This is a genomic window from Streptomyces sp. NPDC046727, assembly GCF_040645635.1.
Lineage (GTDB): Bacteria > Actinomycetota > Actinomycetes > Streptomycetales > Streptomycetaceae > Streptomyces.
The window spans coordinates 1-56614 of the sequence record NZ_JBEYYR010000019.1 but is presented as its reverse complement, the minus strand read 5'-3'; the positions used below and the strand labels follow the sequence as shown (position 1 = coordinate 56614).

53 protein-coding genes (1 of these 53 cut by a window edge) are annotated in these 56614 nt (G+C 72.4%); 17 read left to right on the top strand and 36 right to left on the bottom strand.

Translation table 11 applies throughout. The annotated features are described in order from the left end of the window. A protein-coding gene (locus ABZ937_RS23520) for a MaoC family dehydratase (RefSeq protein WP_361694867.1) crosses the window boundary here: on the bottom strand, positions 1–437 show its 5' portion. It extends 25 nt beyond the left edge of the window; the window shows 437 of its 462 coding nt (coding positions 1–437); it begins with the start codon at positions 435–437; its stop codon lies off the left edge, out of view. A gap of 104 nt (positions 438–541) precedes the next feature. Between ABZ937_RS23520 and soxR the strand changes: the two genes are divergently transcribed. Continuing rightward, the gene (gene soxR, locus ABZ937_RS23515) at positions 542–1000 is read left to right on the top strand and encodes a redox-sensitive transcriptional activator SoxR (protein ID WP_361694865.1); all 459 of its coding nucleotides are present in this window, start codon (positions 542–544) and stop codon (positions 998–1000) included. Between the two features lie 10 nt (positions 1001–1010). Here soxR and ABZ937_RS23510 read toward each other — a convergent pair whose 3' ends face one another. The 3 genes from ABZ937_RS23510 to ABZ937_RS23500 all read right to left on the bottom strand — a co-directional run bounded on the left by ABZ937_RS23510 (position 1011) and on the right by ABZ937_RS23500 (position 3612). Next, a complete protein-coding gene (locus ABZ937_RS23510; protein WP_361694863.1) occupies positions 1011–2078 on the bottom strand; it encodes an RNA ligase (ATP) in 1068 nt (355 codons plus the stop codon). A gap of 23 nt (positions 2079–2101) precedes the next feature. Further along, on the bottom strand, positions 2102–2881 hold the full coding sequence (locus tag ABZ937_RS23505) for a 3-keto-5-aminohexanoate cleavage protein (RefSeq protein ID WP_361694861.1): 780 nt from the start codon (positions 2879–2881) through the stop codon (positions 2102–2104). Positions 2882–3009: 128 nt separating this feature from the next. Then, positions 3010–3612: a hypothetical protein gene (locus ABZ937_RS23500; RefSeq protein ID WP_361694859.1), complete on the bottom strand. Its 603-nt coding sequence runs from the start codon at positions 3610–3612 to the stop codon at positions 3010–3012. A 208-nt stretch (positions 3613–3820) separates the two neighbouring features. Between ABZ937_RS23500 and ABZ937_RS23495 the strand changes: the two genes are divergently transcribed. Beyond that, the gene (locus ABZ937_RS23495) at positions 3821–6610 is read left to right on the top strand and encodes a penicillin acylase family protein (RefSeq protein WP_361694857.1); all 2790 of its coding nucleotides are present in this window, start codon (positions 3821–3823) and stop codon (positions 6608–6610) included. Between the two features lie 18 nt (positions 6611–6628). Here ABZ937_RS23495 and ABZ937_RS23490 read toward each other — a convergent pair whose 3' ends face one another. Both ABZ937_RS23490 and ABZ937_RS23485 read right to left on the bottom strand, forming a co-directional pair. Continuing rightward, entirely contained in the window at positions 6629–7942 is a 1314-nt protein-coding gene (locus tag ABZ937_RS23490) for a serine-threonine protein kinase (RefSeq protein ID WP_361694855.1), read from the bottom strand. Positions 7943–7973: 31 nt separating this feature from the next. Continuing rightward, a complete protein-coding gene (locus tag ABZ937_RS23485; protein WP_361694853.1) occupies positions 7974–9194 on the bottom strand; it encodes a DUF1343 domain-containing protein in 1221 nt (406 codons plus the stop codon). A gap of 156 nt (positions 9195–9350) precedes the next feature. Here ABZ937_RS23485 and ABZ937_RS23480 point away from each other — a divergent pair, with 156 nt between their 5' ends. The 3 genes from ABZ937_RS23480 to ABZ937_RS23470 are packed head-to-tail and all read left to right on the top strand — an operon-like array spanning position 9351 to position 12408. Continuing rightward, positions 9351–10124 (top strand): SDR family NAD(P)-dependent oxidoreductase, encoded by a 774-nt coding sequence (locus ABZ937_RS23480; protein WP_361695037.1) that lies wholly within the window; start codon positions 9351–9353, stop codon positions 10122–10124. Continuing rightward, positions 10121–11791: an AMP-binding protein gene (locus tag ABZ937_RS23475; RefSeq protein ID WP_361694851.1), complete on the top strand. Its 1671-nt coding sequence runs from the start codon at positions 10121–10123 to the stop codon at positions 11789–11791. The genes ABZ937_RS23480 and ABZ937_RS23475 overlap by 4 nt, the downstream gene beginning before the upstream one ends. 23 nt (positions 11792–11814) lie before the next feature. Further along, positions 11815–12408, top strand: a complete 594-nt coding sequence (locus ABZ937_RS23470) for a TetR/AcrR family transcriptional regulator (RefSeq protein WP_361694849.1) — start codon at positions 11815–11817, stop codon at positions 12406–12408. A gap of 52 nt (positions 12409–12460) precedes the next feature. Here the strand turns inward: ABZ937_RS23470 and ABZ937_RS23465 are convergent, their stop codons facing one another. The 6 genes from ABZ937_RS23465 to ABZ937_RS23440 form a co-directional block, all read right to left on the bottom strand. Then, positions 12461–12667, bottom strand: coding sequence for a hypothetical protein (locus ABZ937_RS23465; RefSeq protein WP_361694847.1), 207 nt, complete (start codon positions 12665–12667; stop codon positions 12461–12463). A 10-nt stretch (positions 12668–12677) separates the two neighbouring features. Beyond that, a complete protein-coding gene (locus ABZ937_RS23460; protein ID WP_361694845.1) occupies positions 12678–14039 on the bottom strand; it encodes a diaminopimelate decarboxylase in 1362 nt (453 codons plus the stop codon). Between the two features lie 247 nt (positions 14040–14286). Next, a complete protein-coding gene (locus ABZ937_RS23455; protein ID WP_361694843.1) occupies positions 14287–15924 on the bottom strand; it encodes a helix-turn-helix domain-containing protein in 1638 nt (545 codons plus the stop codon). A gap of 236 nt (positions 15925–16160) precedes the next feature. After that, positions 16161–17375, bottom strand: coding sequence for an acyl-CoA dehydrogenase family protein (locus ABZ937_RS23450; RefSeq protein WP_361694841.1), 1215 nt, complete (start codon positions 17373–17375; stop codon positions 16161–16163). A gap of 5 nt (positions 17376–17380) precedes the next feature. Beyond that, positions 17381–18403, bottom strand: a complete 1023-nt coding sequence (locus ABZ937_RS23445; RefSeq protein ID WP_361694839.1) for a phosphotransferase family protein — start codon at positions 18401–18403, stop codon at positions 17381–17383. Positions 18404–18574: 171 nt separating this feature from the next. Further along, positions 18575–18874 (bottom strand): hypothetical protein, encoded by a 300-nt coding sequence (locus tag ABZ937_RS23440; protein WP_361694837.1) that lies wholly within the window; start codon positions 18872–18874, stop codon positions 18575–18577. A 114-nt stretch (positions 18875–18988) separates the two neighbouring features. Here ABZ937_RS23440 and ABZ937_RS23435 point away from each other — a divergent pair, with 114 nt between their 5' ends. Next, positions 18989–19993: an NADP-dependent oxidoreductase gene (locus ABZ937_RS23435; RefSeq protein ID WP_361694835.1), complete on the top strand. Its 1005-nt coding sequence runs from the start codon at positions 18989–18991 to the stop codon at positions 19991–19993. Positions 19994–20025: 32 nt separating this feature from the next. On the opposite strand, the gene ABZ937_RS23430 is transcribed toward ABZ937_RS23435, so the two are convergent. Genes ABZ937_RS23430 through ABZ937_RS23415 form a run of 4 tightly spaced genes read right to left on the bottom strand, consistent with a single transcriptional unit; the run spans position 20026 to position 22246 of the window. After that, positions 20026–20382, bottom strand: a complete 357-nt coding sequence (locus ABZ937_RS23430; protein WP_361694833.1) for a DUF202 domain-containing protein — start codon at positions 20380–20382, stop codon at positions 20026–20028. Further along, positions 20379–20771 (bottom strand): DUF202 domain-containing protein, encoded by a 393-nt coding sequence (locus ABZ937_RS23425; RefSeq protein WP_030658160.1) that lies wholly within the window; start codon positions 20769–20771, stop codon positions 20379–20381. The genes ABZ937_RS23430 and ABZ937_RS23425 overlap by 4 nt, the downstream gene beginning before the upstream one ends. A gap of 21 nt (positions 20772–20792) precedes the next feature. Beyond that, the gene (locus tag ABZ937_RS23420) at positions 20793–21308 is read right to left on the bottom strand and encodes an NUDIX domain-containing protein (RefSeq protein ID WP_361694831.1); all 516 of its coding nucleotides are present in this window, start codon (positions 21306–21308) and stop codon (positions 20793–20795) included. Positions 21309–21331: 23 nt separating this feature from the next. Continuing rightward, the gene (locus tag ABZ937_RS23415) at positions 21332–22246 is read right to left on the bottom strand and encodes a DMT family transporter (protein WP_361694829.1); all 915 of its coding nucleotides are present in this window, start codon (positions 22244–22246) and stop codon (positions 21332–21334) included. Positions 22247–22603: 357 nt separating this feature from the next. Here ABZ937_RS23415 and ABZ937_RS23410 point away from each other — a divergent pair, with 357 nt between their 5' ends. The 3 genes from ABZ937_RS23410 to ABZ937_RS23400 all read left to right on the top strand — a co-directional run bounded on the left by ABZ937_RS23410 (position 22604) and on the right by ABZ937_RS23400 (position 25049). Further along, positions 22604–23578, top strand: coding sequence for a hypothetical protein (locus tag ABZ937_RS23410; protein WP_361694827.1), 975 nt, complete (start codon positions 22604–22606; stop codon positions 23576–23578). Between the two features lie 120 nt (positions 23579–23698). After that, complete coding sequence (locus ABZ937_RS23405) at positions 23699–24439, top strand: molybdopterin-dependent oxidoreductase (RefSeq protein ID WP_361694825.1); 741 nt, start codon at positions 23699–23701, stop codon at positions 24437–24439. Further along, positions 24423–25049 (top strand): cytochrome b/b6 domain-containing protein, encoded by a 627-nt coding sequence (locus tag ABZ937_RS23400; protein ID WP_361694823.1) that lies wholly within the window; start codon positions 24423–24425, stop codon positions 25047–25049. The genes ABZ937_RS23405 and ABZ937_RS23400 overlap by 17 nt, the downstream gene beginning before the upstream one ends. Positions 25050–25056: 7 nt before the next feature. On the opposite strand, the gene ABZ937_RS23395 is transcribed toward ABZ937_RS23400, so the two are convergent. From ABZ937_RS23395 to ABZ937_RS23380, 4 genes are read right to left on the bottom strand one after another with little or no spacing between them, the layout of a single operon-like run. Continuing rightward, positions 25057–26076, bottom strand: coding sequence for an L-idonate 5-dehydrogenase (locus tag ABZ937_RS23395; RefSeq protein WP_361694821.1), 1020 nt, complete (start codon positions 26074–26076; stop codon positions 25057–25059). 14 nt (positions 26077–26090) lie between these two features. Then, entirely contained in the window at positions 26091–26849 is a 759-nt protein-coding gene (locus tag ABZ937_RS23390; protein ID WP_361694819.1) for an SDR family oxidoreductase, read from the bottom strand. 9 nt (positions 26850–26858) lie between these two features. Continuing rightward, the gene (locus ABZ937_RS23385; protein ID WP_361694817.1) at positions 26859–28256 is read right to left on the bottom strand and encodes a gluconate:H+ symporter; all 1398 of its coding nucleotides are present in this window, start codon (positions 28254–28256) and stop codon (positions 26859–26861) included. Between the two features lie 39 nt (positions 28257–28295). Beyond that, positions 28296–28823 carry a gluconokinase gene (locus ABZ937_RS23380; protein ID WP_361694815.1) on the bottom strand — a complete coding sequence of 176 codons (528 nt, stop codon included), beginning with the start codon at positions 28821–28823 and terminating at the stop codon, positions 28296–28298. A gap of 140 nt (positions 28824–28963) precedes the next feature. On the opposite strand from ABZ937_RS23380, the gene ABZ937_RS23375 reads away from it, so the two are divergent. Then, positions 28964–29665, top strand: coding sequence for a FadR/GntR family transcriptional regulator (locus ABZ937_RS23375; RefSeq protein WP_361694813.1), 702 nt, complete (start codon positions 28964–28966; stop codon positions 29663–29665). Between the two features lie 28 nt (positions 29666–29693). Here the strand turns inward: ABZ937_RS23375 and ABZ937_RS23370 are convergent, their stop codons facing one another. Beyond that, complete coding sequence (locus ABZ937_RS23370; RefSeq protein WP_361694811.1) at positions 29694–30068, bottom strand: YchJ family protein; 375 nt, start codon at positions 30066–30068, stop codon at positions 29694–29696. Positions 30069–30161: 93 nt separating this feature from the next. Here ABZ937_RS23370 and ABZ937_RS23365 point away from each other — a divergent pair, with 93 nt between their 5' ends. From ABZ937_RS23365 to ABZ937_RS23355, 3 genes are read left to right on the top strand one after another with little or no spacing between them, the layout of a single operon-like run. Next, positions 30162–30473, top strand: a complete 312-nt coding sequence (locus ABZ937_RS23365) for a dsRBD fold-containing protein (protein ID WP_361694809.1) — start codon at positions 30162–30164, stop codon at positions 30471–30473. Between the two features lie 11 nt (positions 30474–30484). Next, positions 30485–31789, top strand: coding sequence for a phosphoribosyltransferase family protein (locus tag ABZ937_RS23360; protein ID WP_361694807.1), 1305 nt, complete (start codon positions 30485–30487; stop codon positions 31787–31789). Positions 31790–31798: 9 nt separating this feature from the next. After that, complete coding sequence (locus ABZ937_RS23355; protein ID WP_361694805.1) at positions 31799–32914, top strand: CapA family protein; 1116 nt, start codon at positions 31799–31801, stop codon at positions 32912–32914. Between the two features lie 24 nt (positions 32915–32938). On the opposite strand, the gene polX is transcribed toward ABZ937_RS23355, so the two are convergent. The 4 genes from polX to ABZ937_RS23335 form a co-directional block, all read right to left on the bottom strand. After that, positions 32939–34666 (bottom strand): DNA polymerase/3'-5' exonuclease PolX, encoded by a 1728-nt coding sequence (polX, locus tag ABZ937_RS23350; RefSeq protein WP_361694803.1) that lies wholly within the window; start codon positions 34664–34666, stop codon positions 32939–32941. Between the two features lie 26 nt (positions 34667–34692). Continuing rightward, entirely contained in the window at positions 34693–35106 is a 414-nt protein-coding gene (locus tag ABZ937_RS23345; RefSeq protein ID WP_361694801.1) for a CBS domain-containing protein, read from the bottom strand. Between the two features lie 124 nt (positions 35107–35230). Continuing rightward, positions 35231–36574, bottom strand: a complete 1344-nt coding sequence (locus tag ABZ937_RS23340; protein ID WP_361694799.1) for a M1 family metallopeptidase — start codon at positions 36572–36574, stop codon at positions 35231–35233. A 66-nt stretch (positions 36575–36640) separates the two neighbouring features. After that, a complete protein-coding gene (locus ABZ937_RS23335; protein ID WP_361694797.1) occupies positions 36641–40501 on the bottom strand; it encodes a Pls/PosA family non-ribosomal peptide synthetase in 3861 nt (1286 codons plus the stop codon). Between the two features lie 572 nt (positions 40502–41073). On the opposite strand from ABZ937_RS23335, the gene ABZ937_RS23330 reads away from it, so the two are divergent. After that, complete coding sequence (locus ABZ937_RS23330; protein ID WP_361694795.1) at positions 41074–42498, top strand: LuxR C-terminal-related transcriptional regulator; 1425 nt, start codon at positions 41074–41076, stop codon at positions 42496–42498. Positions 42499–42531: 33 nt separating this feature from the next. Here the strand turns inward: ABZ937_RS23330 and ABZ937_RS23325 are convergent, their stop codons facing one another. Genes ABZ937_RS23325 through ABZ937_RS23275 form a run of 11 tightly spaced genes read right to left on the bottom strand, consistent with a single transcriptional unit; the run spans position 42532 to position 54503 of the window. Beyond that, a complete protein-coding gene (locus ABZ937_RS23325; protein ID WP_361694793.1) occupies positions 42532–44064 on the bottom strand; it encodes an MmgE/PrpD family protein in 1533 nt (510 codons plus the stop codon). Between the two features lies 1 nt (position 44065). Continuing rightward, positions 44066–44605 carry a flavin reductase family protein gene (locus tag ABZ937_RS23320; RefSeq protein WP_361694791.1) on the bottom strand — a complete coding sequence of 180 codons (540 nt, stop codon included), beginning with the start codon at positions 44603–44605 and terminating at the stop codon, positions 44066–44068. A gap of 3 nt (positions 44606–44608) precedes the next feature. Beyond that, positions 44609–45559, bottom strand: coding sequence for a diacylglycerol kinase family protein (locus ABZ937_RS23315; protein ID WP_361694789.1), 951 nt, complete (start codon positions 45557–45559; stop codon positions 44609–44611). 23 nt (positions 45560–45582) lie between these two features. After that, positions 45583–46971, bottom strand: a complete 1389-nt coding sequence (locus ABZ937_RS23310) for a cytochrome P450 (RefSeq protein ID WP_361694787.1) — start codon at positions 46969–46971, stop codon at positions 45583–45585. After that, entirely contained in the window at positions 46968–48317 is a 1350-nt protein-coding gene (locus ABZ937_RS23305; RefSeq protein WP_361694785.1) for an FAD-binding oxidoreductase, read from the bottom strand. The genes ABZ937_RS23310 and ABZ937_RS23305 overlap by 4 nt, the downstream gene beginning before the upstream one ends. Continuing rightward, on the bottom strand, positions 48314–49477 hold the full coding sequence (locus tag ABZ937_RS23300) for an NAD(P)/FAD-dependent oxidoreductase (protein ID WP_361694783.1): 1164 nt from the start codon (positions 49475–49477) through the stop codon (positions 48314–48316). The genes ABZ937_RS23305 and ABZ937_RS23300 overlap by 4 nt, the downstream gene beginning before the upstream one ends. Positions 49478–49495: 18 nt before the next feature. Continuing rightward, positions 49496–49972: a hypothetical protein gene (locus ABZ937_RS23295; RefSeq protein WP_361694781.1), complete on the bottom strand. Its 477-nt coding sequence runs from the start codon at positions 49970–49972 to the stop codon at positions 49496–49498. Positions 49973–49987: 15 nt separating this feature from the next. Then, complete coding sequence (locus ABZ937_RS23290) at positions 49988–50503, bottom strand: SRPBCC family protein (protein WP_361694779.1); 516 nt, start codon at positions 50501–50503, stop codon at positions 49988–49990. Next, the gene (locus ABZ937_RS23285; RefSeq protein ID WP_361694777.1) at positions 50496–51773 is read right to left on the bottom strand and encodes an aminotransferase class III-fold pyridoxal phosphate-dependent enzyme; all 1278 of its coding nucleotides are present in this window, start codon (positions 51771–51773) and stop codon (positions 50496–50498) included. The genes ABZ937_RS23290 and ABZ937_RS23285 overlap by 8 nt, the downstream gene beginning before the upstream one ends. 41 nt (positions 51774–51814) lie before the next feature. Beyond that, positions 51815–52951, bottom strand: a complete 1137-nt coding sequence (locus ABZ937_RS23280) for an acyl-CoA dehydrogenase family protein (RefSeq protein ID WP_361694775.1) — start codon at positions 52949–52951, stop codon at positions 51815–51817. Continuing rightward, positions 52935–54503, bottom strand: coding sequence for an aldehyde dehydrogenase (locus tag ABZ937_RS23275; RefSeq protein ID WP_361694773.1), 1569 nt, complete (start codon positions 54501–54503; stop codon positions 52935–52937). The genes ABZ937_RS23280 and ABZ937_RS23275 overlap by 17 nt, the downstream gene beginning before the upstream one ends. 238 nt (positions 54504–54741) lie before the next feature. Here ABZ937_RS23275 and ABZ937_RS23270 point away from each other — a divergent pair, with 238 nt between their 5' ends. The 3 genes from ABZ937_RS23270 to ABZ937_RS23260 are packed head-to-tail and all read left to right on the top strand — an operon-like array spanning position 54742 to position 56476. Further along, entirely contained in the window at positions 54742–55746 is a 1005-nt protein-coding gene (locus ABZ937_RS23270) for a DUF2156 domain-containing protein (RefSeq protein WP_361694771.1), read from the top strand. 44 nt (positions 55747–55790) lie between these two features. After that, positions 55791–56279: an SRPBCC family protein gene (locus ABZ937_RS23265; RefSeq protein ID WP_361694769.1), complete on the top strand. Its 489-nt coding sequence runs from the start codon at positions 55791–55793 to the stop codon at positions 56277–56279. Positions 56280–56293: 14 nt separating this feature from the next. Continuing rightward, positions 56294–56476 carry a hypothetical protein gene (locus tag ABZ937_RS23260; protein WP_361694767.1) on the top strand — a complete coding sequence of 61 codons (183 nt, stop codon included), beginning with the start codon at positions 56294–56296 and terminating at the stop codon, positions 56474–56476. Positions 56477–56614: the final 138 nt, after the last annotated feature.

Here is a 56614-nt window from a genome sequence, read left to right as displayed (position 1 = left end):
TCCGCGACGCACACCGGCTTGTCGCCGCCCTCGCGCTCCACGGTGAACGCGACCGTCACCTGCACACCGCCGGTGACGTCCTCCACGCCGGCGATCCTGCCGGTGGCGCGCAGCCGGGAGCCGACGGGGACGGGGGAGGGGAAGCGGACCTTGTTGGTCCCGTAGTTGACGCCCATCTTCACGCCCTCGACCTGGAGGAGCTGCGGCCCGAAGAGCGGAAGCAGCGACAGGGTGAGGTAGCCGTGGGCGATGGTGGTCCCGAACGGTCCGGTGGCGGCCTTCTCCGGATCCACGTGGATCCACTGGTGGTCCCCGGTCGCCTCGGCGAACAGGTCGATCCGCTTCTGGTCGATCTCCAGCCAGTCGGTGGGGCCCAGCTGCTCGCCCACGGCCGCCCTCAGCTCGTCGGGGGAGGTGAAGGTCCTCGGTTCTGTCATGTTCCCGGCCTCTCACTCGCGTCTCTAAGCAACTGCTTAGCATGGTCGGGCGGCGGGCCTATGTCAACGGACAGCCCGGCCGGGCGCTGGGTAATGTCTGAGGAGTGCCCCAGATTCCCGAGAAGATCCACGAGCTGACCGTCGGCCAGTTGTCCGCGCGCAGCGGAGCCGCGGTGTCCGCGCTGCACTTCTACGAGTCCAAAGGGCTGATCGCCAGTCGGCGGACCCCCGGCAACCAGCGCCGGTACAGCCGCGACACACTGCGCCGGGTGGCCTTCGTCCGCGCGGCCCAGCGGGTCGGGATCCCGCTGGCCACGATTCGCGAGGCCCTGGCCGAACTGCCCGAGGAGAGGACACCGACCAGGGAGGACTGGGCGCGGCTGTCGGAGAAGTGGCGCGCGGAGCTCGACGAACGCATCAAGCAGCTCAACCGTCTGCGCGACCACTTGACCGACTGCATCGGCTGCGGATGCCTGTCCCTGGAGAACTGCGTCCTGTCCAACCCGGACGACGTGTTCGGCGAACGCCTCACCGGGTCCCGGCTGTTGGCGGAGGGACGCTGAGTCCGGCGCCTCACTCGTACTCCGTGCCACCCTTGCGCGTCAGGTACGCCGGGCTCACCGCCTTCGCGATGGCCCGCCCCCCGGTCACCGCGCTGTACCGCTCCACCGCGGGGCGTATCACCACGCCTTCCCGCAGATGCAGCGCCCGCCCGGACACCGTCTCCCGGCCGCTGGCGAACTCCAGTACGCGGTCGACGTCGTAGGGGCCGGCGTACAGCCGAGGGACCACCGGCAGCTCGCCCTCCAGCAGTTCCGCCGCGTCCAGCCAGCGCACGGCCCCGTCCACCTCCGCGGAGACGTCGAACGCCGCGTACCCCAGCGTCTCCCGCCGCCCGTCGGCGCCGTACGACAGGTCCTGCACCCCCGCGCCGTACACCTCCCCGAAGATGCCGACCCGGGTGGCGCCCAGCCGCTCGCAGAGCCGCGCCGCCGCCTCGGCCACGCCGTGTCCGCGCACCGCCCGCCAGTACAGGTTCCGCGGGTCCTCCCGCAGCGCCAGGGACTTGGCGCCGAAGCCCTTGGAGGAGACGTACACCCGGCCCTCGTCGGCGACATACGTCAGCAGGCAGGCCGAACCGTGCAGCTTCTCCGTCAGGACGACGGGCTCGCCCGGCGTGAAGACGTCCGGGTGGCGCTGGATGTTCTCGATGTCGACCCAGGGGAGCAGACCGGGCGCCGGCTCCACGTCCCCGCTCATGGTGGGCGGGATCGGCGGCACCCACTTGGTGATGCCCAGCAGCTCCGCGAAGTCGGTCCCCTCGGCCGCCGCCCGCGCCAGGTCGACGGCCGCCAGTGCCGTCGGCCGGCACACGAGGCCCTGCGACAGCTCACCGCGCAGCCGCACCGCCTTGACCCGGTTGGCCTCGCCGCCCGCCAGCCGCCCGGTCAGCCCCAGCTCCTCGATCAGCCCGGCCGGCAGGACGGCCTGCTCGGGGATGTACACGGCGGCCTCACCGGTGCGGTACGCGCCCTTGGCGACGACGGCCCGGTACAGACCCACCTGGGCCAGCTCCAGGGCGTCGGCGTTCGGATGCTCATGGACGGTCAGCACTTCGGCGGTGACGCGCAGCGTGGACATGGGAGTTCCCCGTTCATCGGTGTTCAGCGGGTCGGTTTCATCAGCTCCCACTGTCCGGACGTGAAAAGGGTGGAGCGACCGGATTTGGGTCTGCTAGCGTCCCCGGCCAGCGCCGCCGTCACCAACTGGGCGTTGGACACGGCCCGTCGGCCGTCCGGCAGCAGCAGGGTGTCCTCCAGACCGATCCGGGTGGCGAGGCCCAGTCGGCCCGCCAGCCGCAGCACCGGCCAGGTGCCGCCCTCCTCTCCGTGCAGCAGCACCGGGCGGCCGTGGGCCGGGCCCAGCTCGGCCAGCAGCGCCCGCGCCGACGCCTCGGCGGTCGCCGGCTCCGGGTCGGTCACCTCGGCCAGCACGCGCAGCACTCCCGGCCCGAGCGGGGAGCCCGCGAACCGTCTCGCGCCCTCGGTCCCGGACCAGATGCCCGCCTCCACGGCCACGCCCCGGGCGAGCAGCTCCTCGGCGACTTCCTCGGCGCCCGGCTCATGCCAGTCGACCGAGGCGAAGTCGGGCAGCACCGACCAGGAACGCACCCGGGCGAGCCGGGCCGCCGGGTCGGGCTCGGCCCACGCGCCGGTGGTCACCCCGACCGGCACCCGCACCCGCGCGCGGATCGCCTCCAGCGCCGGCGCGAGCACGCGCGGGGAAAGACTGTCGTGACCGCACGGGGTCTTCGGGTGGACATGCACAGACGTCGCCCCGGCCGCCACCGCTTCGGCGGCGGAACGCGCCAGATCCTCGGGAGACATCGGAACTCCCGCGCCGTCGGCGGCCGACCGGCGCCCGTTGAGACACACCTGCACCATGCCCCGATGGTGCCAGGCCCCACTGACAACGGCCCCGGGTCACTCCGTGGAAGGGGTGCGGCATCCCCTGCGCACCCCCGCACCGGCCGGCCCGTCGCTCGGGCCGCACCCGGTGACACCCCGGCCGCTCAGGCCGACATCAACAGGCGTTCCCGCCTGGCGTACTGAAGGGCCCGCGGGCTGAGGACGGGACGCGGCACCAGGATCCCGCAGTCCGTGCAGACCGGGCCGGAGGACGGCTCGTGGTCCAGGCCGTACTTCCAGACCAGCCGCTCCCCGCCGCAGACCGGGCACGACGAACCCGGCTCCCGCTCCAGTGCGGCGATCAGCCGGCGCAGCACCTCCGCCAGCGGCGCCTCGGGGTGGACCCGCGGGTCGTCGCACCAGGCGACCCCGAACCCGCCCCAGGTCAGCCGGTGCCAGTCGTCCACGCTGCCCGGCCGGCGCAGCCCGTCGTGCTTCTCCTTCTTCCGTCGCTCGGTGAAGTCGGTCTCGTAGGCGAGCCAGACGTCACGGGCCTCCTCCAGCTCCTCCAGTGCGGCCACGAGCCGCGCCGGGTCGGGGGAGCGGTCCTCCGGGCCGAAACCCGCCCGGGAGCACAGATGGTCCCAGGTCGCCCGATGCCCGTATGGAGCGAACTTCTCAAGGCACTTGCGCAGCGAGTACCGCCGCAGTGCCAGATCACAGCCCGGATCGCGTACCTGTCTCGCCAGACTCCGGAAACCGGCCATCGCCCTGCACCTCCGTCACACCTGCACCTGTACTTCGGTCACTTCGGCGTCGTCGCACGGACGTCGCCGAATAGACGTATCGACAGGCGATTCGGCTCCATCTCTTCTCGTCGATCTGCTTGCGCACTCCAGAAAGTGACGCATGTTCACCTTTAAACCTGGGGATACCGGCGGTAACGTTCGGCCACCCCAGTCGCTAGGAGCCGCCATGCCACGGCGAACCCCACGTACCGCCCTCGACAGACTGAGAACGTCCCGCCGACTCCCCGGGTTCCTGAAGACCGCGTCCGTATGCGTCCTGATAGCCGGCCTTCTCTCCCCCCTCACCCAGACCGCGGTGGCGGCGGCCGGCGCGACGGCCTCCAACGACTACTGCGGCGGCCAGTGTTCGGACATCCTGCCTCCGGGCGAGAACGGCAACGCGACCCTCGCCCAGATCCTGCTCAACCAGGCCTTCGGCACCCAGCCCGACCACGCCGAGGACCAGCTCGGCCCGTACGCCAACCTGGCCACCGGCTACCCGGGCCTGACCGACACGAAGATCAACACCTTCTTCAACGACGCCTCGTTCGGCGTCCCCGCCGACCAGGTCGCCTCCACCGAGAAGCCCGGCGGGCGCGCCGACGTGACGATCGTCCGCGACAAGAAGACCGGTGTGCCGCACATCACGGGCGCCACCCGGTACGGCACCGAGTACGGCGCCGGCTACGCGGCGGCCGAGGACCGGCTCTGGATGATGGACCTCTTCCGGCACGTCGGCCGCGGCCGGCTGACCTCCTTCGCCGGCGGCGCCGCGGCCAACCAGGGCCTGGAGCAGCAGTTCTACCGCAACGCCCCCTACACCGAGGCCGACCTCCAGGCGCAGATCGACAACGCGGTGGCCAAGAACGGCGCCCGCGGCCAGCAGGCCCTCGCCGACGTGAAGGCCTACATCGACGGCGTCAACGCCTACATCGACGCCTCCGACAGCGGCCGGTACTTCCCCGGCGAGTACGTCCTGACCGGCCACAAGGACGCGATCACCAACGCCGGCACCATCGACCACTTCAAGGTCACCGACCTCGTGGCCCTCGCCTCCGTGATCGGCTCGCTGTTCGGCTCCGGCGGCGGCGGCGAGGTCGACAACGCCCTGTCCCTGCTCGCCGCCCAGAGCAAGTACGGCGTCGAGGAGGGCACCAAGGTCTGGGAGGCCTTCCGGGAACGCAACGACCCCGAGGCCGTCCTCACCGTCCACAACGGCGAGAGCTTCCCCTACGGCGCCAGGCCCGCCGACGCCCAGGGCGAGGCCCTGCCCGACACCGGCACGGTCACCCAGGAACCACTCGTTTACGACCGCACCGGCAGCGCGGGGACGGCGGCAGCCCGGAGCACCTCGGCAGCCGCGGCCAGGACCACGCTCGGCTCGGCCAAGCGTGGCATGTCCAACGCCCTCGTGGTGAGCGGCAAGTACACCGCCAGTGGCCACCCGGTCGCCGTGTTCGGGCCGCAGACCGGCTACTTCGCCCCGCAGCTGCTCATGCTCCAGGAGATCCAGGGCCCGGGCATCAGCGCCCGCGGCGCCTCCTTCGCGGGCCTGAGCATGTACGTCGAACTCGGCCGCGGCCAGGACTACTCCTGGAGCGCCACCACCTCCGGCCAGGACATCATCGACACCTACGCGGTCGAGCTGTGCCAGGACGACTACCACTACCTGTACCACGGCACCTGCACCGCCATGGAGAAGCTCGAGCAGAAGAACGCCTGGAAGCCCACCACGGCCGACGGCACGGCCGAGGGCTCGTACACCCTGCGGGTGTGGCGGACCAAGTACGGCCTGGTCGACCACCGGGCGACCGTCGGCGGCAAGAAGGTCGCCTACACCACCCTGCGCTCCTCCTACCTGCACGAGGCCGACTCGATCATCGGCTTCCAGATGCTCAACGACCCCGACTTCGTCAAGGGCCCCAAGGACTTCCAGAGCGCGGCGCAGCACATCAACTACACCTTCAACTGGTTCTACGCCGACTCCCAGCACACCGCCTACTACAACAGCGGGGACAACCCGGTGCGGGCGAGCGGCGTCGACTCCGAGTTCCCGGTGTGGGCGCGGCCGGCGTACGAGTGGAAGAACTGGGACCCGGCCACCAACACGGCCGACTACACCCCGGCCACCGCGCACCCCAACTCCGTCGACCAGGACTACTACGTCTCCTGGAACAACAAGCAGGCCAAGGACTACACGACCGCGCCCTGGGGCGACGGCTCCGTGCACCGCGGCAACCTGCTGGACGACCGGGTGAAGAAGCTGGTCGCGGCCGGCGGGGTGACCCGTACCGAGCTGACGCAGGCGATGGCGGACGCGGCCCTCGCCGACCTGCGCGCCGAGGACGTGCTGCCCAAGCTGCTCAAGGTGATCACCTCCTCGCCGGTGACCGACCCCACGGCCGCCGCGGCCGTGAGCAAGCTCCAGGCGTGGGTGACGGCGGGCGCGCGGCGCACCGAGACGTCGGCCGGTTCGAAGAAGTACGCCGACGCCGACGCGATCCGCATCCTGGACGCGTGGTGGCCGCTGCTGGTCAAGGCCGAGTTCGAGCCCGGTCTCGGCAGCGACCTCTACACGGCGATCACTCGCAGCCTGCCGGTCGACGAGGCACCGTCCGCCGGGCACGGCCCGACCGGCTCGCACGCCGGAAGCTCCTTCCAGTACGGCTGGTGGTCCTACGTCGACAAGGACATCCGGGCGGTGCTCGGGGAGTCCGTACAGGGCGGACTCGGGCAGAAGTACTGCGGCGGCGGCAGCCTCACCGGCTGCCGGGACACCCTGGTCAGCACCCTGAAGCAGGCGGCCGGCCTGACCGCCGCCCAGGTCTACCCGGGCGACGACCAGTGCTCCGCGGGCGACCAGTGGTGCGCCGACTCGATCGCCCAGCGCACCCTCGGCGGCATCAAGCACGGCAGGATCAGCTGGCAGAACCGGCCGACGTTCCAGCAGGTCGTGGAGTACACCTCGCACCGCTGAGGTGGAGCGGGCGGCGGGTCAGGCGATGCGGCCCGCCGCCACGATGCGGCCCGCCACCAGCACCAGCCGCGCCAGTTCGGGGTGCACGATGTCGCTGTGCGCCCCGGACGGCGCGCCCCCGCGCCGGACCACGGCCGCCGCGTCCACGTTCACGCACCCCGACGCCGGGAGAGAGCCGTTCAGCGCCGCCGCCAGGTTCAGGCGGGCCGTGTCCGGCACCGCCTGCACCCCGTCGTGCCCCATGGCGCCCCACCGCGGACCCAGCACGGCCGCGATCTCGTCGCCCGCGCAGGCGCGGTCGTCCCCGGCGAGCCGGGAGGCCAGCGGATAGAACGTGCCGAGGGCCGCGTCGAAGTGCGAGTGGCAGCACACCAGCGGGCCGTCGATGCGCCGCTGCCGGTCCTTGAGCGCACCCGACCGGTCCGGTGCGTGGGGCAGCCGGGCCGCGAACGCGTAGTGCGAGAAGGCGCCCTGGAGCAGGGTCACCGACTTCACCGAGCGCACTCCCTCGGGCAGCCCGCGCAGGGCGAACGCCACCAGCCGGCCGCCGAAGCTGTGCCCGACCAGATGCACCCGCACATCGGGCGCCGCCTCGGCCAGCTTCCCGACGACCGGCCCGAGTCCGCGCTCGCCGACCATCCCGGCCCGCCGCTTCATCCGGTAGTACGTCGCCTGCCGCAGCAGCTCCTTGGCGCCGTCCCACGGGTTCGGCAGGCTGAACCCGGCAGCCGCGCCGGGCGGTTCGAGCGCGGACAGGGCCTCGGCGAACTGCTCGCACGCGGTCACCGGGTCGAGACCGAAGACGGCGGGTTCGCCGTCCTCGTCCGTGTCTGCCTCCCCCTGCCGGCCGTCCGCGTCCAGCAGCAGACGCACCCACCGCCCGAACCTGGGCAGCCCCTCCGCACCGTCCGGCCGTTCGTCCAGCATCCGGGCCAGCTCGTTCAACACGAACGTGTGGCGCGGAAAGACCTCCAGCAGGGCGCGCCGGGTGTCCTTGGGCAGCGCCCGGCGCGGCAGCGGCACCGCTTCCACGGCGGACCTCGGGAAGTCCGGGATCGGCTCGTCGCTGAACCGCATCGACGGCCAGATCACGCCGACGTACCCGAGCCGGGCCTTCGGCGCCAGCTCCGGGAGCGGGGCGAAGAAGCGCCGGTACAGCGCGGTCGCGCCCGAGCGGTCGTTGTTCCAGCCGTGCGCGAAGACGATCAGGTCACGGACGCCGTGGTCCGTGACCTGCGCCAGCAGCCGGTCGCGTTCGGGACCGTCCACGTCCCCGTCCGCGTCGAAGGTCAGCTCCCAGTAGGGAGTCACGCTCGTCCCAGGATCCGCCATGCCAGGCTCCCTCGGCCACCGGAAGGGTGCGCTACTTGTACAGGAGATACCCCTTTCGCATGCGCCGGAACGCGGCCAGCTCCTCCTGCCAGGCGTCCGTCACCTCGTCGGGGCCGGCGCCCGCGTCGATCATCGTGCGCACCCGGGCCGAACCGGTGAGCTTGTCGATCCAGTTGTCGGACCGCCAGGCGAAGCCGCTCCACACCTTCCTTGCGGTCACCAGCAGCGCGACCCCGGTGCGCACGGGGTCGTAGGCGGCCCGGTCGGTCACGTGGATCTGCACCCCGCCGACGGTCCTGCCCTGGAACTTGGAGAACGTGGGGGTGAAGTACGCCTCGCGGAACCGCACGCCGGGCAGGCCGAGTCCGTTCACGGCGGCGGCCCAGCGGCCGTCGACGCCCTCGGCGCCGAGGAGTTCGAAGGGCCGGGTCGTGCCGCGCCCCTCGGAGAGGTTGGTGCCCTCGAACATGCAGGTGCCGGAGTACACCAACGCCGTGTCCGGCGTGGGCATGTTGGGGCTCGGCGGCACCCAGGGCAGGCCGGAGTCGTCGTAGAACCGGCTGCGCTGCCAGCCCGACATCAGCACCGTCTCCAGCGGTACGGGCGCGGTCAGGAACTCCCCGTTGAACAGCCGGGCCAGCTCCGCGACGGTCATCCCGTGCGCCTGCGCGATCGGCTGCCGGCCCACGAAGGTGGCGAACTCCTTGTGCAGCACCGGGCCCTGGGCCGCGCGGCCGGTCACCGGGTTCGGGCGGTCCAGCACGACGAAGCGCTTGCCGGCGAGCTGGGCCGCCTCCATGCAGTCGTAGAGGGTCCAGATGTACGTGTAGAAGCGGGCACCGACGTCCTGGATGTCGAAGACGACGGTGTCGACGCCCGAGGCGGTGAAGACGTCGGCGAGCGGACGGCCGCTCTTCAGGTACGTGTCGTAGACCGGCAGGCCGGTCGCCGGGTCGTCGTAACGGCCCTCGGAGCCGCCCGCTTGCGCGGTGCCCCGGAAGCCGTGTTCCGGGCCGAAGACTGCCGTCAGCCTGACGCGGGGGTCCTTGTGCATCACGTCGACGATGTGCTCCGCGTCTCTGGTGATGCCGGTGGGGTTGGTGACAACGCCGACTTTTCGGCCGGAGAGGAGTGAGTAACCGTCGGCCGTGAGTCTTTCGAAGCCGGTGTGGAGTTGCTCGTGGTGCCGGGATCTCGCCGGAGCTGCCGCCAGGGCGGTCGAAGCGAGCAGGTTTCTTCGGGAGAGATGCATGGGGTCCTCCGGTGGGTGGGCACGTGCGGACCGTTCGTGGTTCTCGCGCAGTTCGCGCCCCTAGGAGATTGGTGCAGTCACCCTTTCCTTTACACATACCGACTGGTTAGTCTGTCCCCGGGCAGAGCCGATTTCGCACCGTGTCGAAGGAGACCGATAGTGGAAGCCGTGCAGGATGCGGGAGTGGTCGTCACGGGAGCCGGCGGGGGGATCGGGGCCGCGCTGGCCCGGCGGTTCGCCGCGGCCGGGGCCCGGGTCGTGGTGAACGACCTGGACGCCGGGAGGGCCAAGGCGGTGGCCGACGAGATCGGCGGGACGGCCGTGCCCGGCGACGCCTCCGCGATCGTCGCCGACGCCCGGGACGCGCTCGGCGGTGCGGTGGACGTCTACTGCGCCAACGCGGGCGTCGCCTTCGAGGACGGCGACCTCGGCGCGGCCCTGGACGAGAAGTCCTGGGCGGCCTCCTGGGACGTCAACCTGATGGCCCACGTCCGCGCGGCCCACGCGCTGCTGCCCGACTGGCTGGAGCGCGGCGCCGGACGGTTCGTCTCCACCGTCTCCGCCGCCGGACTGCTGACGATGATCGGCGCGCCCTCCTACAGCGTGACCAAGCACGGCGCCTACGCCTTCGCCGAGTGGCTGTCGCTGACCTACCGCCACCGGGGGATCAAGGTCCACGCCATCTGTCCGCAGGGCGTCCGCACCGACATGCTGGCCGCCACCGGCAGCGCGGGCGACCTGGTGCTCCAGCCGACCGCGATCGAGCCCGACGCCGTGGCCGACGCGCTGCTGAAGGGCATCGACGAGGACCGCTTCCTGATCCTGCCGCACCCCGAGGTCGCCGAGTACTACCAGACGCGGGCCGCCACCCCCGACCGCTGGCTCGCCGGCATGAACCGCGTCCAGCAACAGTGGGAGGCCACCCGGTGAGCGCCTCGCCGTACGCGGCCCGGCCCTGGCTGGCCCTGCTCAACGAGGTCCAGCGCGGGCCGGTCGACCCCGCCGACTCCCTCGTGCACGCCCTGCGCGAGGCCGTCGCCGAGGCCCCCGACCGCACCTTCCTCGCCTACTTCGACGCCCGCCTGAGCTACCGCGAGGTGGACGGGCTGAGCGACTCCGTCGCCGCCCACCTCGCCGCGCGCGGCCTGGAGCGCGGCGACCGCGTGGCCGTCCTGCTGCAGAACACCCCGCACTTCGTGCTGGCCGTGCTCGGCGCCTGGAAGGCGGGCGCGACCGTCGTCCCGGTCAACCCGATGTACAAGTCGGCCGAGGTGGCGCACGTGCTGCGGGACGGCGAGGTCGCCGCGCTGATCTGCTCCGACCGGGCCTGGGAGTCGTATCTGCGCCGGACGGCCGCCGGCTCGCCGGTGCGGATCGTGCTCACCGCGTGCGAGCTGGACCTCCAGACGCGGGGCGACGCGCGCGTGCTCACCTTCGAGCGGCTGCCCCAGGCGTCCGACGCCGACGACCTCGTGGCCGTCGCCCGGCAGGGCGGCACGGCGCCCGGGGGCCGCGACCCGCTCCCGGGCGACATCGCGCTGATCAGCTACACCTCGGGCACCAGCGGCACCCCGAAGGGCGCCACCAACACGCACGGCAACATCATGCACAACGCCGAGCGGCAGCGGACCGGGCTCGCCCTGCCGGAGGCACCCGTCTACTTCGCGCTCGCACCCCTGTTCCACATCACCGGGATGGTCAGCGAGTTCGCGGCCTGCCTCGCCAGCGCGGGCACGCTGGTGCTCGCCTACCGCTTCGAGCCGGGCGTCGTCCTGGAGGCGTTCGCCGAGCACCGCCCGCACTACACCGTCGGCCCGTCCACCGCCTACATGGCGCTGGCCGCCCACCCGGACGTCACCCCGGAGCACTTCGCCTCCTTCGTGAACATCGCCTCGGGCGGCGCGCCCGTGCCGCCCGCCCTGGTGGAGAGGTTCCGCGCCCGGTGCGGCCGGTACATCCGCACCGGCTACGGGCTGACGGAGTGCACCGGGGCCGCCGCGGCCGTCCCGCCCGGCCTGGAGTCGCCCGTCGATCCGGCCTCCGGGACGCTCGCCGTGGGAGTGCCCGGAGCCGACACGGTCGTCCGCATCCTCGACGAGCGGGGCGAGGAGGTGCCCTTCGGCGAGCAGGGCGAGATCGTCGTCCGCGGGCCCCAGGTCGTCCCCGGCTACTGGCGGCGCCCGGACGCCACCGCCGAGACCTTCCCGGACGGCGAGCTGCGCACCGGCGACATCGGGTTCATGGACGAGCAAGGCTGGCTGTACGTCGTGGACCGCAAGAAGGACATGATCAACGCTTCCGGCTTCAAGGTGTGGCCGCGCGAGGTCGAGGACGTGCTGTACACGCACCCGGCGGTGCGCGAGGCGGCCGTCGTCGGCGTGCCCGACGGGTACCGTGGCGAGACCGTCAAGGCGTACGTCAGCCTTCGTCCCGGGGCCGGGGCGGACCCGGATGAACTCGCGGTGTACTGCAAGGAGAGACTGGCCGCCTACAAGTACCCGCGCCAGGTGGAGATCCTCCCCGACTTGCCCAAGACGACGAGTGGGAAGATCCTCCGGCGGGAACTGCGTTCCCGGGCGCACGACAATCAGCGGTAACGACGGAAAGGCAGGTGGCGGCAGTGCCCAGGACGACGGACGGAGACGGGACGCCCGTCCCGCAGCGGCTGCTGGCCGCCGCCACCCGGCTCTTCGCCGAGCAGGGCTACGACCGCACCTCCGTGCAGGAGATCGTGGAGGCGGCCGGCGTCACCAAGGGGGCGCTGTACCACTACTTCGGCTCCAAGGACGACCTGCTGCACGAGGTGTACGCGCGTGTCCTGCGGCTGCAGCAGGAACGGCTGGACACGTTCGCGAACGCCGACGAGCCCGTGGAGAAGCGGCTGCGGGGCGCGGCGGCCGATGTCGTCGTCACCACGATCGAGAACCTCGACGACGCGATGATCTTCTTCCGGTCCATGCACCATCTGAGCCCGGAGAAGAACAAGCAGGTCCGCGCCGAGCGCCGGCGCTACCACGAGCGTTTCCGCGCGCTCATCGAGGAGGGCCAGAAGGCGGGGGTCTTCTCCACGGCGACCCCGGCCGACCTGGTCGTGGACTACCACTTCGGCTCCGTCCACCATCTGTCGACGTGGTACCGGCCCGACGGGCCCCTGAGCCCCCAGGAGGTCGCCGACCACCTGGCCGACCTGCTGCTGCGAGCGCTGCGCCCCTAGCCGAGGCGCCCGTAGCCGAGGCGCCCGTAGCCGAGGCGCCCGGGGCCGCCGCCTAGCCGATGATCTGCTTGAAGAACAGCACGGCCGTGGCGGCCGTGCCGCTGCCCACGCTCACCGCCACGGGCCACACATTGCCGGCCAGCGCGGCCAGGACGGTGGCGCCGATGCCGGCGAGCGCGGCCAGCAGGAACACGATGGCGGCGCGCTGGGTCAGGAGCGGCCCGTCCGGGTCGGGCCGCTGCCGGTCGGTCTGGGACACCTGGTACTCCTCACCCGCCGTCGCCGGCCCGGGCGGCCACCGGCTGCGGGAGCGGCACGCTCAGACCGTCCTGCTCGGTCAGGTGCCACGGGTCCTGCGCGGGCCGGACCAGCGTGAACTCGATCCGGCCGTCCGGGCCCGTCCGGACGCCCTGCACGGCGGGCTCGGGCAGGCTGTTGTAGTGGAACGGCGTCGAGAAGTAGTAGGCGCCGGTGTCCGGGACCACGACGAGGTCGCCCGGCCGGAGCGGCGGCAGCGCACGGTCGCGGGCCAGCAGGTCGCCGGCGAAGCAGGCGGGACCCGCGACGTCCTGGCGCACGGGCCGGTCCCGCCTGGCCGTGCCGTACCCGTCGTACGCCTCGATCCGCAGCGGCCAGGCGTCGGGAGCGAACACCGTCCGGGTGGCGACCTGGACACCGGCGTGGGTCACGGCGATCGGCCGTCCCCCCGCGGCCTTGGTGTACTCGACGTACGCGGCCAGGAAGCCGTTCTTGGCGAGGAGCGAGCGGCCGAACTCGGTGATGACCGCGTACCGGCCGCCGAAGAGCCCCGGGGCGTGTGCCCGCAGTTGCTCGACGTACGTCGCGAACCGGGGCGTGACCTCGTCGTCGGCGAAGTTGACGGGCAGTCCGCCGCCGATGTCGATGCCCTCGATCCGGCCCTCCCCGAACGCCGCCGTCACCTGGTCGGCGAACTCGACCGCCTGCGCCACCCCGCGGGCCATCAGGTCGAGCGGGCAGCCCTGGGACCCGGTGTGCGTGTGCACCCAGGTCAGCCACGGGTGTGCGGCGAACGCCCGCAGCAGCCGGTCCCGGTTGCCGGGGTCGGCCAGCGGGACACCGAACTTCGAGGTGCTGGTGGCGGTGCTCATCGCGGCGATGGCACCGCCACCGACCTGGCAGTTGAGGCGCACCCCGATCCGTGACGCCGACGTACGGCCCCTGAGCAGCCCGGCGATCCGCTCCAGCTCCTGGAAGCTGTCCGCGTTGACGGTCACGCCCAGGGCGAGGGCCCGCTCCAGCTCCGCCCGGGTCTTGGCGGGGGAGTCGAACACGATCCGTTCGGGCGGGAATCCGGCGGCCAGCGCCCGGGCCAGCTCGCCCGCGGTGGCGACCTCGCAGCCCAGGCCGTGCCGGCGCAGCTCCCTCAGGACGGGCACCAGGCAGTTGGCCTTCGCGGCGAACGTGTGCAGCACACCGCGCACTTCGGGCGAGCCGGGAAAGGCGTCCCGCAGGTCCTGGACCGTCGCCTCGACGCCGTCGAGGTCGACGAAGGCGGCCAGCAGGGAGTGCTCGGGGTCCAGCAGCCCCTGCCGCACGGCCTCCCGCAGGATTCGTTCACGCCGCGCGGCGGCGAGGAGCACAGCGGTCATGGTGAACCTTCCGGTGTCGAAACGGCGCGTCCGGGGCCGATTCCCCGAGCGCTGTCCCAGGCTGCTCGCCGCGCCCCGGGGCCGTCATCGTCGGTTCCTCAAAGGCTCGTCCCCGCAGGGTCGGCCGGGCCGGGCCACCGCGCCCACCGGGCCCGGCCGCTTGTGCGCGGCCACGAGAACGGCGCCCCGCGTTGGTGCGGGCGGACGAACGCGCGCCCGCGCACACCCGCGCGACCGGCGGGCCCGATCACGGTGCCGGGCGGGTCCCTTCGTCCGGCTTTCCGAGGCGCAGCTGCAGTTGGGCCAGCAGACGGGCGTCCGGACTGTCGAGGTCGAGCTGTGAGACCGCGGTGATCCGGCCCAGCCGGTACCGCAGGCTGTTGGGGTGGAGCGAGAGGCTCCGGGCCGCCGCGGACACGTCGCCGAAGTGGTCGAGGTAGGCCCGCAGCGACTCCACGAGCCTGCTGCCGCCGTGCTCGGCGTCGAACGCGGCCAGCCGGGCCACCGACGTACCCGGCGGCAGCCGGAGGTCCCGCAGCGCCTCGACCACCTGGAGGACGCCGATCGTGTCGGCCACGTCCTCCACCCGGGCGACGGCGCGCGCACCCCCGGTCCGGGTGAGGGCCTTGAGCGCCTGCTCGGCGGTCCGGCGCGACTCGGCGGCCCGCGCGAGCCCGGGAACCACCTCGCCCAGCCCCGCCCGCACCGGCATGCCCGTCGTGCCCGACAACTGCGCGGTCAGCGACGTCCCGAGCTTCCCCACCTGCTGACGGGCCCGGTCCGGGTCCTGGTCCAGCGCGCTCACCAGCACCAGGGCCCGGCCACCCGCCGGTACGACCACGATCCGGTGGCCGAGCGCCGCGCAGTGCAGGGAGAGCAGGCCGTACAGTCTCGACGGGTCGTCGGGCGGGGTCTCCCCAGGTACACCGGCGCCGGACACGGCGTTCCCGACGCCCACCGCGAGCACGGCGCAGGGCTCCAGCGCCGGCAGTGACGCCCGTTCGGCCAGCACCTCGGCGGAACCGCGCTCCTCCAACAGCGCACGCGCCGCGTCTTCCGCCAGCCGGCTGTCGGCGGCGCGGGTGCGGTGGTGCAGCAGGTGCGCGGCGGCCTCCCGGGACGCGGCGCGCAGTGCCTCCGACGCGTTCGGCGACAGCGGCCGCCCGCCCACCGCGGCCACCCACACGGAGCCCAGCACCTCACCGCCCGCGCGCACGGCACACACCAGGCGCTCCGGGTTGTCCCCCTGGGCCCGCCGGTGCAGCACGTCGTCCGCCGTCCACAGGGCGCGGAAGAACCCGGCGTCCCGCATGGCGGCGACGCGCCACGGGGGTACGCGCCGCCCGAGGATGGTCAGCCGGCGCATCTCGTCCACGTTCTCCTCGGTCGAGGAGTACGCCAGTACGCGGGACTCGGTGTCCTCGATGGTCACCGAGCCGCCGACCAGGGCGGCCACCGCGTCGGCCAGCCCGTCGAGGTCGCCCAGGACCGGTCCCCGGCCCGCCGGTAACGGCACGACGCCCGCCGCGCCCAGCCCGGCCCGCAGCACCGCGACCAGTTCGTCCCACCGGTGCCAGGTGCGGAAGAGCACCGCCGTACCGGTCTCCTGGGCGACCGCCCGCAGGGCGCCGGCGGCTCCGTCGGGGCGTTCCGGGCCGAAGACCACGCCGGCGGCCCCGGCCGCGCCGGCCCGGCGCACCACGTCCAGCGCCTGGGCCGACCCGGCTCCCACCCCGACCGCGAGCACCAGCTCCCGCGGCCGGATCTGGGGTTCCAGCACGTCCAGGACGGTGACGCCGCCGACGGCCACCGCCAGCCCGCCGGGTGCCGTGTCCAGTTCCAGCGCCCCCGGGCCCACCACCGACAACAGGCGCTCCAGGGTCACCCTGGACTCCGCAGCTCCGCTCCACCCCGCTCGGTCCCGCAGGTCCGTCACGCTTCCCCCCGGCTCGACGCGCCGCCGGCCGCCCGGCGGCTCCCGGAGTACGACACCACAGACCGGGGCGCGACCTCAACGACACGAGGAAGAACGGCCGTTGTGCCGCGCCGGGGAGAGCGGGGCGGTCCGGTGCGGCGTCGCCGGGCCGACGACCCGGCGACGGTTTTGCACCGGCGTGGTGCTCACAGGTACTTCTTCAACTCCCGGCGGGCCAGCGACCGCTGGTGCACCTCGTCCGGGCCGTCGGCCAGCATCAGGGTGCGGGCGCTCGCGTACAGCTCGGCCAGCGGGAAGTCCTGGCTCACCCCGCCCGCGCCGTGCAGCTGGATCGCGCGGTCCAGGATGCCGACCACCGCGCGCGGGGTGGCGATCTTGATGGCCTGGATCTCCGTGTGGGCGCCCTTGTTGCCGACGGTGTCCATCAGCCAGGCCGTCTTCAGCACCAGCAGCCGCAGCTGCTCGACGGTGACCCGGGCGTCGGCGATCCAGTTCTGGACGACGCCCTGCTGGGCCAGCGCCTTGCCGAAGGCGGTACGGGACACGGCCCGCCGGCACATCAGCTCGATCGCCCGCTCGGCCATGCCGATCAGCCGCATGCAGTGGTGGATCCGGCCGGGGCCGAGCCGGGCCTGGGCGATGGCGAAGCCGCCGCCCTCCTCGCCGACGAGGTTCGACACCGGTACGCGCGCGTGGTCGAAGACCACCTCGGCGTGTCCGCCGTGCGCGTGGTCCTCGTAGCCGAAGACCTGCATCGCCCGCTTGACGGTGACACCGGGGGTGTCGCGCGGGACCAGGACCATGGACTGCTGGCGGCGGATGTCCGCCCCGTCCGGGTCCGTCTTGCCCATCACGATGAAGATCTTGCAGTCCGGGTTCATCGCGCCGGAGATGTACCACTTGCGGCCGGTGATGACGTAGTCGTCACCGTCCCGCTCGATGTGCGTGGTGATGTTGGTGGCGTCCGAGGAGGCCACCTCCGGCTCGGTCATGGCGAACGCCGAGCGGATCTCACCGGCCAGCAGCGGCTCCAGCCACTGCTTCTTCTGCCGCTCGTCGCCGAACTGCGCCAGCACCTCCATGTTGCCGGTGTCGGGCGCGGCGCAGTTGGTCGCGGTGGGCGCGAGATGCGGGGAGCGGCCGGTGATCTCGGCGAGCGGCGCGTACTGGAGGTTGGTCAGCCCGGCGCCGTGCTCGGCGTCGGGGAGGAAGAGGTTCCACAGCCCCTGCCTGCGGGCCTCCGCCTTCAATTCGCCGACCACGGCCGGGGTGTCCCAGGGCGAGGCGAGCGCGGCCCGCTGCTCCTCGGCGACGGCCTCGGCCGGGTAGACGTACTCGTCCATGAAGGCGAGGAGCCTGCCGCGCAGTTCCTCGGTGCGCGCGTCGAACGCGAAGTCCATGCCGGTCAGCCTTCCTGAAGAGTGGTCAGTCCGTGGTCGATGAAGACGGGCACGAGGTCGCCGATGCGGTCGAAGCCGCGGCCGACCGTCTGGCCGAGCGTGTACCGGTAGTGGATGCCCTCCAGGATCACGGCGAGCTTGAACCAGGCGAACGCCGTGTACCAGGACACGCCCGAGACGTCCCGGCCGGAGCGGGCCGCGTACCGCTCGATCAGCTCCCGCGGGGCGGGGTGCCCGGGGGCCTCGGCGGTGGTGGAGACGGGCGAGTCGGCCATGCCGAGCGGCCGGCTGTACATCACCAGCAGACCGAGGTCGGTCAGCGGGTCGCCGAGCGTGGACATCTCCCAGTCGAGGATCGCCTTGATCGTGTCGTCGTCCCCGATCAGCACGTTGTCCAGGCGGTAGTCGCCGTGGACGACGGCCGGGGCGGGGGAGGCGGGCAGGGCGCGTCCGAGGGCCGCGTGCAGCTCGTCGATGCCCGCCAGCTCGCGGTTGCGGGAGGCGTCCAGCTGCTTGCCCCAGCGGCGCAGCTGCCGGTCCAGGAAGCCCTCCGGGCGGCCGAAGTCGGCGAGGCCCACCTCGGCGGGGTCCACCGAGTGCAGCTCGACCAGCGTGTCCACCAGGGACAGCACCGCGTTCCGGGTGCGCTCGGCGCCCAGCGGGGCGAGCTGGCCGGCGGTGCGGTACGGGGTGCCCTCGACGAACTCCATGACGTAGAACGGCGCCCCCAGCACCTCCTCGTCCTCGCACAGCAGGACCGGGCGGGGGACCGGCACATCGGTCGGGTGCAGCGCGCTGATCACCCGGTGCTCGCGCTTCATGTCGTGCGCGGTGGCCAGCACATGGCCGAGCGGGGGCCGGCGTACGACCCACTTCGAGGTGCCGTCGGAGAGCGCGTAGGTGAGGTTCGACCGTCCGCCCTCGATCAGCCGTCCGGTCAGGGGACCGTCGACCAGACCGGGGCGCTCGCGGTCGAGCAGGGCGCGCAGCCGGTCCAGGTCGAGTCCGGGCGGGTGGTCGGCGCTCATACATCACTCCTACGAACGGGTGAACAGGACTCGACTCATGATGCCGACCGGTCGGTATGCCGTCCAGTGCGCAGGGCGAAGATCAGGCCGAACGTGACCGGAGCCACGACGGAGGCCGACGGCTCCCCGGCACGCTGTCCGGGGAGCCGTCGGCCCCTGCCTGCTGACGGGTCAGTGGTCGTCCCAGTGGTCCCCGTGCTCGGCGTGCCGGTGTCCGTCGTGCAGATAGTCGACGTGGTCGCCGTGCCGCACCTGCGCGTGCCCGCACTCGTCGTGGTGCACATGCTCATGACCCTCGTGGACGGCGTGCCCGGCCGGCTCGCACTCGTCCCAGTGTCCCTCGTGCTCCCGGTGCAGATGGCCGTCGTGGACATAGTCCATGTGGTCCCCGTGCGGCACGGCGTTGTGCCCGCAGTCCGGCCCGTGGCGGTGCGTCCCGTGCTCGGTGTGTTCCTGGTGGAGGGTGGTCATGGTGCTCACCTTCGGGGGTGCGGCGTGCTGACGACGGACAGGCTGCCACGCGAAAGCCTCATATCCGGGCATCCCGGTTTGCGTGGCGCACGAGTACCCCGGAGGGTCGAGGGCATGAAGGGCATCAGCTACAGCCGCTACGGCGGCCCCGAGGTGCTGGAGTACGGCGAGCTGCGCGACCCCAAGGTCGGCCCCGACCAGGTCCTGGTCAAGGTGCGCGCGGCGGCCGTCAACCCCGTCGACTGGAAGTGCCGCGAGGGCCATCTGGACCCGCTCCTGGACGCCGTCTTCCCGGTGATCCCCGGCTGGGACGTCAGCGGAGTGGTCGTCCAGCCCGGTGTCGCGGTCACCGAATTCACCGTCGGCGACGAGGTCATCGGCTATGTCCGCGAGGACTTCCTGTCCCGGGGCACCTTCGCCGAGTACGTCGCCGCGCCCGTGCGCACCCTGGCCCGCAAGCCGCGCAACCTGTCCTTCGAGGAGGCCGCCGGGCTCCCGCTGGCCGGGCTCACCGCCTACCAGGTGCTGGTCAAGGTGCTGGACGTCAACCGGGGCGAGACCGTCCTGGTGCACGCGGCGGCCGGCGGGGTCGGCTCGCTCGCCGTCCAGATCGCCGCCCACCTCGGCGCCCGGGTCGTCGGCACCGCCGGCGAGGCCAACCACGACTACGTCCGCGAGCTGGGCGGCGAGCCGGTGACCTACGGCGAGGGCCTGGTCGAACGGGTGCGCGCGCTGGTCCCCGAGGGGGTGGACGCGGTCCTCGACACCGTCGGCGGCGACACGCTGAGGGCGTCGGCCAACCTGCTCGCCCCGGAGGGCCGGCTCGCCTCCATCGCCGACCCGGAGGTCGTGTCCTACGGCGGCCGGTACGCCTTCGTCCGCCCGGACGCCGAGGACCTGAGGCACCTGTCACAGCTGGCGGAGCAGGGCGCCGTCTCCGTCCACGTCCAGGAGACGTTCCCGCTGGAGCGGGCTGCGGACGCGCAACGGCTGAACCAGGAGGGCCACACCCGGGGGAAGATCGTGGTCACCGTGGACTGGGAGTCCGAGGCGGGCACCGTCTGGTCAGGGAACGAGGAGGGAATCCTCTACACGACCAGCCAGGAGGGCACCTTCTAGGCCCGGTTCCGGGTCGGCCGCCGGGGCACGTACTAGACCACGAGCACGGCCGCGCACGCCGCCATCGCCACCGCGCACAGCACCGCCGTCGCCGCGTGCCGGGGAGTGAGCGCGGGCGGCGGGGTGCCGGCGGACAGGGTGCGGATGCGGAGGTGGGCCACCCGGAGGAAGCCCAGCCACAGCCCGCAGCACACCGCGCACAGCGCGATCCCGGTGGCCGACGCGCCACCGTGCAGCGCCGTCTTCACGGCCAGTACGGCGGCCACCGCGGCCGACAGCGTCGTACGCCGCCAGGCCAGCCGGGTGCGCTCGGGCTGCAGCCCCGGGTCCCGGCCCGCCGGGCGCGGGTCCACCGGCTCCCGGTCCGCCGGATCCGGACCGGCCGTCACCCCTCCCACCCGACCAGCACCACCACGACCATCGCCACGGCCACCACCGCCACCACCAGGCTCAGCAGCGCCGGGAACCGGGACGCGGGCAGATCCTCGCCGCGCCGCATCGCCCGCTCGCAGCGCACCCAGTGGTTCACCGCGCGCAGCGAGCACAGCACACCGGCCGCCAGCAGCGCGAGCGCCAGCCCGACCCGCCACGCCCAGCGCAGGTCCGGCAGGAACTGGTCCACCGCGAATCCGCCGCCGATCAGCGCGAGCGCGGTGCGCAGCCAGGCGAGAAAGGTGCGCTCGTTGGCCAGCGAGAACCGGTAGTCGGGCGTGCCGCCCTCGTCCCGCACCCGTTCCGGCGCGAACCAGAGCCGGATGTTCCGTACGAATTCGCTCACGCGGCCGACCCTACCGGGCGGTCACCCACCCGCCCGGTACGCCCGCAGCCGCTCGTACGCCGCCAGCCCGTCCGGCACCCACTCCCAGTCGCCGAGCCGCCGCTCGACCTCCTCCTCGGGCAGGAAGGCGTGCCACTGGACCTCCTCCGCCTGCGGGTGCACGGGCAGCTCGCAGCGCACCTCGTACACCGCCGACCACCAGCTGTTCCCGGCACCGTCGTCGTACAGGAACTTGAAGAGGAACTCCGGCCGGGGGAGCCCGGTCACGCCCAGCTCCTCCTCGGCCTCCCGCAGGGCCGCCCCGTCGTAGGACTCGCCGGCGCCGACGACCCCGCCGACGAACATGTCGTACAGGGAGGGAAAGACCAGCTTGGTCGCCGTACGCCGGTGCACGAAGAGCCGGCCGGACGCGTCCCGGGCCTGGATGAACACGCAGCGGTGGCGCAGCCCGCGGGCGTACGCCTCGCCGCGCGGACTCTGTGCGACGACCCGGTCGTGCTCGTCGACGATGTCGAGGATCTCGTCAGCAGGGTTCATGCCCGTATCCAAGCAGGGCGGGATCAGCGGCGCTGGAGGTCCCGGGCCGAGCGCTCCTGCTCCGCGCCGCCGCAGGGCATCGCCGGATGCAGCCCGAGCAGCACGATGCCCCCCACCACGGCCGCGAGCCCGGCCGCCTGCCAGGCCAGCGCCCCGGTGTCGGTGCGCAGCCGGTCGCCGAGGAAGCCCACCCCGCACAGGATCCCGGCGAGGGGCTCGGCGGCGGTGAGCGCGGGCAGGGACATGCGCAGCGGGGCGGTCTCGAACGCGCTCTGCACCAGGACCAGTCCGGTGACCCCGCAGGCCACCACGCCGTACGGCTGCCAGCCGGTGAGCAGCTCGGTGAAGCCGCCCTCGCCGAAGCGGATGCCGCTCACCCGGGTCAGCGCGTCCTGGACGCCGTACAGCAGCCCGGCCGCCAGGGCCAGCAGCACCGGGCCCCAGCTCAGCCGGGAGCGCTTGCCGTACGTCGTGAGCACCAGAGCCGCGCCCACCACGGCCCCGATGATCAGCCAGTGCCGCAGCGGATCGGCGACGGCAGTGCCGCCGCGCGGCTCACCGGCCATGATGAACGCGCTCACCCCGCCCGCGAGCAGCAGCAGACCGGCCCAGCCCTGGCGGCCCAGCGGCTGCCTGGTCTGGTGCCGGGAGAGGGCGAGGGCGAACAGCAGGTTGGTCGCGAGCAGCGGCTCGACCAGGGAGATCTCGCCCTTGCCGAGGGCGACCGCGCCCAGCACCATGCCGGCCACCATCAGCCCGAGGCCGCCCAGCCAGCGCGGCACCCGCACCAGGTCGAGCAGCAGCCGGAAGGAGAGGAAGTCGCTGAGCGGTGCCTTCTGCGCCGCGTCCTGCTGGAGGACGAAGCCGAAGCCCAGGCAGCAGGCCGCGCTCACGGCGAGAAGGAGAACCAGAACGGACACGCTGTGTACCTCGATCATCCGGCCGGACCACGGGCGGGTAGTGGCCGACTGTAGCGCTCCGGGCACGGTATTGCCCCGGAAGTACCCGGAACCGGGCGGTTGACTCGCCATGCTCCGGGGCGGGGACGCGGGGCGCCATGGCGTACGCCACAGAAAGCCGGGGCGCCCGCCCCGGAAGGCCATGGCATACGCCACAGGGAAATTCCCGGTCCCGGCCGCCCGTGGCCCGGCCCACCTGCTCCGCTGGTCTCAAGTTCCCCTCAAGCCAAGGAAGTTGAAGCCAGGAACACCGGCGTTCCGCTTGACGCGATCCTTGGCTGAGGGTTTGCTGTGCGTGATCGGTCGATGGCAGCCCGAGAAACAGGAAGCCCCGCGGTGCCCCCTCTCCCGCCTCTGCTCGGCGCTCGCCGGGCCCCCACGGACCCGTCCGGCGAGACCGCGGCGGACGACTCCGACGCCTTCGACGCCGCCCTGGACGACGCGGAACTGCGCACCGCCCGGGTCGCGTTGACCCAGGGCCGGCGCCAGGCCGCCCGCGCCCTGCTGGTGCACACCGGCGACGACTGGGACCGCCGTGGCCACCGCCTCACCGTGCTCTCCCGGGACCCCTACGCCGCCGCCTGGGCCAGTGACTGGCTGGCCGCCGAGCCCGGCTCCGCCGACGCCACCGCGCTGCTCGCCCTGGCCCTGGTCCAGCGGGCGCTGCGCGGCAAAGAGGAACCCGACCGGGCCCGCGAGGCCTGCGACACGGCCGCCGCGCTGGCCCCCGCCGACCCCACCCCCTGGCTCGGCCGGATGCTGCTGGCCCGCACCCTCGGCCCGGAGCACGAGCTGCTCGGCACCTTCGCCGAGCTGCGCCGCCGCCACCCCGAGCACCACCACGCCCACCACCTGCTGATCGCGCGCCTCGCCGAGCGGCCCGCGGGCGGCCGGGCCGAGTCCCACGAGGTGTACGACCTCGCCGAGCTGGCCGCGGCCGACGCCCCCGCCGACTCCCCGCTGGCCGTCCTGCCGGTCGTGGCGTACGCCGAGCGCTACCGCGTCCTCGCCGCCACCGGCCTGGCCCCGGCCGACCCGGCCGCCTCCCGGCACTGGTCGGGCCCCCGGGCCCGGCGCGTCCTGCGCGCCTGCTTCGACTGGTGGCTGGAGTGGGAGCACGACGAACACCCGCGCCGCCACATCGACCTCAACCACCTCGCGTTCGCCCTGACCTGCGCCGGCCGCCCGGCCGAGGCCGCGGCCCTGTTCCAGCGCATCGGCGAGCACGCCACCCCGGCGCCCTGGGCGTACGCGCACCCCGACCCCCTGGCGGCCTTCCACGCGGCCCGCACCCGCGCGCTCGGCCGGTGAACGACCGGGCCGCTGCGCGCGTACCCATGAGAGTGAGAGGTGCGCAAGAAGTGATTACGGAAGTCTGACCAGTGGCCCGACCGCCTGGCCCCGCGCGGCCCCGAGTGCTCGAATGAATACGTGAACTCTGAACAATCCGAGGACCAGCGACCCGAGCAGGACGGCCGGCCCGTCGGCCGCCGTGTCTTCCTCGGCACCCTCGGCCTCGGCGCGCTCGGCGTGCTCACCGCGCCGGTGCTGCAACGCGGTCTCGAAGGCTTCCTCGGCAGCGTCGCCGGCCAGGACCCCACCGGCCTGACCGGCCTGCTGCCCAACGGCGGCGGCTTCCGCTACTACTCCGTCGCCGCCTCCGTCCCGCACCGGACCGCCGCCGACTACCGCCTCACCATCGACGGCCTGGTCGACCACCCGCGCGACTACACCCTCGCCGACCTGCGCGCCCTGCCGCAGACCCGGCTGGTCAAGGACGTCCAGTGCGTCACCGGCTGGCGGGTCCCCGGCACCCCCTTCCAGGGCGTACGGCTCTCCCACCTGCTCGACGCGGCCGGTGTCCGCCCCTCCGCCAGGGCCCTGCGCTTCACCTGCTTCGACGGCACCTACACCGAGAGCCTCACCCTCGACCAGGCCCGCCGCCCGGACGTCCTGGTCGCCCTGCGCATGCAGGACCAGGACATCGGCCACGACCACGGCGGCCCGGTCCGCCTCTACGTCGCTCCCATGTACTTCTACAAGTCGGCCAAGTGGCTCTCCGGCATCACGGTCACCGACCGGGTGGAGCCCGGCTACTGGGAGAAGCTGGGCTACGACGTCGACGCCTGGGTCGGCCGCTCGAACGGACGCAGCGATGACCCTACGAGCTGAGACCCCGGCCCCGCCGGACGCCCGCGTCCACCGCTTCGCCCGGGCCGAACGGTGGGTGCACCGCGTCACGGCCGTGCTGATGGGTGCCTGCGTGCTGACCGCCGCCGTCCTCTACATCCCGCAGCTGGCGGTGGCGGTCGGCCGGCGCCAGCTGGTCGTCCGGGTGCACGAGTGCGCGGGCCTCGCCCTGCCGGTGCCGGTCCTGCTGGGCCTGGCCTCCCGCGCCTTCCGCGCCGACCTGCGCTTCCTCAACCGCTTCGGCCCGCACGACAAGGTCTGGCTGCGTGCCGCCCTGCGCCGCGACAAGCGCCACGGCTCCCGCCCCGCCGGCAAGTTCAACGCCGGCCAGAAGATCTACGCCGCCTGGATCGCCGGCGCCACCCTGGTCATGCTCGGCACCGGCCTGATGATGTGGTTCACCCACCTCACCCCGCTGATGTGGCGCACGTCGGCGACCTTCGTCCACGACTGGCTGGCCCTGACGATCGGCGTGGTCCTGGCGGGCCACATCGGGATGGCGCTGGGGGACCCGGAGGCGCGACGGGGGCTGCGGACGGGGGCGGTGAGCAGGGAGTGGGCGGAGCGGGAGCACCCCATGTGGCGCCCTTAGCCGCGGATCAGAACTCCAGCAGCACCTTGCACGACCGGCCCCGGTCGGCGGCCAGCGCGAAGGCCGACTCGGCCTCTCCCACCGGAACCACCGCGCTGACCAGCCCGTCGAACTCCCCGCGTGCCGCCAGCAGTTCCAGCGCGTCCTGGAACTCGGTGTCGAAGCGGAACGAGCCGCGCAGCTCGATCTCCCGGCTCACCACCAGGTTCCCGGCGAACGGTGTCGGCCCCGCCGGCAGCATGCCGAGCTGCACGACGACACCCCCGCGCCGCACCCGCCGCAGACAGGTGTCCAGACCGGCGGCCACCCCCGACGCCTCCACGGCCACGTCCACCTCGGCCGGCCACCCGGTGTCCTCCGGGTCGTCGGCCCGTACGAGGGTGTCGGCCCCGGCGACGGCGGCGTACCCGAGCGCCTCGGGCAGCAGGTCGGTCACCGTCACCCGGGCCGCGCCGGCTGCCTTCGCCGCCGCGACCACCAGGCACCCGATCGGCCCGGCCCCGGTCACCAGCACGTGCCTGCCGGACACGTCCCCGGCGCGGCGCACCGCGTGCAGCGCCACCGCGAGCGGCTCGGCGAGGGCCGCCCGGCGCAGCCCGAGCCCCTCTGGCAGCTGCCTCGACTGCCCGGCGGGTACGGCCACTTGACCGGCGAACGCGCCCTGTACGTGCGGGAAGCGGGCCGCGCTGCCGAGGTACCGGGTGTCCCGGCACACGTTCGCCCGCCCGTCGGCGCACTCCGGGCAGCGCCCGCAGGGGGTGGCGGGGTGCACGGCGACGGCCGTACCCGGAGCGGGACCGGTGGCCCCGGGGCCGTAGGCCACCACCGTGCCGACCACCTCGTGCCCGAGCACCATCGGCTCCCGGAGCCGGAAGTCCCCGACCCCGCCGTGCCGCCAGTAGTGCAGATCGGACCCGCACACCCCGCCGTACCGGACCGCCACCAGCGCCTCGCCGGGGCCGGGCCGAGGGGGCGTCAGCCGCTCCACCCGCAGATCGCCGGCTCCGTGGATCACACAACCCAGCATGTCCGCCGCTCCTTTCAGAGCACGCTCGTCATACCGCCGTCGACGTACAGCACCTGTCCGCCGACGAAGTCCGCCGCGGGCGAGGCGAGGAAGAGGAGGCCGCCCACCAGGTCCTCGGGCCGGCCCCAGCGGCCGGCCGGGGTGCGGCGGCGCACCCAGCCGCTGAACTCCGCGTCCGCCACCAGCGGCCGGGTCAGCTCGGTCTCGATGTAGCCGGGGCCGAGGCCGTTGACCTGGACGCCGTACGGGCCCCAGTCGGCGCACATGCCCTTGGTGAGCATCTTCAGCGCGCCCTTGGTCGCCGCGTACGGCGCGATACCGGGCCGGACGACCTCGCTCTGCAGCGAGCAGATGTTGATGATCTTGCCGTGGCCGCGTTCCGTCATCCCCCGGGCGGCCTCCCGGCCGACCAGGAACGCGCTGGTGAGATTGGTGTCCAGGATGCGGTGCCAGTCGGCGTCGGCGAACTCCAGCAGCGGAGCGCGCAGTTGCATGCCCGCGTTGTTCACCAGGATGTCCAGCGGGCCCACCCGCTCCTCGACCTCGGCGATCCCGGCGGCGACGGCCGGGCCGTCGGTCACGTCGAACACCGCCGTGCGGACGTCACCGGGGAGCCCTGCCGCGGCCTCGGTCAGCCGGTCGCCGTCGCGTCCGTTGAGGACCACCGTGCAGCCGGCCTCGGCCAGGCCCCGGGCCAGGGCGAGGCCTATGCCCCGGCTGGACCCGGTGACCAGGGCGGTGCGGCCGCTGATGTCGAAGAGCGGGTGACTCATCCCGTACCCCTAGACGATCAGCGAGAGGAGCAGGACCAGGCCGCCCGCGACCACCGAGATGATCGTCTCCATCACCGACCAGGTCTTGACGGTCTGCCCCACGCTCAGCCCGAAGTACTCCTTCACCAGCCAGAAACCGGCGTCGTTGACGTGGCTGAAGAAGAGCGAGCCCGCGCCGATGGCGAGGACGAGCAGGGCCGCGTGGGTGGTCGACATGTCGGCCGCGAGCGGCGCGACCAGGCCGGCCGCCGAGACCGTCGCCACCGTCGCCGAGCCGGTCGCCAGCCGGATCGCCACCGCGATCAGCCAGGCCAGCAGCAGCGCCGGGATCGACCAGTCCTTGGAGACGTCCAGGATCATCTGGCCCACGCCGGAGTCGATCAGCGTCTGCTTGAAGCCGCCGCCGGCGCCGACGATCAGCAGGATGCCGGCGATGGGCATGAGGCCCTTCTCGACGGTCTGCTGGAGCCGGTCCCTGGTGAACCCGGCGGGCCGGCCCAGCGTGAAGAAGCCGACGATCACGGCGGCGAGCAGCGCGATCAACGGGGAGCCGACGACGTCGAAGACGCGCTGGGTGCTGTTCGCCGGGTCGTCCACGACGATGTCCACCAGCGCCTTGGCCAGCATCAGCACCACCGGCAGGAGCACGGTGGCGAGCGTCGCGCCGAAGCCCGGACGGCGCTCCAGCTCCTCCGAGGCGCGCTGCGGCAGCATCCGGTCGGGCGCCGGCACGTCCACCCAGCGGGCGGCGACCTTCGAGAACAGCGGACCGGCGATGATCACCGTCGGGACGGCGACCAGGATGCCGAGCGCCAGGGTCACGCCCAGGTTGGCCTTGACCGCGTCGATCGCGACCAGCGGGCCGGGGTGCGGCGGGATCAGGCCGTGCATCACGGACAGACCGGCGAGCGCCGGGATGCCGATGCGCATCAGGGAGTAGTTGCCGCGCTTGGCGACCATCAGCACGACCGGGATCAGCAGCACGATGCCGACCTCGAAGAACAGCGGCAGTCCGATCACGGAGGCGATCAGGACCATCGCCCAGGGCATGGCACGGCCGCCCGCCTTGGCGAGGATCGTGTCCACGATCTCGTCGGCGCCGCCGGAGTCGGCGAGGAGCTTGCCCAGGATCGCCCCGAGCGCGATCAGGACGCCCACGCCGGCGACGGTGCTGCCGAGCCCGGTGGTGAAGCTGGTGATGGCCTTGTCGAGCGGCGCCCCGGCGACCGCCCCGAGCGTCAGCGACCCGATGGTCAGCGCCAGGAAGGCATGGAGCTTGAACTTGGTGATGAGCAGGACGATGACCGCGATGCCCACCAGGACGGCGATGCCCAGCTGGGCGTGTCCGGCGGAGGTGATCGGGGCAGGCGCGTCCGCTGCCAGCATCTCGACGCTGAGTCTGGTCACGGGGGTTCCCTTGCGGTTACGGGGGATCTTCTGAGGGGGCTACTTGGAGGTGCCCGCGGTGTCGGGAAGCGCTGCGAGGGCCCTTACGGCGCGCTCGGTGATCTCCTGGGGGCCGCCGCTGACGTCCACGGCGACTCCCGCCTCGTCCGGTTCGAGCGGCTGGAGCGTGGCGAACTGGGAGTCCAGCAGCGCGGTCGGCATGAAGTGCCCCTGCCGCTGCGACATCCGCTCCTCGATCAGCCGCCGGTCACCCGTGAGGTGCAGGAACACGATCCCGGGGGCCACGGCCCGCAGCCGGTCGCGGTACGACCGCTTCAGCGCCGAGCTGCTGACCACTCCGCCCAGTCCGGCCCGGCCGTGCGCCCAGTGCCCGATGGCCTCCAGCCATGGCCACCGGTCGGCGTCGTCGAGCGGGATCCCGGCCGACATCTTGTCGATGTTGGCCTGCGGGTGGAAGTCGTCGCCCTCGGCGTACGGGACGCCCAGCCGCGCGGCGAGCAAGGGACCGATCGTGGTCTTGCCCGTCCCCGCGACGCCCATCACGACGACGACCTGGGGGGTTCGCATCACTGCCTCGCTGTCTTCCTCGACATCCGACGCCGCTGCGGCGTCGCCACACTGAAACCCATTAGGTACGACGAATTCAAGAGTCTGTGACATATAAGTCTGACTTTTTGCGACTGTGACGCAGGTCGTACGCTGAGTGCATGAGCACACGGGGCCGGGGTCTGCACGGCCATGTACTGGACACCCTCGGCCCCGCGATCACAGCGGGCGAGTACCCGCCGGGCAGCGTCCTGCGGACCGACGAGCTGGCACAGCACTTCGAGGTCTCCCGATCCGTGATGCGCGAGGCGGTCCGCGTGCTCGAATCCATGCACCTGGTCGAGTCCCGCCGCCGGGTGGGCGTCACGGTCCGCCCCAAGGCCGAGTGGAACGTCTACGACCCGCAGGTCATCCGCTGGCGCCTGGCCGGCGCCGACCGCCCGCACCAGCTGCGCTCGCTCACCGTGCTGCGGTCCGCGATCGAACCCGTCGCGGCGGGCCTCGCCGCCCAGCACGCCACGGCCGAGCAGTGCGCCGAACTCACCGAGTGCGCGCTCGGCATGGTGGCCAACTCACGCGGCCACAAGCTGGAGGAGTACCTGATCCACGACGTCGCCTTCCACCGCGTCGTCCTGAACGCCTCGGGCAACGAGATGTTCGCCCGGCTCGGCGACGTCGTCGCGGAGGTGCTGGCCGGCCGCACCCACCACGAGGTCATGTTCGAGGACCCCGACCCGGCCGCCGTGACCCTGCACGTGCGGGTGGCCGAGGCGGTCCGCGCCGGCGACGCGGCCCGCGCCGAGGAACTGACCCGGCAGATCACCATGGGCGCCCTGGAGGAGCTGGAGATCCTGGCGCCCTGAGCCGGCCGGCCGTCCGGCAACTCCCCGGCTACTCCAGGAAGTCCCCGTCCACGTACACCCACGCCCCGGCCACCCGCTCGAACCGGCTCCGCTCGTGCAGCGAGCCGCCGCGGTAGGAGGCACGGAAGGTCACCGTTCCCGTGCTGTGGAAGGCGGATCCGTCGGTGGTGCCCAGGATCTCCAGCCCCGTCCACGTCATCCGCGGGTCCAGGTCCAGCCGCTCGGGCCGGGTCCGGGGATGCCAGGTGCGCAGCAGATACCCCGCGTCCCCCTTGACGAACGCGCAGTACCGCGAGCGCATCAGCAGCTCGGCGGTCGGCGCCGCGGCCGGTCCGGAGTGGAAGCGGCCACAGCAGGCGTCGTAGGGCTCGGGGAGCCCGCAGGGGCAGGTACGCGCGGTCATGCCCCACATTCTGCCCGCAGCGGGGGAGGCGTCCGCCGCGGCCTGGGTACACAGTGGAAGTGCAGCGCAGCGCAGTCCGGGAGGAGAGGGACGATGACCGGACCTGTGAGCAGCCGTGCTCCCGCCGTCAAGGAGTGGCGGCTGAACCTGTACCTGTCCGAGCACGACCCGGACACCACCGCCCGGATCGTCCTGGACACCGGAGACAACGTCCTGGAGAGCCACGCCGAGGCCCGCCGCAACCCCTACGACCAGGCGATGCCGGAGATCGGTGACGAACTCGCCGCCGGACGCGCGCTCATCGCCATGGGCCGCATGCTGCTGCGCGCCGCCGACGGCGACATGAAGGCGACCGGCGCCGCCGACGCGGAGGGCCCGGCACCGCTCTGGCTGCCCCGGGAGTGAGGAGCCCGACCGTGCACTTCAGGAACCGTCTCGACGCGGGACGGCGGCTGGGCCCGCGCCTGGAGTACCTCAGGGGCCAGGACGTGGTGGTGCTCGGGCTGCCGAGGGGAGGGGTGCCGGTCGCCGCGGTGGTCGCCGAGGCGCTCGACGCCCCCCTGGACGTCTGCCTGGTGCGGAAACTGGGCGTGCCCTACCAGCCCGAGCTGGGGATGGGGGCGATCGGCGAGGACGGCGTACGCGTCATCAACCAGGAGGTCGTGCGCGGGACCGGGGTCTCGGAGGCGGACCTCGCCCGGGTCGAGGAGGACGAGCGCCGGGTCCTTGAGGAGCGGGCCGCCCGCTACCGGGGCGCGGCACCCCCCGTCTCCGTCGCCGGCCGGACCGCGGTGGTGGTGGACGACGGCGTGGCCACCGGCTCCACCGCGCGCGTCGCCTGCCGGATCGCCAGGGCCCGGGGCGCGGCCCGTATCGTGCTGGCGGTCCCCGTGGCCCCGCAGGACTTCACCCGGCGGCTGGCCGGGGACGCCGACGAACTGGTCTGCCTGCACACCCCGTGGGACTTCGCCGCGGTCGGCCAGTTCTACGCCGACTTCGCCCAGGTCGGCGACGAGGAGGTCACCGCCTGTCTGCGGCAGGCCGCGAGCCGGCACCGGCACACCACGGGCGCCGCGGCCGGCGACCGGGAGGTCACCGTGACGGCCGGCGCCGTGCGCCTGGGCGGCCGGCTCACCCTGCCCGACGACGCCACCGGTGTCGTCGTCTTCGCCCACGGCAGCGGCAGCAGCCGGCACAGCCCGCGCAACCGGTTCGTGGCCGAGGGGCTGCACCGGGCCGGGCTCGGCACCCTGCTGTTCGACCTGCTCACCGACGCGGAAGAGGCCGACCGGGGCAACGTGTTCGACATCGCGCTGCTGGCCGGCCGGCTGCTCGACGCCACCCGCTGGCTCCGCGAGGAACCCGACGCCGAAGGGCTCGCCATCGGCTACTTCGGCGCCAGCACCGGCGCGGCCGCCGCTCTGTCGGCCGCGGCCGATCCCGACGCGCGGCCCGCCGCGGTCGTCTCCCGCGGCGGCCGGCCCGACCTCGCCGGACCCCGGCTGGCCGAGGTGACGGCACCCACCCTCCTCATCGTCGGCGGTGCCGACGATCTGGTCCTCGGACTCAACCGGGAGGCACAGGCCCGGCTCCGGTGCGAGAACCGCCTTGAGGTGGTCCCCGGCGCCACCCACCTCTTCGAGGAGCCCGGCACGCTGGAGAGGGTGACCGAGTTGGCGCGCGACTGGTTCACGGACCACATGGCACCGGCGCACGTCTAGGCGGGGATCATGCCCGAGGGGCTCGTCACCCTGTTCCTCGCCGGGGACGTCATGCTCGGCCGGGGCGTCGACCAGATCCTCCCGCACCCCGGTGACCCGGTCCTGCGCGAGGACTACGTGCACGACGCCCGCGACTACGTGGCCCTGGCGGAGGCCGCGAACGGACCGGTGCCCCGGCCCGTGGACCCCGCCTGGCCCTGGGGCGACGCGCTGCCCGTGCTGGAACGTGCCGCACCGGACGTCCGGGTGATCAACCTGGAGACCGCCGTCACCCGGGGCGCCGACTTCGCCCCCGGCAAGGGCGTCCACTACCGCATGCACCCCGCCAACCTGCCCTGCCTCACCGCCGTCCGCCCCGACGTCTGCGTCCTCGCCAACAACCACGTGCTCGACTTCGGCCCGACCGGCCTCCACGAGACGCTGGACTCCCTGGCGGCGGCCGGGCTGCGCACCGCCGGGGCGGGCCGGGACGAGACCGCGGCATGGCGTCCGGCCACCGTTCCGCTGCCGTGGGGCGGACGCGTCCTGGTCTTCGCCTTCGGGATGCCGTCCAGCGGGATCCCGCACAGCTGGGCCGCCACCGCCGAACGCCCCGGCGTGGCCCTGTTCACCGCGCCGACCGCCGCCGCCGCGGCCGACTTCGCCGACCGGCTGCGCCGGGTCGAGCGGCCCGGCGACATCGTCGTGGCGTCCGTCCACTGGGGCCCCAACTGGGGCTACGGCGTCACCCGCAGCGAGGTCCGCTTCGCCCACGCGCTCATCGACGCGGGCGCCGCCGTCGTCCACGGACACTCCTCGCACCACCCGCGCCCGCCGGAGGTGTACCGGGACCGGCTCGTCCTGTACGGCTGCGGCGACCTCGTCGACGACTACGAGGGCATCGGCGGCTACGAGCGCTACCGCGACGACCTGCGGCTGCTGTACCTGGCGTCGGTCGAGCCCGGGACCGGCCGGCTGACCGGCCTGCGGATGGTGCCGCTGCGGGCGCGCCGGCTGCGCCTGGAGCACGCCACACCCGACGACACCGCCTGGCTGGGCACCGTCCTCGACGGGTACGCCCGCGACCACGGCACCCGCGTCGAACACGCCGACGACGGCACGCTCACCGTACGGTCCCTGCGGTGAGACCCGGGCCGGTGCGACCGGGCGTCAGGCGCGCCCGCCCTTGCGCAGGAACGCGCGCAGCCGGGTCAGGGTCCAGGTGTTGATCACGTCCTCCTTCGTGAGCCAGCCGCGCTGCGCGGTGCCGACGCCGTAGCGCAGCTGCCCGAGGTGCGGGACGGAGTGCGCGTCGGTGTTCACGGCGAACTTCACCCCGTGCTCCCGGGCCCGCAGGATGTCCTCGTCGCACAGGTCCAGCCGGTCCGGCTGGGCGTTGACCTCCAGTGCGGTGCCGGTGCGCGCGCACGCGGCGAACACCTCGTCCCAGTCGGCGTCGACGCCCGGCCGCTTGCCGATCAGCCGGGTCGTGGGGTGCCCGATGATGTGGACGTACGGGTTCTCGCAGGCCCGCACCAGCCGCCGGGTCATCGCCCCGCGGCCCAGGTCGAAGTGGGAGTGCAGCGAGGCCACGCACAGATCGAAGCCGGCCAGGAACTCCTCCGGCCAGTCCACCTCGCCGTCGGGTCCGATGTTCAGCTCGGTGCCGTGCAGCAGCCGCATCCGGCGCCGGGTGCCGTCCAGTTCCCGCACCCGCTCCCGCTGGGCGAGGATCTTCTCGTCCGTCATGCGCTGCATGTACAGGTTGGGCGCGTGGTCGGTGACCGCGAAGTACGCGTAACGGCGCTCGGCGGCGGCCTCCACCATCGCCTCCAGCGAGGCCAGACCGTCCGTGAGATCGGTGTGCGTGTGCAGGTCACCGCGGATGTCCCGCTCGGTCACCACCTCCGGCAGGCCCTCGCCCAGCGCCGCCTCGATCTCCCCGCGGTCCTCGCGCAGCGTCGGCGGGATCCACGGCAGACCGAGCCGCGCGTACACGTCCTCCTCGGTCCGGGACGCGACCGAGTCCCCGCTCTCGGTGTCGAACAGGCCGTACTCGGAGAGCTTCAGCCCCTGGTGCCCGGCGATGGTCCGGGTGCGGATGTTGTGCGCCTTGGACCCGGTGAAGTACTGCATCGCTGCGCCCCAGGACTCCGGCGGCACCACCCGCAGATCCACCTGGAGCCCCTTGCCGGTGCGCACCGACGTCTTCTTCGTGCCGCGTGCGATCACCTCGGCGGTGACCGGCAACTCGCACAGCGCGTCCATGAACGGTGCCGACCGCTTGGCCGCGACCAGCACGTCCAGGTCGCCGACGGTCTCCTGCATCCGGCGCAGCGAACCGGCGTACGCGCACCGCTTGCAGCCCGTCACGCCGGCCAATTGGCCGACGATCTCCTCGGCCGTGTCCAGCGCCAGCGCCAGCGGCACCCGCGCGCCCGCCCGCTGCAGCAGCTCGATGCCGTGCCGGATGTTCTCCTGCGTCTTCTCGCCGAAGCCCTTCAGATCGGCCAGCGCGTCCGCCTCGATGGCCGCCGCCAGTTCGCTCACCGACGAGATGTGCAGATCCTCGTAGAGCCGCAGCGCCTTCTTCGGACCCAGGGTCGGGATCGTGATCAGCTCGCGCACCCCGGCGGGGATCTTCGCCCGGCGCTCCTCGACCACCGCCATCGTGCCGGTGCGCAGGTACTCGCTCACCTTCTCGGCGATCGACCGGCCCACGTTCGGGATCTCCCGCAGCCCGTCGGCGTCCAGCGTGGAGATGTCGGCCGGATACCCGCCGATGGCGCGTGCCGCCTTCTCGTAGGCACGCGCCTTGAAGGCGTCGCCTCCGGTGATCGCGATGAGATCGGCGTACTCCCGCAGCAGCGCCTCGACCTCGTCGTTGCGCCGGGCCACGTGTCGACTCCGGGACCGGTTCCGGCCTACGCGTAGACCCTCTCGACGAATTCGGCCAGCTGCTCGTCCGTCAGGTGGGCGGCCAGATCGGCCTCACTGATCATGCCGACGAGCCGCTTGTTCCTGATGACCGGCAGCCGGCGGATCTGGTGGCTCTCCATCTCCTCCAGCACCTGGTCCACGCTCGCGTCCGCGTCGATCCAGCGCGGCGTGCCCTCCGCCAGTTCGCCGCACGTCACCTGTGCCGGATCGCGGCCCGAGGCCACGCACTTCACGACGATGTCGCGGTCCGTGACGATGCCGACCATCCGCTCGTTCGGGCCGCTGACGGGCAGCGCACCCACGTCCAGCTCCCGCATCAGCTGCGCGGCGCGGTCAAGGGTCTCGGTCGCCGGGATCCAACGGGCCCCGGCATGCATGATGTCTGCTGCGGTGGTCATGGGTTCAACCTCCTGGAGCGTGCGCACTCACGGGCAGGGAGGGCGTCCTGATGGCCAGGGAGGGCGTCCTCTTTCCACCGTACGAGCGTGTCCGCGTCCCCGCGCGACGTCCCGGACCGGGCCGCTAGACGGCCGCGGGGGCGCCGAGCGTCGGCAGGGGCGGCAGCGCCGTCCCGTACAGCCAGGCGTCGAACAGCGCGTCCAGCGGCTCGTCCGCGTAGCGGGCCACGTGCGCGGTGAACGCCGGTGTCGTCACCGTGCCGTTGCGGTGCTGCCGCACCCAGCCGCGCACCATCGCGAAGAACGCCTCGTCGCCGAGCGCGCACCGCACCGCGTGCAGGGCCAGGCCGCCCCGCTCGTAGACCCGGTCGTCGAACATCGCCTTGCGGCCCGGGTCGGCCAGCCGCAGGTCCTGCGGCAGTGTGGCCAGCAACCGGTGTGCGGCGGCGGCCAGTTGCTGGGCGGTGCGGCCGCCCGAGCGCTCGGACCACAGCCACTCCGCGTACTTGGCGAAGCCCTCGTTCAGCCAGATGTGCCGCCAGTCGGCGATGGACACGCAGTTGCCGAACCACTGGTGGGCCAGCTCGTGCGCCACCAGCCGCTCCGAACCGCGGGCGCCGTCCACGTGGTTGGAGCCGAACAGCGACAACCCCTGCGCCTCGACGGGCACATCGAGCTCCTCCTCGGTCACCGCGACCGCGTACTCGTCGAACGGGTACGGCCCGAACAGCTCCTGGAACAGCTCCATCATCGCGGGCTGCCGCGCGAAGTCCCGGGAGAACTCGGGGAGCAGCCGCGCCGGGATGTGTCCGTGCTGCGGGACGCCGCCCGGTCCCGGGTCGCCCAGCAGCACCGTCTGGAACGTGCCGATCGCCAGTCCGACGAGATAGCTGGACGTGGGGGCCGGCTGCTCGTACACCCAGGTGGTCGTCGAGGCCTTCGTCGTGCGCGTCAGCAGGCGCCCGCCCGCGACGACCGCGTACGCGGACGGCAGGGTGACCGACAGCAGGTACGACGCCTTGTCCGCGGGCCGGTCGTTGCACGGGTACCAGGACGGCGCCCCGATCGGCTGGCTCGCCACCAGCGCCCCGTCCTCCAGCTCCTCCCAGCCGAGCCCGCCCCAGGGGCTGGCCACCGGCTTGGGGTTGCCCGACCAGTGCACCTCGACGGTGAAGGCGGCGCCGGCCCGGACGGGCTTGGCCGGGCGGACGCGCAGCCTGCCGCCGCGGTGCGTGTAGTGCGGCTGCCGGCCGTCCACCCGGACCCGGCCGATCTTGAAGTCGGCCAGGTTGAGCTGGAACTCGGCGAGCGCCGACCGTCCCGCGATGGCGTTGATCCGGGCCGTGCCGGCCAGCCGGTTCGGGGCCGGGCGGTAGTCCAGCGCGAGCTCGTAGCGGTGCACCCGGTAGCGGGAGTCACCGTTGTCCGGGAAATACGGGTCCGGGCCGACCGACTGCTGAACTGCCACTGCTGTGTCCGCTCCCTGCGCTGTGCCGTCACTCCGCCGGCGCACCGCACCCCGCGGGGACCGCGCTCACGGACGCCATGCCTCGATCGGGTTGCCGAGCCAGCGGGTGTCGTCCGGGACGGACTCCGCGGCCATGACGAGCGACGCGGGACCCAGGGTCGTACGGGCCCCGACCGTGCTGCCGGGCAGCACGATCCCGCCAGGGCCCAGTGTGGCGCCCTCACGGAGGACCACAGTATCCGTCCGCAAGATCCGGTCGTGGAAGAGGTGAGTCTGCAGCACGCAGCCGCGGTTCACCGTGGCCGCGTCCTGAAGGGTCACCAGATCGGTCTCCGGCAGCCAGTAGCTCTCCACCCAGACGCCCCGGCCGATGCGTGCGCCGAGCCCGCGCAGCCACACCGTCATCACCGGCGTCCCCGGCACGGCCCCGGCCAGCCACGGCACCGCCAGCACCTCGACGAACGTGTCCGCCAGCTCGCCCCGCCACACGAACGAACTCCACAGCGGATGCTCCCCGGCCCGGTGCCGCCCCACGAGCAGCCACTTCGCCAGAACGGAGACGACCGCCGCCGCGGCACCCGCCCCGAGCAGCACCAGCCCCGACAGCGCCCAGGCCCACGCCCCCAGCGCGCACAGCGCCGCCACCGTCGCCGCGGCCAGCGCCGCACTGCACAGCACCGGCACGATCCGGCACAGCTCCACCAGACCCCGCGCCCACAGCAGCCGGGCCGGCGGGTCGTACGTACGGCTCTGATCCCCGTCGGCGGCACTGCGCGGCAGCTTCACGGGCGGCAGCCCCAGATACGAGGTGCCCTTCTTCGCCTTCTTCGGCGTCGCCGAGAGCACGCCGACCAGGCCGCCGTCCGGCACGCTCCGCCCCGGCGCGGTCATCCCCGAGTTCCCGAGGAAGGCCCGCCGCCCGATCTCCGCGCGCCCGATCCGCACCCAGCCGCCCCCCAGCTCGTACGGCGCCGTCAGCGTGTCGTCCGCCAGGAACGCCCCGTCGCCGACGGTGGTCAGGCTCGGCAGGGCCAGCACGGTCGACACCTCGGCGCCCCGCCCGATCCGCATCCCCAGCAGCCGCAGCCACACCGGCGTGACCAGCCCCGCGTACAGCGGGAACAGCGTCTCGCGGGACCGGTCCATCAGCTGCGTCACGGTCCACGCCTGCCAGCCGACCCGGCCGTGCGTCGGATGCGTGCCCTCGCGCAGCCCCAGGCTGAGCACGCGTACGGCGACCAGGATCAGCAGCGCGTACGCCAGCCCGTAGGCGAGCGTCGCCGGGACGAGCGCGAGCGCGGCCCCGCGCAGGGCCTGCCCCAGCGAGCCGCCGGGTGTCACGAAGACCCGGGCGACCAGCAGCGCGGCCACCCCCGCGACCAGCGGCAGGGCGCTGAGCCCGAGGCCCGTCACGCCGTACATCACCCGCCAGTACGTGCCCCGCTGCGGCCGTTCCTTCGGCCAGTTGCGCTTGGCCTTGCCGAGCTTGACCGCGGGCGCGCCCGCCCAGCGCTGGCCGGTGGGAATCTGCCCGGTGACCGCCGACCCCGGCGCCACCTCGGCCCGCTTGCCGACCCGCGCGCCCGGGAACAGCATGCTTCGCGTCCCGACGACGGCGTGCGCGCCGACCCGCACCGGACCGACCTCCAGCCGGTCGCCGTCCAGCCAGTACCCGCACAGGTCCACCTCGGACTCCACGGCCGCCCCGCGCCCCAGCCGGAGCATGCCGGTGACCGGCGGCAGCGAGTGCAGGTCCACGTCGGGCCCGACCTTGGCGCCCAGCGCCCGCGCGTACCGCTCCAGCCACGAGCCGGTCAGCGCGGTGGCCCCGCTGAACTCGGCCAGCCGCTCGGCGGCCCACAGCCGCAGATGCACGCTCCCGCCACGCGGGTACCGTCCGGGCGTGAGCCCCCGCAGCAGCAGCCGCGCCCCGCCCGCGGCGAGCGCGATCCGGCCGGGCGGGGAGAAGAGCAGCAGGGCGCCGGCGGCCAGCAGCCACCAGGGGGCGGTCGGCAGCCAGGAGTACGCGGGCAGCAGCTTCCCGGCCGCGGCCAGGATCAGCGTCCAGCGCAGCCCGAGCAGGGTGACCAGCGGGAGGAGCAGCAGGAGCTGGACGGCCTGGGCGCGCACCGGCACCGGCGCGACCGTGCGGGTCCGGCCGTCGTCCTGGGCCGAGGCCTCGAGGCGCCGGGCCAGCTTGCGTAGGACGGGCTGCTGGTAGATGTCGAGGACGGCGGCGCTCGGGTAGCGGGTGCGCAGCCGGGTGGTGAGCCGGGCGGCGGCCAGACTGCTGCCGCCGATCGCGAAGAAGTCGTCGAAGGCGCTGCTCACCGGGATGCCGAGGACCTCCGTCCACTGCTCGGCGAGCCAGGCCTCGGTGCCGTACAGCTCGGCCTTCGGGGCCTGAACGCCCTCCAGCGGCCACGGCAGGGCGTTCCGGTCCACCTTCCCCGACGTCCGGGTCGGCAGCTCGGCCACGGGCGCGAGCAGCGGCACCAGCGCGGCGGGCAGCTCCGCGCGCAGCTTCTCCACGGCGGCCGCGTGGTCCCAGCCGTCCTGGGTGACGACATAGCCGACGAGGAGCTGATTGCCACTGCGGGCGGTGCGCACGGCAGCGGCGGCCCCGGAGACCCCGGGCAGCGCCTGCAGCGCGGCATCCACCTCGCCCAGCTCGATCCGCCGCCCGCCGAGCTTGATCTGCTCGTCGGCCCGCCCCAGGAAAACCAGCCCTTCGGGCTCGGCCCTGACCAGGTCACCGCTCCGGTACGCCCGCTCCCAGCCCAGCGACGGAAGCGGCGCGTACTTCTCCGCGTCCTTCTCGGGATCGAGATAGCGCGCGAGCCCGGCCCCGCCGATCACGAGCTGCCCGCTGCCGCCCATGGCCACGGGCTCCCCGGCGTCATCGACGACGGCCAGCTCCCAGCCGTTCAGCGGCAGCCCGATCCTGATGGGCTCCTCGCCGGTCATCAGCGCCGCACAGGCCACGACGGTCGCCTCGGTCGGCCCGTAGGTGTTCCACACCTCGCGCCCCTCCGTGACCAGCCGCTGCGCCAGCTCGGGCGGGCAGGCCTCGCCGCCGAAGATCAGCAGCCGTACGTCGCTCAGGGCCTCGGGCTCCCACAGCGCGGCCAGCGTCGGCACCGTGGACACCACGGTGATCTCCTGCTCGACCAGCCAGGGCCCGAGATCGGCACCGCTCCTGACCTGCGACCGGGGCACGGGCACCAGACAGGCGCCGTACCGCCAGGCCAGCCACATCTCCTCGCAGGAGGCGTCGAAGGCGACGGACAGCCCCGCCATGACCCGGTCCCCGGGCCCGATCGGCTCCTCGGTCAGGAACAGCGCGGCCTCGGCGTCCACGAACGCGGCGGCACTGCGGTGCGTGACGGCGACGCCCTTGGGCTTCCCGGTGGACCCGGAGGTGAAGATGATCCAGGCGTCGTGCCCGGTGCCGGGCCGGGCGGCGGGGGAGCCGGAGGTGCCCTGGGCGGTGAGGGTGTGCCCGGCCCCGATGACGGCCCGCACCTCCGCCTCCCCGAACACCAACTCGGCCCGCTCGTCCGGGTCCTCGGCGTCCACGGGGACGTAGGCGGCACCGGCGGCGAGGACGGCGAGGATCGCGACGTACAGATCGTTGGTCCCGGAGGGAACCCGCACCCCGACCCGGTCCCCGAGCCCGACCCCCGCGTCGGCGAGCCGCCGCCGCAGCCGCTCCACCTCGGCGGCCAGCGCACGGTAGGTGAGACGGTGCGTGCCGTCGTCCAGGGCGAGCTCGTCCGGGTACGACCGCACGGACGCGTCGAAGACGTCGACCAGGGTGCGCGGCGAGGCGGCCGGCCCCGCGGAGAAGCGCGCCCTGTCACCGGACTGCGTGTGGATCTCTTCGTCGAGCAGGCCGAGAGCGCCGCTCTCGTCTATGGCTGCCATCAGGTCCTCACGTCGGCTCCGGCGGGTAACAAACCGGAAATGTTAGTACGACGCTAGTGACCGCCCCCTTGTCCGGCCGCCCGGGAGAGCCGTCCGGGTGACGCGGGTTGATGTGAAACTACTCACACGGCTGGAAAGGAGCGGTAACCGGCCGACGTTGCCGGCCGAAGGGCGCCTGATATGTCCGGGAAGTTACAATCTGCGCACGGTGCCTTGACCGACCTTGTCGTGTTCCGCCGACCAATCGCCAATCCGGAAGCTTCGAGTCGGCCGATTGACTCAAACCCGTCCGTCGGCACATGACACAGTCAAGCAACCCGTCGGTAACTCTTGGTATCGAACGCGCGTCCCTTTAGTATTTATCGATGATCATCTACGAGTGGCGCGAATTTGGATGAATTTTACAGTTCAATACTGGACATGCCGAAGGAGCGTGGACTGTGAACGGGGGTACACAGCCCGGTGGTGGTAAGCGAGGCCGAGCGAGGAGTCGCGATCACAGCGACCCGCCTCACGACCCGACCTCGATGAGCGATGCGCTCTACCTCATCGGATCATCTCACTCGACGGACATGAGCGACGACGCGAGGGCGAAGCTCGACCAGGCCCGGCTCAGGTTCGTCAGGGGTGAAATATACGGGGCACTGGAATTTCTGGACGAGGCTCTAGGGGAGCTGGACGCGGAAATACCGGCCCATCGGGACATCCTGGCATTTCGCCTTCTCACCGGATCCATGACCGGTGAGGATACCCAGAAATGGCTGACGCTCGTAGGGGGCCGGAGCGAACCGGATTCCCTGGAAGTGGTCACCCTGTGCGTGCGGTCGCACCAGAAATGGCATCAGGGAAACCTGGTCGAAGGGCTGTGGCTGAACCAGTCCGCGATGCAGAAATCCCACGATGTGATTCCCATGTGGAAGCTCTACACCCAGCTGCTGCTGGCGAAGAAGCTCATCGACCTGCATGTGTCACAACAGGCGGTGCGCGTCGTCCAGGACATGCGCGCCACCATCGACGGCGGCGGGCTGCTGGCCTTCAACTCGCTGCCCGATGCCCTGCTCGCCACGCTCCATCTGCAGGAAGGACGATTCGGCGAGGCCATCGACCGGGCTGTCGCCGCCATCGACCTCAGCGACCAGCGGCGGTCGGCCGTGAGCGTGAAGCTCGCCCATTCGGTGGCCGCCATGGCCCACCTCCTGCGAGGCGAGCGGGATCTGGCCGCGCGACAACTGGCCGAGTACCACCGGCGTTCCGCCTACTACGCCTACCCGGACTCCGTGGCGCGGGCCGCTTTCACCGAGATCGCCCTCGCCGCGGCCGAGAGCGGACCGAGCCGGGCCGTCGACTTGATGCGTACGAAATGGCATCTGCTGGCCACCGCCTCCGGGTGTTTCGTGGAGGACCCCGCCCGGGCCGCCTGGATGGTGGCAATGGCCCGCGCCGCGGGGGACCGGGACCTGGCGGACCGCGCGCTCCACGCCATCGAACAGCTCGCCCAGAACAATCCGGGCGTGCCCGTCCTCGAATCCGCGGCGGAATACGCCCGTTCGGCGTCGCCGGGCCGGCGCCCCGACGTCGTCACCGCTCTCGACTTCGGGGGCGCCGCCGGCTCCACGGAACCAGGAGAGGCGACCGAGCGCCGGCCGGCCGCCCCGCCGGAGCCGATGGCGCACCGCCCGACGGGCCCGCTCGCTACGCCGACCAGCGAGACGAGCCCCCGGACAGCGCCGTCGTCCGCCCGGGACGCGGACGACGCCGCGGCGGACCAGCAGGAGCGGCTCGCCTCGCTCACCCAGAGGGAGATCGAGATCGCCCGGCACGTGGCCCGTGGGCTGACCAACCAGCAGATCGCGCGGGAACTGGAGCTGTCCCCGCACACGGTCAACTACCACCTGCGCAACGTCTTCCGGAAACTCGCGATCACCACACGCGTCAAACTGACCACGATCCTCTCGAACCTCGATGCGCACGACGAGCCCACGGTGCCCGATCCCTGAGCCGCCGCGGCGTCGACCGCGTCGACCGGGGTGTCACACAGCGACGTCCAGGGCCTTCTCCAGCACCCTGGACGTCGCGTCCGGGCCGAGTCCCTCGATGCCCTCCAGGGCGGAAAGCACCTCCTCCGTCCCCCCGGTGCCGAGGAACTTGCGCCGCACCAGCGCTCGCTGCTCCTCGCGCGAGGAGGCTCCCGCGGAACCGGCGAACGCCTCGCACTCCTCGGTCGCGACGGTGCCGTCCACCAGCTCGATCCTGACCCGTGCGCCGATCGCCATCGTCGCGTTCTCGAACGTGTCCGACGGCTCGCCCAGCGAGTCCAGGACGAGCGACGCGTCCGCGCCGGTCCATCGCGTCAGCTCGGGCCACTCCAGGGCGCGTTCGCCGGCCTGCCGCAGCGCCTCGCCCAGCGGGGACGTGGCGTGCGCCATGCGCAACGACAGATCCATGTCGTGCTCGACCACCACCTTGTCCGCCAACGCCCAGCGGTCCTTGTCGCCCAGCGCGGCGGGATCCAGGTCGCCCGCCCCGAACGCACCGTTCAGCAGCAGGGACGCCACCCCGTACCCGACGGACAGGGTGGCGGCCGACACCGACGTGTCGGGCCCGCGCAGCGCGCCGGCGATCTTGCGCTCCATCTGCCAGGTCAGCAGCGACCCCTCGACGACGACGCGCCCGACCCGCTCGGCGTCGAGCCGGCCGAGACGCCGGTACAGGCGCTCGGCGCAGTCGAAGGCCGCGTGCAGATAGGCACTGCCCGGGAACTTCTTGTAGGTCAGCGTGTCGGTGTGCCAGCGGACCCCGAGCAACCGGTCCACGGTCTCGGGCACGGGCACCGCGGAGAGGTGGGCGAGCAGACCCTCCGGGTGTTCGAGGACGTCGTCGGCACCGCTGAGACCGTGGGCCGCCGCGTCGCAGGCGTCGAGGGCGAGCCGCACCGGGGCCGCCGCGGTGAACGCCTTCACATCGCTCGTCACCACCCCGTGATGGAGCGGAACGGCGAGGATGCCGAGGGCCAGGCCCAGCGCGGCCGTCCACTCCTTGCGTGCGGCCCCCCGGGCGTGCAGCCGTGCCGCCGCGGCACTGGCCAGGTGGCAGTGCGTGTTGGTCTGGCCCCGGAAGAACGGGCTGAGGATGGTGGCCGCGGTGATCCGCGCCGCACACTCGTTGGCCGTGACGATCGTGGCGAGCAGGGACCGGCCGTCCTTGCGCCCGCGCCTGGCCTCCGCCAGGGCGACGTTCACGGCGCCCGCCGACACATGCCCGGCGTACGCGACCTCGTCGAAGTCGAGCGCCGTCGCGAGCCCGGACAGGACGTAGGCCGAGCGTGCCGCGTCGTCCTGGAGGGGGGAGCCGAACGCGGCCACCAGGGACCGGCCCACCGGGTGGCCCAGGGAGGCGCGGACCGCCGCCAGGTTGGAGATCAACTGACTGACCGCGGCCTGCCGGGTGAGCGGCGGAACGTCGTCGTACGTCACCCGGTGCGCCCAATCGGCCAGACGTGCGGTCAGGGACATGGCGTCGCTGGACATGAGGATGCGGCTTTCGTCGAGTTCTGCTGCGGACACTTCAGGACTTGGAGGCCAGCGCGTCGAGATCCGCGCCGAGGGCACGGAAGGAGCTGTCGTGCCACAGCAGCGGGCGCCCGTGCCCGGCGTCCACGGACACGAGCTGCCCGTAGACCACCACGTGATCACCGATCTCCGCGGTGGAGTGCAGATCGCACCAGCCCACGGCCAGGGCGCCGGAGATCACCGGTGCCCCGTCGACCATGCGGACCTCCTGGCGCAGATCCGTCAGCCGGGCGCTGCCGCCGGGGCGGCGACTGCATCGGTCGGCCACGTCGTGCTGATGGTCGGCCAGGAGATGGACGGCGAAACGCCCCGCCTCCCGGATGGCCACGAGGGTGTCCGAGCCCCGCGACAGACAGCACAGGATCACCGGCGGCGACAGGGACACACTCGTGACGGTGCTGACGGTCGACGCGGACCACCCCGCCGAACCGCTGGCGGTGACCACGGCCACGCCGGCCGTCATCCTGCGGTAGTAGTCGCGGCACGCTTCGCTGCTCGGCGCCGGAGAAGCCGGCGTCTGGCGGTGCTGGGCCACGGATCATCCCTCCCGGAACCAGGCGGGTGTGTCGGGTGTGACCACGACGTCCAGCGCGGCCGGGATCACCCGCAGGTCGCAGGAGGCGCCGGCGCGCGGCATGACCTCGCCGTCGTGCTCGAAAAGCAGCGGCTCCCCGTCGACCCGCTCGACGACCACGTGCTCGCCGCGCCCCCACCGGATCCCGGGGACGTCGTAGACGTCGCCGACCAGCGCGGCGTGCGCGAAGGCGTTCATGTCGGCATCGGCCGTCACGACCGTGATGTCGAGCAGACGGTCGTCGAGCACCGACCGCGGCACCAGGTTCAGCAGACCGCCCCGGTAACGGAATCCGCCCACGATCGTCTCGACGATGCCGCCCTCGTGGACGACCTTCCCGTCGACCACGACCCTGCCCTGATAGGGCACGTGCTCCGCCATGGCGGCGAGCGCCGCGTCCATCAGCAACTGCCGTCCGCTGCCGGGAAGCTCGGCCGCCTTCACCAGGGTCTGGGCGAACAGGCCGCTGCCCGAGCCGAGGACCACGATCTGGTCGTTCTGCTCGATCCGCGCGAGATCGAGGGTGCGCGTCGGCGCCTGCCCGCGCGTCACCCGCTCGACGGCGGAGTCCCACGACGCGTCGTTCCACAGGCCGCGGTAGACGGAGTTGCCCGTCCCGCCCGGCGCGACGAGCAGCGGGGGCACGGTCGTCACACCGGCCGCGCGGGCCCGCCACAGTCCCGAGGCCACCTCGAAGACCGTCCCGTCGCCGCCCACGGAGACGACGGCGTCCACGGGCTCGGCGTCCGCGGCCAGTTTGTACGCGATGTCGGTGGCGTCCCCCGCCGTCGTGGTGGTGATGGTGCGCACCTCGACCGCTTCACGGGACGCCAGGGCCGCGATCAGCTGCTCGCCGTCGCTGCCCGCCGCCGGGTTGAGTACGGCGGCAAGGCGCAGAGGCTGCTGTGCAGACATGTCTCTCCTGGATTCTCGCTCGCTCATGGGCGCAGCCGACGCACGACACTGACGCGCGCTCCACGCTTCGGAATCATGGTGATGTGGTTCATGGCGCTTCCCTCGTCGCGCTGCTCGACGGCGCGCAGTTCCACGACGCGCAGCACCGCCGCGAGCACGGTCTCCACCTCGACCTGCGCGAAGGTCGCGCCCAGGCACCGGCGGGCGCCGCCGCCGAAGGGGATCCAGGCGTTCTGCGGCGGGTTGCCCTCCAGCCACCGTTCGGGACGGAAGAGCCGGGCGTCGGGCCCCCACAGCCGCGGGTCGTGCTGCACGGCACCGATCGACGGCAGCACCGACACCCCGGCCGGCAGCCGGTAGCCGCCCAGCTCGATCGGCTCGGTCAGCCGGCGCGCCACGTTGTGGATCACCGGGCGGACCCGCAGCGCCTCCTTGAACACGGCGGTGCGGTACGGGTCCTTGGGCTCGTCCAGGCCCTCGCGCAGCCGGGCCAGCACCCGCGGATGGCGCACCAGCCGCTCGAACAGCCAGGCCAGCGCGACCGCGGTGGTCTCATGACCGGCCACGAGCAGCGTCATGACCTCGTCGCGGACCACCTCGTCGTCGGGTTCGCCCTCCAGCAGCATCGACAGCACGTCGGTGCGTTCGGAGCGCCGCGGGTCCGCCCGGCGGCGGGCGATCTCCGCGTAGATGAGTTCGTCGGCGTGTTCGAGGCCGGAGACCACCTTGGTCCACGGCCAGACCCGGCCCAGGCCCGGACGGATCCAGACCAGGATGTCGGACAGCCCGATGTCCGCGACCTTGCGCAGCGCCGCGCCCAGTTCGGCCGCTCGTCCGGGGTCGTCGACGCCGAAGACCACCCGCACCATGATGTCGAGGGTCAGCGCGTAGGCCCGGTCGAGGAGCTTGACCGGACGGCCCACCGGCCAGCTGAGGGCTTCCTGCTCCGCCAGCTCCTGCATGGCCACCACGAGTTGGCTGATGCGCTCGTGGTGGAACGGCGGCATCATCCGCTTGCGCGCCGGGCGGTGCTCGGGCGCGTCGAGGGTGAGGACGGAGTGGCGGCCGACGATCGGCACGAGCAGGGAGTTGCCCTCCCCGGCGTGGAAGACGTCCGGCGCGCCGCGGAACACCTCCTTGATGTGCTCCGGGTCGCGCAGCAGTACGAACGGGCCGCCGGGCACGACACGAAGGGTCACCATGTCGCCGTACCGGTCGTGCATCTGCGTCAGGTAGTGCTGCCTGCTGCGCCGGAAGTGGACGGTCTGCCGGGCCACGGACTCGGCCGGGCCCGGCGGCATCCGGTCCATCGGCTCCGTGATCGGCATCTTGCTGATCGAGGCCGACCTGGCCAGACGCTCGCGCGCCGTCGCCGGGCGGCGTGTCGGTGTGTGCTGTGCGGAGGTGCTCACGATGGGATCTCCGTCCGTGGTGCGGGGCTGCCCGCCTCGGCCGCGGCCCGGGCGGACCCGACCGGTGCGGCCGCTGTCGCCAGATGCCCCAGATAGCGGTCGAGCACGCGGTCCGCGACGCGGCCCCGCGGCAGCCAGGGCGCGCTCGCCCGCAGCCAGGGCAGATCGTCCGGGCCGATGTCCGCGCCGACGATGCGACGGGCCAGCCAGCTGCCGTGGTAGACGCTGAGGGCGAGCCCGTGACCGTTGCAGCCGGTCGCATGATGCAGCCAGGGATCGCCGCGGTGCTCTCCGAGCACGGGCAGACCGTCCCGGGTCACGGCGATCGGCCCCGCCCATGTGGCGTCGAGCGAGATGCCGGCCAGCGCCGGGGAGAAGGCACGCGCCGCCGCGAGGAGCCTCCCGGGGTGGGGGGCCAGACCGCCGTGGGCGCCCCGCTCCAGGGCGCCCCCGCCGATCACCAGCCGGCCGTCCGGGGTGAGCCGGAAGTACGGCGCCACCTCACCGTGCTCGATGAGGGGTTCGACGTCGAGACCGGCCAGCTCCGCCAGCTGGTCCTCGGAGAGCTTGTGCGTCACGCCGGCCTGCACACGCACGGGGAGGACACCCGACGGCGCCGCCGCCATCGCGTCGCCGTACGCGTTGACGGCGATGACGACATGGTCGGCGATCATTTCGCCGCCGTCGGTGACGACCGTGTTGAGCAGCCCCCGCCGGACCCGGCGGACCTGGCTGTTCTCGTGGATGACGAGGCCGAGCCGCTCGCCGGCCCGGGCCAGCTGCTCGGTGAGCGCCGCCGGGTCGACCGTCGCGGCCGGGCCGTACCGCAGCCCGCTGAGACAGCGGCCCGCGTACGCGGGCAGCCGGTCCCGCTCGACGTACTCGACGTACTCCGGGGGGAGTCCGAGCATCATCGCCGCCTGGCGCTCCTGGAGCTGGTGCTCGGCGGCCCGCTCGTCACGGGCGACGACGAGCTGGCCGCCCGGCGTCAGATCGCAGGTGAGGCGGTGACGCTCCACCAGGTCGAGCACATGCCGCACCGCGGCCACCGACCACAGGTGCGCGGCCCGGGCGACGTCGTCACCGAAGCGCCGCCGCGCCACGTGCAGCGCGGGCCCGACCCGTGGCCCGAGGAGCCCGGTGCCGCGGCCGCTCGCGCCGGCCGCGACCCGGTCCGCCTCCAGCACCACCACCCTCAGCTCCGGTGCCAGTGACAGGAGTTCGAGGGCGGTGGACAGCCCGGTCAGGCCCGCTCCGACGACCACGACGTCGCAGCGCTGCCGCCCGCGCAGCCGTGGTCGCGTCGCCTCCTGGCTCGCAGCCCAGGGGGTGAGATGGCTGCTCATCGCCTGCTCCGCAGGGCCCCGGCCAGGGGGAAGCGCCGGGATCCGGTGATGGCGCGGGCGATGGCCCGGGCGTCGACGGCCATGTCGGGCAGCTGGCCGGGAGGCAGCCGGTACCCCTGGAAGTAGAGGTGCGGGGCGTGCGGGAGGGTCTGGGCGCCGAACACCAGGGGCCGGCCGCCCGGCTGGGACAGCACGCGGAGATGCCCCAGCAGCCCTTCCATGTCCGGGCGCTGACCGGTGGCCGCGACGACGACGTCCGGCTTGATGCTGGTGCCGTCGTCGAGCAGCACGGCCTTCCGGTTGAACCCGGTGACACCCCGGACGATCTCGATGGACCCGTCGCGGACGCCCGCGATCAGGCCGCGGTCGATCGCGCCGTACGAGTGGCCGATACGGGCGGTGCCCGCCATCGTGCCTTCCTTGGGCGTCGGTATGCCGTAGCGGGACAGGTCCCCCCACTGCACCCGGTGCATCAGCAGGCTGGCCCGGTTGACGAGCCAGTGCGGCAGCGGTCCGTGCTTGATGGCCTGGCAGAGCAGAGAGGTGCTGGGGCTGAGCTTGAACAGCACCGGCATGTTCCGGATGGACATCCGCACCCGGGACGCGCCGGCCTGCGCCGCGGCCACGGCGATGTCGATCCCGGTCGGGCCGCAGCCGACCACCAGCACGTCCTTGCCCGCGTAGGGCTCCGGCACGGTGTACTCGCGGGCGTGGAGGAACTCGCCCTCGAACTCCTCAAGCCCCGGCCAGTCCGGGACGAACGGCTTGCGGTGCAGCCCGGTCGCGACGATGACGTGCTCGGTCCGCAGATCGCCGTCGGAGGTGCGCACCACCCAGCGGTCTCCGTCGCGGTCCACGCGCTGCGCGTCGGTACCGAAGCGGATGTCCGGGTTCAGCACCTCGATGTACTTCTTCATGTACGTCAGGAAGTCGTTGCGCATGGGCCACGGCCCGTACTCCGCGGACAGCCGCATGCCCGGGAGCGAACTCAGCCGACGCCAGGAGTTCATCCGCAGCGAGGGGTAGTACGAGTGCCAGGTGGAGCAGGCCTGCTGCTCACGGTCGAGCAGCAGCGGATCGAGGCCGGCCTCCTTCAGGGTCCAGGCCACCGCGAGCCCGCCCGGCCCGGCGCCGATGATGACAGGGCGTTCCTTAGTCACGGACATGAGCTCCTCACCTCAGACGCGTTCGGGCTGTCGCATGCCGGTCCGGTCCCGTTCGGCGAGCCGGCGTTCGAACTCCTCGAAGGCCGGCAGCCGCACCGGTTCGAACCGGACCTTGAACGGCTTCAGGAAGTTCCCGAACAGGGCCCGGTCACCGCACAGATGGATGGGCACCGCGAGGAGCGCCCACTCGAAGCCCGCGACCAGCGCCCAGATGCCGACGACCACGGCGTTCGTGACCAGGCTGTGCATCGTGTTGTAGAGGACGTAGTACACCTTGGAGATGTCACCGTCGCGGGCCCGCCGGTAGGCGATCGCCCCGGGGATGTAGCCGATGAGGTCGATGTAGGCGAACAGCAGGACGGCCGGCCACCAGCGCACTTCCCCTATGTGGAGGAGGAAGAGCACCGAGCACACCACAAGGGCGACCCCGTACTCCAGGCGCAGCAGGCCGTACGTCGTCCTGGTCTCGAAGCGGTTCGCGTGATCCATGTGCCGTCTCCTCGCTCACGCGGCTGATGCGGAGCGCTCGTTCGCCCCCGCGAACCGCGCCTTGATGACGGCGGCCGTGGCCGGGTCGCCGATGACCGTGACATTGCCGAGCAGGCTGCCGACGATGGTGGCGATGGCCTCCTTGAGGACCTTGGTCGCGATCGGCTCCAGCACCCCCGCGAGGCTCGGGATGCCGAAGTCGAAGGTCACTTCGAACGTCACCTGGCAGCCGTCGGCGACCGGCTCGATCTGCCAGGAGCCGCGGAACAGCTCGAAGTCCCCGTCGGTCTGCTCGAAGACGATCCGTCGCGACTCCCGCTGGAAGTAGTCGACCTCGGACCAGCGCAACGGACCGTTGCGGAAGAAGATGTCCCAGTCGCTGGCGAGCGGCCCGTCGTCGTCGCCCGGGTGCACGACGACGGAGCGCACCTCGTCCACGAATTCGGGGTAGCGCTCGAATTCGGTGATGCGCTGGTACGCCGCGTCGGCGTCGACGCCCGAGGAGCGCAGGGTCAGTTCAAGGCTACGCATGGGTGAGTACCTCGTATTCAGGATTGCGTTCGGCGACCTGACGGGCCGCTCGGTCGAACCGCTCGATGAAGAACTCGACGTCGGGTTCCGACATCACGGCGGGCGGCGTGAACCGCACCACGTTGTCGGAGTTGAGGGACAGATTCGCCACGACGTCGTGGCCGACGAGCGCGATGAAGAGATCGGCCGCCAGGGCGGGGTCGACGAACTCGACGCCGATCAGCAGCCCGGCGCCGCGCACCTCATGGGGATGGTGGGCCAGATACGTACCCGTGATCCGCGTGAGCTCGGCCGTGATCCGGCTGCCGAGTTCGGCCGCCCGGTCCACCAGACCGTCGTCGCGGATCGCCGTGATCGCGCCGCACACGGCGGCCATGGCGATGGGCGCCGCGGAGAACGTCGACGTGTGCAGGACGGGGTCGCGATCGAGTACGGCGAACACCTCGGACGTCGCGATCGTCGCGGCGACCGGCACCACCGCGCCGCCCAGCGCCTTGCCCGACAGCAGGATGTCGGGCCGTACCTGCTCGGCGTCGGATCCCCACCAGGAGCCGAGCCGGCCGAGCCCGGTCTGGATCTCGTCGACGACGAGCAGAGCGCCGTACTCCGAGCACAGCGCCCGCACCTCGCCCAGATAGCCGGGCGGCGGGATCACCACACCGGCCTCGCCCTGCACCGGCTCGACGATCACGCAGACCTCGCCCGGGTACTGGGCCAGGACCGCGCCGAGAGCCGACGCGTCACCGAACGGCACATGGGTGACGTCCGGGAGCAGCGGACGGAACGGCTCCTGGAAGGTGCTCTTCGCCGTCACGGACAGGGCGCCCAGCGTCTTGCCGTGGTAGCCGCCGACCATGGACACCAGGCGCCGCCGCCCGTTGAGCCGGGCGAGCTTGATGGCCGCCTCGACCGCCTCGGTGCCCGAGCCCGAGAAGTGGATGCGCTCCAGCCCGGGGGGCGTCACGGACGTCAGCAGCTCGCCGGCGCGGGCGGCGGCCGGGTCCAGGAAGATACGGGAGCCGATCGGATGGCTGTGCAGCTGCCGCTCGACCTCGCGGACCACCGTGGGGTGCCGGGCGCCGGTGATGAACACGCCGTAGCCGCCCGCGTTGAGGTACCTGCGGCCGTCACTCGTCGTGATCCACGCCCCTGACGACTCCACTTCCACCTGACCGCCGAGCACCTCGGCCAGCCGGGCCCGTCCCGAACTCATCGTGCGCCGATACGCCGCGGACACCCGGGCACTGTCGAGCGTCTCGTCGCTCTGCATGGCTGCGCTCACCTCTCACCTCTGTGTGGATCCCTCGGGAATCAGTCGAAACGGAGCACGTCACCGCGGAAGCTGGCGGCCAGAGCCGCGCTGGTCGCGGCCTTGGACGGCGGGTGGAAGCTGACGCAGTGGCAGGCAGCCGCCAGGTAGGCCACGTCCGGTGACCCGATGTAGGCCATGCCGCCGAGGGCCTCCACGGCCCGCCGCGCGGAGTCGACGATGGCCTCCTGGGCGCCGTACCGGGCGACCATGGCCCGGGCCAGGGCGGCGTTGTCGCCCTCCTTCGCCATCAGCTGCCGGGCGATCCCTTCGAGCAGATGCGCGGCGGTCTCGATCCGGACGCCCAGGTCCGCGACGACGGCGGGGGTGATCCGCTTGCTCGCGAAGGCCTTCTCCACCAGGGCGCTGGCCATGCCCAGGTAGCAGGAGGTGATCAGCATCTCGAACCACATGAAGCCGATGGTCTGCAGTTCGTCGATCTCGCCCTGGTCGCCGATCTCCGTCGGCACCAGCAGACGCTCGTCGACGAACACGTCGGTGAGCCGGACCTCGTCGCTCTCCGCGCCCGCGAGGACGTTGCTCTTCCAGAACGGGTGGACGGACACCCCCTCGGTCTCCGCCGGCAGCAGCATCAGGACGGTCTCCTGCCCGCCGTCCTCGCGCGGGAGCGCGATGCTGGCGGACAGCAGGTTCATCGAACGCGACATGCTGCACGGGCGCTTGGAGCCGTTGACGACGATCCCGCCGTCCACGCGGGTCCCGCTGACCGTCGGGGAGAGGATCCCCTGACCCGGGTTGCCCTCGGCGAAGCCGGACGAGACCAGCAGCTTCTGCGTGGCGATGCCTTCCAGCAGCGCCCACTCGACACCGCTGGACCGCAGGCTCTCGGCGAGCGTGAAGATCGTCGCGACCGAGAAGTGGTGCATGGTCGACGCCACCGCGACGGACGGCGCCGCCGCACCGATCGCGCGGGTCACCTGCACGGCCTCCAGGGCGTTCGCACCCAGACCCGAGTACGCCTTGGGGATGACCAGGGCGGCGCCGCCGGCCGAGCGGAACAGCTCCAGGCCCTGGTTGCCGGGCTTCTCCAGCTCGGACAGGGGCGACTCGGTCAGCTTCGACAGCAGGCCGGGCAGGTACGTCTCACAGACCGCGCGGGCCTCATCGAGCGTCTGCAACGCTGTCCTCCTCCTTCACGACGACGGAGACTCCCTGGATGTGGGTCGTCCGCAGGACGGGGTAGTTGGCCTCGCCGAAGGCTCCGCCGGTCAGACCGGTGCCGCCGTGCGACGGCAGCGGCGCGGTGAACGCGATGTGCGAGTCGTTGACCTTGAGCAGCCCGCCGGTGACGGTGTGGGCGACGAACCGGTCGATGACCTCCTCGTCGCGGGTCCACAGCGAGTTGCGCAGGCCGTACTCGTTCGAGTTCACGAACTCGACGCAGGCGTCCAGGAGTTCCTCGTCGTCGGCCGGCTCGGGCACCACGATCGGCAGCAGCGGGAAGAACGTCTCCTCCTTCACCGCCCGCACCTCACGCGCGTCCTTCAGCCCGTCGACCCGCAGCACGGTGGGCTGGAGGAAGAACCCGGAGCTGTCGTCGACCGTTCCGTCGAGCTGCATGCCGTGGCCGCCGGTGACCACGGTCGCGCCCTTGTCCACCGCGTCGGCGAGGAAGTCGTGGAACTTGTCGTGCCGCAGCACCGGCGAGAGCAGGACGTTCTCCTGGTCCGGGTAGCCCGGGCGCAGCCGCTGCGCGCGCTCGGCGACACGCTCGATCAGGGCGTCCGCGACCTCCGGGTGCACGATCGCCTGGTTCGGGATCATGCACAGCTGGCCCGAGCCGTAGAAGCTCTCCGCGAGCGCGTCGGCCGCCCCGTCCAGGTCGGCGTCCTTCCACACCACCACCGGGTCGTTGCCGGCGAGTTCGAGGATCGGCTTCTTCCCCGCCTCGACGCAGCGGCGCTCCAGCTTGAGGCCGTTGGGCACGTCACCGAAGAACAGGATGTCGTCGACCAGCGGGCTCTCGATCCACGCGTCCAGCATCGGCGCGGGGTTCCCGCACACCACATTGAGCAGTCCGGGCGGTGCGCCGAGCTGGTCGAGGATCGGGGCGATGATGTGCCGCAGGGCGTACGTGACGCCGTACGGGGCGGTGCGCGGGGCACGCACGACGGCCGCGTTGCCGCCCGGGATGCACATGCTTCCCAGCAGCGCGCTGACCAGGGGCGCGTTCGCGGGCGGGGTGATGCACACGACGCCGTCGGGCTGCCGCCGGACGATGTTGCGGCGGTTGTCGACAATGAACTCCTGGTGCATCTGGCCGCGCAGGTACGCCGCCGACTCCGGCCGGGTCAGCTCGCGCATCCCGGAGATCTCCCACTTCGCCAGCTCCAGCGGGTGGCCCTCCAGGGTGAGCAGGCGGACGAGTTCGTCCTGGTGCTCGTCGATGGTGGTGCGCAGGAGCTCCATCCAGCCGTCGAAACGGACCGACAGGGGAGCCGCGCGCCAGATCTTCGTCGCCTCCGCCGCGGCCTGCACCGCGTCCTGAACGGTGGCCTCGTCGGCGAGGGCCACCCGGCCGGCGATGACGCCCTCCGGTACTTCGGCCGGGGAGACCCGGCCCGCCTCCAGCCGCCTCTTGAGGGTGAGACTCGCGAACGAGTCCTCCAGGACCGAGCGAGCCGACAGGACGTAGACCCACCGGCCGCTCTCGATGTCCTTCCCCCGCACGTAACTACTCAGTGATGGGATTGCCTGAGCCTCGACACTTGCTGCCAAAGTGACCCCGCAAGGTAGATGTCTGCGGCAGCTGGGTGACGTTGTCCGCACGCCGCTGCCAGCGCTGCGGAAAGCAGTATTGACGGCGCCCCTGAAACGGGTCTGACTTCCGGCGCGCGGTGGTGTGGGCCCCACGTCAGAAGGGATTGCTAGCTTCTGGCAGACCATATTCCGTACGTGAGGACAGAGCATGCAGATGCCCGACTCGCGCCGGCCGGAAGCCAGTGCCTCGATCCTTTCGGCCCTGGAACGCCACGCGGACAACCCCAGTGCCTTTCTTGCTCTCAACCGCGGCAATGAGTACTTCACCTGCGAGGACCTGGACGGCTTTGTCTGCTACCGGGTCCAGGGGCGTCGCTGGATTCAGTTCGGCGGCCCGTTCGCCGACCCGGCCTGCCGGCGGGAACTGGAGTCACGGTTCGTCGAGCGCGCGCATGAACACGGCTGCAAGGTGATCGGCGCGCAACTCCAGCGCGCGGACGCCGAGCTGTTCGCCGAGCTGGGCCACACCGTCAACCAGGTCGGGGCCTCCTACGCCGTGAGCCTCGCGGACTTCTCGCTGCGCGGGAAGCGTTTCGTACGGCTGCGCAACAAGATATCCAGGGCCCTGCGCGCCGGCCTCGAAATCACCGAGATCGAACCGGAGAAATGCGCCGACGAGATCGAGGTCATCAACCAGCGGTGGCTGCGGGACAAGGGCAAGCACACCAAGGAACTCGCCTTCCTCATCGGAGAGATCGGCGGCGAGTGGCAGCCGCTGCGCAAGCTGTACGTGGGAAGGGTGGACGGCACCGCGATCGCGTACGTGTCGTACGTGCCGGTCCACGGCTCGCGCCCGGGGTGGCTGCATGACCTGAGCAGGCGCCTGCCGGACTCCCCACCAGGCGTGATGGAGGCCATCAACTCCCAGGCCATCCAGGACATGCGGGCAGCCGGCACGGCCTGGCTGCACTTCGGCTTCACGCCGTTCACCGGCCTCGACGGCGACCACGAGCTGCCGGCCGCCAGCCCCATGGCGGCGCGCGTGGTCCGGTTCATCGCCGATCACGGCGACCGCGTGTACCCCGCGAAGAGCCAGCTGGAATACAAGTCCAAGTGGTATCCGGACGCCGTGCTGCCCGAGTACTTCGCCTTCGACGGCGGATTGTCGCTCCGGTCGCTGTGGAGCGTGGCGAAGAGTACCAACATCATCTGACGCGGCTGCATCATGCACCGTACTGCCGGAAGAAGGGAAACGAAGTGTCCGAAGTCTGCTTCACCGCGACCTGCGATGCGCCGCTCGACGTCACATTCGCTTACCTCGACGACTACCGCAACACTCTGGAGTACTGGCACGGCATGACGAGCTATCGTCCGGTCGGCGAACTCGATCACGGGCTCGGCGCGATCTTCGAATCGACGATCAAACTCGGGCCGTCCACCCAGAAGTCGACCATCAAGAACGTGCACTGGGAGAAGAACGCCCGCGTGTCGTACGAGTCGGTCTCGGGAATGAAGTCGACCACCAGCTTCGTCTTCCGGGAACTGCCCGGGAACCGCAGCGAGGTGGAGGTACGCATCGGCTTCACCCTGCCCGGCGGAATAGCGGGACGAGCGCTGGAGAAGACACTGGAGCCGTTCATCGCCGCGGCGGCGAAGAACACGGCCGCGAACATCTCCCGCACGGTCTCCGCCCATTACGCGAGGCAGGTGGCCGCCGCCGGGAACGCCGATTCCGCGAAGTCCTGAACGAGGTGGACGTCATGGGCAGGACGCGGACCGAGAAGGCCGTCGAACTCGGCGACGGCGAGGATGCGGGCGGCACCTGGCCGGCCCGCCGACGTCACACCATGAGATTCGACGCCATCGCCGGACTGGCCGACCGGCTCGCCGACGAATGGGCCGCGCAACTGGGCCTGTCGCCCGAGCAGCTGCCGAACGGCTAGGTCCTGTCGTTTGGATCAGGCCGGCCGTGAGATGCGGCGCCTTCTGGCCGACCCGAGCGGGGTCTGGTGCGTGCAGCTGCAAGGCGGAGGAGGGCGCCAACGCGGAGCGTTGGCAACCGACGACAACGCCGCAGATGT

Coding starts and splice junctions, on each gene's coding strand:
- ABZ937_RS23510 (WP_361694863.1), bottom strand. CDS start 2,078: ATGTCCACGCTGCGCGTCACCGCCGAAGTGCTGACCGTCCATGAGCAT.
- ABZ937_RS23505 (WP_361694861.1), bottom strand. CDS start 2,881: ATGGTGCAGGTGTGTCTCAACGGGCGCCGGTCGGCCGCCGACGGCGCG.
- ABZ937_RS23500 (WP_361694859.1), bottom strand. CDS start 3,612: ATGGCCGGTTTCCGGAGTCTGGCGAGACAGGTACGCGATCCGGGCTGT.
- ABZ937_RS23495 (WP_361694857.1), top strand. CDS start 3,821: ATGCCACGGCGAACCCCACGTACCGCCCTCGACAGACTGAGAACGTCC.
- ABZ937_RS23490 (WP_361694855.1), bottom strand. CDS start 7,942: ATGGCGGATCCTGGGACGAGCGTGACTCCCTACTGGGAGCTGACCTTC.
- ABZ937_RS23485 (WP_361694853.1), bottom strand. CDS start 9,194: ATGCATCTCTCCCGAAGAAACCTGCTCGCTTCGACCGCCCTGGCGGCA.
- ABZ937_RS23460 (WP_361694845.1), bottom strand. CDS start 14,039: ATGACCGCTGTGCTCCTCGCCGCCGCGCGGCGTGAACGAATCCTGCGG.
- ABZ937_RS23450 (WP_361694841.1), bottom strand. CDS start 17,375: ATGGACTTCGCGTTCGACGCGCGCACCGAGGAACTGCGCGGCAGGCTC.
- ABZ937_RS23445 (WP_361694839.1), bottom strand. CDS start 18,403: ATGAGCGCCGACCACCCGCCCGGACTCGACCTGGACCGGCTGCGCGCC.
- ABZ937_RS23440 (WP_361694837.1), bottom strand. CDS start 18,874: ATGACCACCCTCCACCAGGAACACACCGAGCACGGGACGCACCGCCAC.
- ABZ937_RS23435 (WP_361694835.1), top strand. CDS start 18,989: ATGAAGGGCATCAGCTACAGCCGCTACGGCGGCCCCGAGGTGCTGGAG.
- ABZ937_RS23420 (WP_361694831.1), bottom strand. CDS start 21,308: ATGAACCCTGCTGACGAGATCCTCGACATCGTCGACGAGCACGACCGG.
- ABZ937_RS23415 (WP_361694829.1), bottom strand. CDS start 22,246: ATGATCGAGGTACACAGCGTGTCCGTTCTGGTTCTCCTTCTCGCCGTG.
- ABZ937_RS23400 (WP_361694823.1), top strand. CDS start 24,423: ATGACCCTACGAGCTGAGACCCCGGCCCCGCCGGACGCCCGCGTCCAC.
- ABZ937_RS23395 (WP_361694821.1), bottom strand. CDS start 26,076: ATGCTGGGTTGTGTGATCCACGGAGCCGGCGATCTGCGGGTGGAGCGG.
- ABZ937_RS23390 (WP_361694819.1), bottom strand. CDS start 26,849: ATGAGTCACCCGCTCTTCGACATCAGCGGCCGCACCGCCCTGGTCACC.
- ABZ937_RS23380 (WP_361694815.1), bottom strand. CDS start 28,823: ATGCGAACCCCCCAGGTCGTCGTCGTGATGGGCGTCGCGGGGACGGGC.
- ABZ937_RS23375 (WP_361694813.1), top strand. CDS start 28,964: ATGAGCACACGGGGCCGGGGTCTGCACGGCCATGTACTGGACACCCTC.
- ABZ937_RS23370 (WP_361694811.1), bottom strand. CDS start 30,068: ATGACCGCGCGTACCTGCCCCTGCGGGCTCCCCGAGCCCTACGACGCC.
- ABZ937_RS23365 (WP_361694809.1), top strand. CDS start 30,162: ATGACCGGACCTGTGAGCAGCCGTGCTCCCGCCGTCAAGGAGTGGCGG.
- ABZ937_RS23355 (WP_361694805.1), top strand. CDS start 31,799: ATGCCCGAGGGGCTCGTCACCCTGTTCCTCGCCGGGGACGTCATGCTC.
- ABZ937_RS23345 (WP_361694801.1), bottom strand. CDS start 35,106: ATGACCACCGCAGCAGACATCATGCATGCCGGGGCCCGTTGGATCCCG.
- ABZ937_RS23335 (WP_361694797.1), bottom strand. CDS start 40,501: ATGGCAGCCATAGACGAGAGCGGCGCTCTCGGCCTGCTCGACGAAGAG.
- ABZ937_RS23330 (WP_361694795.1), top strand. CDS start 41,074: ATGAGCGACGACGCGAGGGCGAAGCTCGACCAGGCCCGGCTCAGGTTC.
- ABZ937_RS23315 (WP_361694789.1), bottom strand. CDS start 45,559: ATGTCTGCACAGCAGCCTCTGCGCCTTGCCGCCGTACTCAACCCGGCG.
- ABZ937_RS23305 (WP_361694785.1), bottom strand. CDS start 48,317: ATGAGCAGCCATCTCACCCCCTGGGCTGCGAGCCAGGAGGCGACGCGA.
- ABZ937_RS23295 (WP_361694781.1), bottom strand. CDS start 49,972: ATGGATCACGCGAACCGCTTCGAGACCAGGACGACGTACGGCCTGCTG.
- ABZ937_RS23290 (WP_361694779.1), bottom strand. CDS start 50,503: ATGCGTAGCCTTGAACTGACCCTGCGCTCCTCGGGCGTCGACGCCGAC.
- ABZ937_RS23285 (WP_361694777.1), bottom strand. CDS start 51,773: ATGCAGAGCGACGAGACGCTCGACAGTGCCCGGGTGTCCGCGGCGTAT.
- ABZ937_RS23270 (WP_361694771.1), top strand. CDS start 54,742: ATGCAGATGCCCGACTCGCGCCGGCCGGAAGCCAGTGCCTCGATCCTT.
- ABZ937_RS23260 (WP_361694767.1), top strand. CDS start 56,294: ATGGGCAGGACGCGGACCGAGAAGGCCGTCGAACTCGGCGACGGCGAG.